Here is a 57,520-nt window from a genome sequence, read left to right on the forward strand (position 1 = left end):
ACGGCGACTGCTCCTTCACTGTGCCCAACACCCAGATGAACGCTGCCGGTACCGCTTGCGCCGCTGCGGCTGTCAACTGCGACCGGCGGTTCTACATCAAGCAGATCAGCGTGCCCGACGGGTGGTACTCCAACCCGAGCCTGCGCACCGGCGACACCCAGGGCAGCACTGGGTCCTCGGAGTCGACGGCGTACCAGTTCCGGACCGGCACCCAGCTGCGGGCAGGCACGACCTACCGCTCGACGGTCGACTTCATGATCGGCTCAGGCAACACGACTCGCAACGCCTCCGGCGGGGTGTGGCAGCAGAGCCGCGTCAACCCCGAGCTCCCAGACAAGTGCGGTCTCAATGTCGCAGTGATCATGGACTTCTCGCTCTCGGTGCAGCAGTCCGGCGACGTACAGAACCTCAAGAACGCCGCCAACTCGGTCGCCGATGCTCTGACCGGCACACCGTCGCGGATGGCGCTCTTCTCTTTCGGCTACGTCTCGCCCTCGTCCTACAATCAGCCGAACAACCCGGACCTGATCCCGGTGTCGACCCAGGCCGGCGCCGACGCGTTCAAGGCCCAGTACGCCGGCTGGGGGGCGACCGGGGCGACCAACTGGGACAACGCCCTCTACACCGCCTCGCTCTCCGCGGGCGTTGCCGGCACGACCAACCACTACGACCTGGCGATCGTGATCACGGACGGCAACCCGACCGTCTACGGCAACCGCGGCACCCAGGGCCCTAACAACGTCAACGGCAATAACCCGGTGGCCGCCGAGGGCCCGACCAACTTCGACCGGCTCCGCGAGGACGAGAACGCGATCTTCTCGGCCAACGCGCTCAAGGCGCAGGGCACCCGGGTGATCGCGGTCGGCGTGGGTAACGGCATCACCCAGACGGCCGCCCAGACCGCGCTCAACCTGCGCGCGATCAGCGGCCAGGATGCGTACGACCCGTCCAACCCGAATCCCGACGCCGCCGACTACTTCATGCTCTCCGACTACACCGTGGCCGCCCGCGTGCTGCGAAATCTGGTCTACACCAAGTGCAGCCCGTCGGTGACGGTGGTCAAGGCGATCGTGCCCTACGACGCCGCGGACGGGGACTACTCCGATGCTTATCCAGCGGGGGAGGGATGGCAGTTCACCGCGTCGGCGAGCGGGGATGCGTCCGTCGTGGGAGACACCACGAAGACCACTGGTGACGATGGCACCGGCGCGGTCAACTTCCCGATGAGCTTCGATCCGGTCGACGGCTCCGGGAACATCTCGATCCAGGAGAATCAGCAGGGCGGCTATACCCGGGTCGGGCAGTCGTGCACGGAGCTGACCGCGACGAACACCTCCGGCACGACCGTGCCGGTGACCCCCAGTGGCGACGATTCGGGGGCCGGGGCGACCCCGGGGTTCAGTTTCGACATGGACGGTGCGACCCAGGTCAACTGCATCATCTACAACAAGCCCGCCACCCGGCAGGCCGACCTGACCGTGACCAAGTCCTGGACGATCAACGGGGTCAACTATCCGCAGGGCACCCAGCCCAGCGAGATCGGCGCTGGGCTCGTCATGAATGGTCCGCAGACTGACTCCACCCCCAGCCAGGGCTGGGGTGTTCCCCGGTACGGCTACGACTATGGCTCGACCACGCAGATCGCCGAGGGGATGTTCTTCGGCTCCCTGCCCAACTGCACTCTGACCTCGGCGAACGTCACCTCGATCACCCGCCAGGACAACGGTGGGACCGCGGTCACGACGCCGTCGACCGACACTTTTCCCGCGGTGACCGGTCGGCTGCCGGAAGGTGATGAGATCTCCTACGACGTGCCGCTGACCGCCGACCACACCACCGTCGCGGTGCACAACACCGTGACCTGCACCAGCACGCTGACCCTGCGCAAGCAAGTCGAGGGCGGCTCGGCGGACAACTCTTCCTGGACGCTGTCGGCGATCGGCGCGACGGACTCCCTGCCAGGACCGACCGGCGTCGACGGATCGTCGACCGCGACGGACGTCCAGGTGACCCCTGGTGCGAACTACCAACTCCGCGAGGACACCGCGCCGGGTGTGGACCCGTCGGTGACCGCGCCGTACATCCAGAAGGACGAGCGCACCAACCTGCAGTCGAACCCGCAGTCGACCGGGTCGATGTACTGCCACACCCTCGACGCTGACGGCAACGTCACCTCCTCGACCGTCGACGGACTCAACGGCGGTGTCGCCGTGCTCGTGGGCGAGCGGATGGAGTGCGTTGCGATCAATCAGTCGGCGACGCTGGAACTGCGCAAGGTGGTCCAGGGTGGCAGCGCGGACCCGTCCGACTTCACCCTCACAGCGACCCCCCAGGGCAGCGACCTGCCGGCCGGCCTCGGCCCGGTCTCGGTGGAGGGTAACGACGCGGCCAATGGCACAGCGGTCGACATCCGGCCCGGCGTCGAGTACACCATCAGCGAGTCAGGACCGTCCGGATACGAGCACAGCGCCCCCGTCTGCGAGTCGGTGACCAGACAGCGGACGTCGACCGTCGGTCCACTGGACCCGCTCGACACCGAGCTGTGCACGTTCACCAACATCCTCAATCCCGGACACCTGACCCTCGTCAAGCAGGTCACCAACGACAACGGCGGCACAGCGGTCGCGACCGACTGGACGCTCAACGCCGACGGCCCGACACCGGTCAGCGGGCCGAGCGGCGACCCGCTCGTGACCAACGTCGACGTGGAGGCCGGTGACTACGACCTCTCCGAAACCGACGGTCCGGGGGGCTACGCCGCGGGCGACTGGGACTGCGGTGACGCGGAGCAGACCGGCTCCACGGTCACCGTCGAAGCGGGCGAGGACGTCACCTGCACGATCGTCAACGACGATCAGCCGGGCTCGGTCTCCTGGCGGAAGACGTCGGCTGCGACCGGCGTGCTGCTCCCCGGCTCGGAGTGGACGATCACCGGGCCCGGCGAGGCCGAGATCACCGTGGCCGACTGTGAGGCCGATCCGTGCACGGGGCCGGACACCGACCCGGTGCCCGGACAGTTCCTCGTCACCGACCTCGACTGGGGCAGCTACACGCTGACCGAGACCACCGCGCCCGACGGCTACGAGATCTCCGCAGATCCCGTCCAGTTCGCGATCGACGGCGGCTCCGATCCACTCGACCTCGGTGCGATCGACAACGACGAGCAGCCGGCCTGGACCCTGACCAAGAGCAGCGACCCGGCCTCGGGATCGACGGTCGACGCGGGCAGCGACATCACCTACACGCTCACGGTCACCGATACCGGCACCGTCCCGCTGACGGATGCGATCGTGCAGGACGATCTCACCGACGTACTCCCGTATGCAGACCTCCACACCCCCCTGGCCAGCGGTCTGTCCAGGGACCGGGACAATCCGAACCTGCTGATCTGGACCGTCCCGGAGGTCCCGGCTGGAGAATCGGTCTCGGTCTCGTACACGGTCGGACTCCATGACGACGCCTGGGGGATCACTGTCGACAACGCCGCGACGCCGCAGTCGCCGGGCGGCGTGTGCGTCGCCGAGAACGACTGCGTCACCACCCACCACACCCCCGCGAAGGTCACCGTCGCGAAGTCCGATGCGAGCGTGACCCAGTTGGCGGACTTCACCTGGCAGGTCGACTACAGGGTGACGGTGCGCAACGCGAGCGCGGTCGCGTCGACGACGTACACCCTCACCGATCATCCGAGCTTCGACTCCAGCTTCAGCATCGTGTCCGAGGGGTGGCTCACCGAGCCGGGCACCGACGTCGACATCGCCCCGAACGGCGAGGACATCTACACCTACCGGGTCATCGCCCGAGCGAACGCGAACGTGAGCGAGTCGGCCTTCCGGTGTGATCCCGCCCCCGACGGTGGCGGCGGCTTCTTCAACCAGGCCGACGTCGCGTTCCCGGGCGGCACTGACAGCGACACCGGGTGCGGCGTGCCCGCGACCCCGGAGGTCGACAAGACTGCGGCCGCCCCGGTCGAGCGCGCCGACGGCACGTGGATGGTGAGCTATCAGGTCACCGTCAGCAACCCCAGCAAGCTCCAGCTCGCCTACCGACTGCACGACACCCCCGGCGACCTTCCCGCCGGCGTCAGGCTGACCTCCGGCTGGAGCGTGAGCGGCCCGACCAAGAGCCCGGCGCGGGCCGGCGACGCGACCCTGAACGACGGGTGGAACGGAGGGAGCGAGACCGAGGTGGCGACCGGTACGCTGCCTGCCGGCGCTTCGCACACCTACACAGTCACCGCCGCCGTGCGGATCGCCCACGGCACGCGTACCGCGGCTCTGACCTGCTCCGACGGCTCATCGAGCAGCGGTGGGATCCCCAACAGCGCCACCGTCGGCAATGGCGTCGGTCAGGACACGGATAGCGCCTGCGCCTCGCTCACGGGCGCGACGTGGACCGTGGTGAAGTCCAGCAACCCGGCGTCCGGGTCTTCGGTCCAGCCGGGGACGGTCATCACCTACACGGTCACCGCCAGCCTGCTCTCCGGCACGACTGCCAGCGGCCTGACGATCGTCGACGACCTCTCCGACGTACTCGATGACGCATCGCTGGTCGCCGGATCCGTGACGGCGAGCACCGGCGAGCACACCGTATCCGGCACACGGCTGACGTGGCGGATCGCGGCGCTGACGGGCAAGGAGACCCTGACCTACCAGGTGCGGGTGGACGCCGACGCGTCCGGTGTCAGGCTGGACAACGTCGTGACCGCCGACGGGGCGGAGCCGTGTGGCGTCACCCGGTCCGCGGTCTCGCGCAGCGCCGCGAGGCAGGCCCTCGCTCCGTCGCTGTCGGTGCGCCCTGTCGCCGCGCGGGACCTGTCCTGCCGCGAGACGCAGCACACCGTGCCCACAGCGTCGTCCACGCCCATCGGCCCGACTTCGAACACCGGCGGCCCGACACTTCCAGACACCGGCGGCCCGTCGCTGTGGTGGGCCGTGGGTGGGATGGCGAGCCTCCTCGCAGGTCTCGGACTCGTACTGACGGGCCGGCGGCGCAGGTACCGGTGACCGAGCCGCGAAGCGAGCCAGAGCCGGAGCAGCCCGTCTCCAGGTGGCGTCGCTGGGTGGTGATTGCCGGCGTCGTGCTGATCGCCGCCGGACTCGGCCTGCTCGGCTATGTCGGCTGGGAGTACGGGGGCAGCAACCTGATCTCGCGACACCGCCAGCACGAGGGCGTCCAGGCGCTCCAGCGGGCCTGGTCCGGCGGCCGCAGCGAGGCCACCACCGACTGGGGCACGGCGAACGCGCTGATCCGGATCCCGCGCTTCGGGTCGTCGTACGAGGTGCCGGTCTACGAAGGCGTCGGGGACTCGGTGCTCGCGGCCGGGTTCGGCCATTTCCCCGGCACCGCGGGGCCGGGGAAGGTCGGCAACTACGCGCTGGCGGGGCACCGGGTCACCCACGGCGAGCCACTGCGTGGCATGCCCGACCTGCGTGTCGGCGACGAGGTCGACGTGGTGACCCGGAAGCGGACCTACGTCTACCGGTTGGTCACGGCCGGTCCGGATCTCGTCGTGCCCTTCACCGCCGGCTGGGTGGTCGACCCGCTTCCGGACAATCCGGAGACTGGCGGCGTGGAGCCGCCGCAGAAGAAGGGCCAACGCCTGATCACGCTCACCACCTGCTCGGAGCTGTTCCACACCGACAACCGGATGGTGGCCTTCGGCGTGCTCGAGGCGACACGGGCCAGCCGGACCAGCTAGCTGCGCGCAGGGGTCAGCAGCTCGATCCGCGGCGTACGCCCCGGCTCCGGCTTGGGGTCGTAGTCCGGCGTCGCGGCGTACGGCCTCCAGGCGAGCAGCTCCTCGAGGTGAGCGCGGAGGTACGGCGTGACCTCGGCGACGGTGACGTCGCGGCCGGTCTCGAGGCTGAGGCTCGTGACGCCCGCGTCGGAGATCCCGCAGGGGACGAACCGGTCGTACCAGTCCATCGACACGTCGCAGTTGAACGCCAGGCCGTGCATCGTCACGCCCTTGCTGACCCGAAGGCCGATCGCGCCGATCTTGCGCTCGGGGCCGCGGTCGTCCTGTCCGAGCCAGGTGCCGCTGCGGCCAGGGACACGCGCCGAGGCGACGCCGAAGTCGGAGCAGACGCCGATCATCGCCTCCTCGAGGCGGCGTACGAAGTCGACGACCTTGACGTGCTCGGGGAGCCGGACGATCGGGTAGGCGACCAGCTGACCAGGGCCGTGGAAGGTGATCTTGCCGCCACGGTCGACGTCGATGACGGGAGCCCCGCCGGGGTCGGCCGGACGCTCGTGCGGATCGGTGCGCTTGCCCGCCGTATAGGTCGGCGGGTGCTCGAGCAGGAGCACGGTGTCGGGCTGCTCGCCGTCGACCACCCGCTGGTGGACCTGCCTCTGGAGCTCCCACGCCTCCTGGTAGTCGATCGTGCCGATCTCCTCGAACCGCAGCTTCGTCACGCGTCGAGACTACGCCCGGGGCGTACGCCGTCCTCGGGCGGCCTGTGGACAACCGACGGCCGCGCGGCGCGGATGGGTAGGAGCAGTCGCATGACCCGACGCCTGCCCCTCACCGCCCTGCTCGCGATCGTGCTCGCGGTGCTGCCCCTGCCGCTGCTCTCGTGCGCACCGGCGGACGGGCCGGCACCGCCGCGCGCCGGGGCGACGGCTGCCGGGATCCTGGGGGATTGGGACCGGCGCCGGGCGGCTGCCTGGTCGCACGGGTCCGTGGCGGAGCTGCGGGCGCTCTACGTGCCCGGGTCGCGTACGGCGGCGGCTGACTGCCGCATGCTCCGGCGTTGGCAGGCCCGCGGGCTGGTGGTCGAGGGACTGACCACGCAGCTGCTGGCGGTGGAGGTGCTGGGCTCGTCGCCGGGCCGGCTGCGGCTCCGGGTGACCGACCGGGTGGCCCGCGTCGAGGCCGCGGCCCCGGGGACGCGGCTCGCGCTGCCGCAGGACGGCCCGTCGTCGTACGTCGTTGTGATGGAGAGGTACGCCGGCGAGTGGCTCGTCAGGGAGACGACCGCCGCCTGAGACGCCGAGTCGGCGCCTGCGCACACGCTGGGGCGTGCAGAGGCGCCGACTCGGCGGTGAGACGTCAGACTCGCGGTCAGACCTCGAACTGGCCGGACTCGAGGCGCTTCTTGACGTCCTGCAGGAAGCGACCGGCGTCGGCGCCGTCGACCAGGCGGTGGTCGTAGGTGAGCGCGAGGTAGACCATGTAGCGCACCGCGATCGTCTCGCCGAGCTGCGGGTCGTCGATGACGACCGGCCGCTTGACGACCGCGCCGGGGCCGAGGATCGCGACCTGGGGCTGGTTGATGATCGGCGTGTCGAACAGCGCGCCGAAGCTGCCCAGGTTGGTGATCGTGAACGTGCCGCCGGAGAGCTCGTCCGGGGTGATCTTGTTGGTCCGGGTGCGCTCGGCGACGTCCGCGATCTTCTTGGCCAGGCCGGAGATCGACAGGTCGCCGGCGTCCTTGACGACAGGCGTGATGAGGCCCTTCTCGGTGTCGACGGCGAAGGCGATGTTCTCCCGGTCGTAGTAGGTGACCGTGCCGGCCTCGACGTCGATGCCCGCGTTGAGCTTCGGGTGGGCCTTGAGGGTGTCGATCGCGGCCTTGGCGAAGAACGGCAGGTAGGTCAGCTTCACGCCCTCCCGCGCCTGGAACTCGGCCTTCTTGGCCTCGCGCAGGCGGGCGATCCGGGTGACGTCGACCTCCATGACCTGGGTCAGCTGGGCCGAGGTGTGGAGCGACTCGGTCATCCGGTCGGCGATCACCTTGCGGAGGCGGGAGATCTTCTCCGTGGTGCCGCGCAGCGGCGAGGGGGCGGACGACGGGACGGGCGCGGCGGCGGCCGGAGCGGCCGGAGCCTCAGCCGGGGCGGCGGGCGCCGCCGGGGCGTTGGCAGCCGCGGCCGCGGCGAGCACGTCCTCCTTGCGGATGCGGCCGCCGACGCCGGAGCCCTCGAGGGTCGAGAGGTCGACGCCGTGCTGGGACGCGAGCTTGCGCACCAGCGGGGTCACGTAGCCGCCCGGCTGGATCGCCGGCGACTCCGCCGGGGCCGCGGGCGCCGCGGCGGCCGGAGCAGCCGGAGCAGGCGTCGGCTCGGGGGCCGGCGGGGGAGTCGGCGCGGCGGCCGGAGCGGGCGTGGGCTCGGGAGCGGGAGTCGGCTCCGGAGTCGGCTCGGGCTCCGCGGCAGGCGCGGGGGCAGGCTCAGGGGTCGCCTCGGGAGCCGCCGGGGCGGGCTCGGCCGGAGCGGCAGCGGCGCCCGGCTCGCCGACGAGCGCGAGCTCGGCGCCGACCTCGACGGTCTCGTCCTCGGCGACCTTGATCTCGAGCAGGGTGCCGGCGACCGGCGAGGGGATCTCGGTGTCGACCTTGTCGGTCGAGACCTCGAGCAGGGCCTCGTCGACGGCGACGGTGTCGCCGACCTGCTTCAGCCAGCGGGTGACGGTGCCCTCGGTGACGGACTCGCCGAGCGCGGGGAGTACGACGGGGGTCGCGTTGCCGCCGGCTGCCGGAGCGGCGGGCGCCTCCGCAGCGGGCGCTTCAGCGGCAGGAGCCTCAGCGGGAGCGGCCGGAGCGGGCTCGGCGGCCGCGGCGGGCTGCTCCTGGGTCTCGGCCTGCGGCGGGCTGTCGGAGGCGGCGGACTCCGGGGCGGCCGACTGCGCGTCCTCGGCGGCCGGGGCCGGGGCCTCCTCGGCGGGAGCAGAGCCGCCGCCCTCGCCCTCGGCGCCGACGACGGCGAGGACGCCGCCGACCTCGACGGTGTCGTCCTCGTTCGCCTTGATCTCCAGCAGGACGCCCGCGACGGGCGAAGGGATCTCGGTGTCCACCTTGTCGGTGGAGACCTCCAGCAGCGGCTCGTCGACGGCGATGGCGTCACCGACGTTCTTCAGCCAACGGGTGACGGTGCCTTCGGTGACGGACTCGCCGAGTGCCGGGAGAGTTACTTCGGTGGCCATGGAGTTCCTTCGCTCGCGTCTTCTTGTGCAACTAGTTCTATCGGAGGGTCAGTCGTGGGCGTGCAGGGGCTTGCCCGCGAGGGCGAGGAAGGCCTCGCCGATCGCTTCGGTCTGGGTCGGGTGGGCGTGGACCAGGGGAGCGACGTCGTCGGGGGTCGCCTCCCATCCGTAGATGAGCTGCGCCTCGCCCACCAGCTCGCCGACCCGGTCGCCGACGAGGTGGAGGCCGACGACGGGTCCTCCGGCCCGGCGTACGACCTTGACGAAGCCCTGGGTCTGCAGGATCTGGCTCTTGCCGTTGCCGCCGAGGTCGTACGTCGTGGCCTCGACCTCGCCGTACGCCGCCCGGGCGGCCTCCTCGGTCAGCCCGACGGAGGCGATCTCTGGGTGGGAGTAGGTGACCCGCGGGATCGCGGCCTCGTCGACCGGCCGCGGGGAGAGCCCCGCGATCTCCTCGGCGACGAAGATCCCCTGCGCGAAGCCGCGGTGGGCCAGCTGGAGGCCCGAGACGACGTCGCCGACGGCGTACACCCCCTCGACGGAGGTGCGGAGCCGCTCGTCGACGGTGACGAAGCCGCGCTCGAGCGCGACCCCCTGCTCCTCGAGGCCGATCCGGTCGGTCGCCGGGCCACGGCCGACGGCGACGAGCAGCAGCTCCGCCTCGATCGACTCGCCGGGCTCGGTGAAGACCGCGACTCCGGTGTCGGTGTGCTTGACGGCCTGGAAGGGGGTCGAGGTCAGGAAGCGGATCCCGCGCTTGCGGAACGCCCGCTCGAGCGCCTTGGACGACGCCGCGTCCTCCGCAGCCAGCAGCCGGGGGAGCGCCTCGACGATGGTCACGTCGGCACCGAAGCTGCGCCACACGCTCGCGAACTCGCAGCCGATGACCCCGCCGCCGAGGACGACCACGGACGAGGGCACGCGGTCGAGCGCGAGGGCGTGCTCGGAGGTGATGACCCGCTCGCCGTCGACGTCGAGGCCGGGCAGCGACCGGGAGTACGACCCGGTGGCGAGCACGAGGCTCCGGCCCTCGTACGTCGTCCCCTCGACCTCCACCGAGCGCGGCCCGACAAGCTGGCCGGCCCCCTCGATGACGGTGATGCCGCGGGAGGCGATCAGGCCGGTGAGTCCCTTGTGGAGCCGCGCGACGACGCCGTCCTTGTAGGCGTTGACGCCGGCCATGTCGATGCCGTCGTACGTCGCGCGTACGCCGAACCGGGCCGCGTCGCGCGCGGTGTCGGCGACCTCGCCCGCGTGCAGCAGGGCCTTGGTGGGGATGCAGCCGACGTGGAGGCAGGTGCCGCCGATCTTGCCCTTCTCGACCAGCCCGACGGAGAGGCCGAGCTGGGCGGCTCGCAGGGCACAGGCATAACCACCCGAGCCGGCTCCGAGCACGAGCACGTCGAAGGCGTCGGTCACGCGGCCCATCTTGTCACCATCCCCGAGCGGCCCCGCCACCCGGACCTGCTACCGACGAGTAGTGCGAACCCGGCCACATCGTGTGGTCCATGGGTGCACACTGTGCGGCATGTCGTGGTGGGACCGCCTGCGCAGGGGCACCCGGGTGCGGATGAGCCGCCCCGCGCGCAACGCGGCGCGCACGGGGTCGACCCGGGTGCGCGCGGCGGACGCCGACGACATCGAGCATCTCGAGGGGTTCATCCTGAGTCGGCGCGGCGTCGAGGGGTTCGTCGAGCCGCGTACGGCGGTCAGCGACATCACCCTGCTGCTCGTCGCATACGACGGCGAGTGGACCCGGCGCCGGGTGCCGTCCGCGCAGTGGGCCCACACGTTCTGCAACGACCGCCGGGTGCCGTCGTACGACGCCGCCGTGGTCGGCATCCCGCGGCGGATGCGGGACTACAACCGGCGCCAGCGCGAGCTGCGCAGGCAGCAGGGCCGCTGACCCGGGCTGACCCGGGCTCAGCCGAGCGCGCGGGCGTAGTCGACGAGCGTGGCGACCCCGACCCCGGTGCCGCCCGGTGTGACGTGGCCGTAGGCGGAGCCGTTGTTGAACGAGGGGCCGGCGATGTCGAGGTGGGCCCAGGGCAGGCCCGCGGTGAACTCACGGAGGAAGGCGGCGGCGTAGAGCCCGCCGCCCCAGCGGACCCAGTCGACCTGCATGAGGTCGGCGACCTTGCTGGACCTGACCCGCTCCTCCATGATCTCGGGGATCGGCATGTGCCAGGCCTGCTCACCGGCGGTCCCCGCCGCGGCGAGGACGCCTCCGACGACGTCGTCGCTCCCCATGACGCCGGTGATCCGGTCGCCGAGCGCCACCACCATCGCGCCGGTGAGGGTGGCGACGTCGATGATCGCGTCCGGCTCCGCCTCGGTCGCGCGGACGAGCGCGTCGGCGAGGATGAGCCGGCCCTCGGCGTCCATGTTCTGCGCCTCGGTGGTCTTGCCGCCGTAGTGGACGACGACGTCGCCCGGCTTCAGCGCGGTGCCGGAAACCATGTTCTCCGCCATCGGCACGAAGGTGCTGACCTTGACCGGCAGCCCGAGCGTCGCGATCGCCAGCGTCGCCTGGACGACGGTCGCGGCACCGTGCATGTCGGACTTCATCCACGCCATCGAGTTCCCGGGCTTGAGCGTGAGGCCGCCGGAGTCGAAGGTGATGCCCTTGCCGACCAGGGCAAGGTGGGCGACCGGCTCCTTCGGCTCGTAGACCAGCTCGACGAGGCGCGGCGGCGCGGCCGAGCCCTTGCCGACGGCGATGATGCCGCCGCAGCCCAGCTCGGCGAGCTGCTCCTCGTCGTACACCGTCGTCGTGAGCGGCGCGCCCTTCGCCACCTCCTTGGCGGCCGCCGCGACGGCGTCGGCGAAGAGCGGCGGGGTCAGGTCGCCCGGCGCGGTGTTGACCCAGTTGCGGACGGTGGCGACGGCGCCGGCCACGACCTGGGCCTCCTCGAAGGCAGCGACGACCTCCTTGCGGCGCGCCGCGGGGGTGAGGACGACGACCTCGGAGGGCGCCTTCTCCTTGGTGTCGTCGCCCTTCTTGTACGTCGTGAACGTGTAGGAGCCGAGCAGGTGACCCTCGGTCACTGCCCGGACGAGCTCGGCGGTCGCGGCCGGTAGCGCGAGTGCGACGGAGGTGGCGTTGGGCACCGCCCTGGCGGCCGCCCCTGCGGCCCGGCGTACGCCGGCTGCGTCGGCCTCCTTCCCGAGTCCGACGAGCACGAGCAGCGGCGTGGAGAGCGTGCCACCGGTCGGGACCCGGGTGACCTCGCCCGGCTTGCCGGTGACGCCGAGCGAGGCGAGCAGCCCGCGCAGCTTCCGTCCGAACGCCTTCCCGACCTCGTCGGCGGAGGCCAGCTCGGGTCCCTTGTCGCCCTGGAGCACGCCGACGACGACCGCCTCGGCCCGGGTCTTGGCGGGGTTGGCGGTGCGCAGCGAGTAGTGCGGGGTCCTCGGTGTCGACGTCACTCGCGGGAGTGTAACTACGGTAGTTTCACGCTCATGGCCGAGGAGACCCCCGCAGGCACCGACCTGCTCCAGTCGCCGCTGCACGACCGGCACGTCGCACTCGGGGCGAAGTTCGGGGAGTTCGGCGGCTGGTCCATGCCGCTCGAGTACGCCGCCGGCGTACTCAAGGAGCACACCGCCGTCCGCGAGGCGGTCGGCATCTTCGACGTGAGCCACCTCGGGAAGGTCCGTGTCGCGGGCCCGGGCTCGGCCGACTTCATCAACGCGTCGCTGACCAACGACCTGCACCGGATCGGGCCGGGCAAGGCGCAGTACACCCTGTGCTGCGACGAGCAGACCGGTGGCATCGTCGACGACCTGATCGTCTACTACCGCGACGACGAGCACGTCCTGCTGGTGCCCAACGCGGCCAACACCGCCGAGGTCGTACGCCGGCTCGAGGCGAAGCTGCCCGAGGGCGTCAAGATGACCGACCACCACCGCGACTACGCCGTCATCGCGGTCCAGGGCCCGCAGTCCGACGAGCTCCTCGGCGCGGTCGGGATGCCGGCCGGCCACGACTACATGAGCTTCGTCGAGGCGGACTTCGAGATCCCCACCGGCGAGGGGGCGGGCGTCGTCGTCTGCCGCACCGGCTACACCGGCGAGCGGGGCTACGAGCTGATCCTCGCCAACGAGGCGGCCGGGCCGCTGTGGGACGCGCTGCTCGAGAAGGGCCAGGACCTCGGCGTTCTCCCGTGCGGTCTCGGCGCCCGCGACACGCTCCGCACCGAGATGGGCTACCCGCTGCACGGCCAGGACATCTCGCTCGACGTCACCCCGAACGAGGCCGGCCTCGGCTGGGCGGTCGGGTGGAAGAAGGACGCGTTCTGGGGCAAGGAGCCGCTGGCCGCGGAGAAGGAGGCCGGCCCGAAACGGGCCCTGCGCGGCATCGTCTCCACCGGCCGCGCCATCCCGCGGCCCCACATGACCGCCAGCCTCACCCACGACGTGCTCGTCGGCGAGGTCACCTCCGGCACGTTCAGCCCGACGCTCAAGAAGGGCATCGGGCTCGCCCTCATCCAGTCGATGGTCAACCCGGAGGCCGAGATCGGCATCGACGTCCGTGGCCGCCGGGAGATCTTCCAGCTCGCCAAGCCGCCGTTCGTCCCCTCACACGTCCGGGAGGACTGAGTGAACCTGCCCGATCCGCCGCCCACCTTCAAGCAGCCGCCGGCCGCCGACCGTCCTTGGTGGTGGCAGCTCGTCGATGCTGCCGGCGAGGAGGTCGAGGTCTCCGAGGAGTACGCCGGCCAGCGGTTCTCCAACCAGGGCGACGCCGAGTCCTGGGTCGGCGAGATCTGGCAGGAGCTCGCCGGCGAGGGTGTCGCCGCCGTGGTGCTGTTCGAGCACGACCGGCGGGTCTACGGCCCGATGTCGCTGAGCGCCTGACCTCCCGCGGACCTGCCGCCGACGTGCAGCCGACCTGCAGAGCCGCGCCGCCGGCCGAGCCGATAGCGTCAGGCGGCGGGCTGGCACTTGCCGGGGACAACGGCGTCTCGAGGAGTCTCATGGACCGCTTCTTCCACATCCGCGAGCGCGGCAGCACGGTGCGCACCGAGGTGCTCGCCGGGGTCGTGACCTTCGCGACGATGGCCTACATCCTGGTCGTCAACCCGTCGATCCTGGGCAGCGTCCCGGACTCCGCGGGACTGACGCTGCCGCACGACCAGCTGGTGACCGTCACCGCCCTGGTGGCCGGTGTCATGACGATCGTGATGGGCCTGTTCGCCGACGTACCGATGGCCCTCGCGGCGGGGCTCGGCGTCAACGCCTTCGTCGCGTACACCCTCGTCGCCGGCCGCGGCCTCACCTGGCCGGACGCGATGGGCGTCGTGGTCATCGAGGGTCTCGTGATGCTCCTGCTGGTCGTCGCCGGCCTGCGCGAGGCGGTCATGCACGCGATCCCGGACGCGCTCAAGCGCGCCATCAGCGCGGGGATCGGGCTGTTCATCGCGCTCATCGGCCTCGTCGACGGCGCCATCGTGGAGCACCCGGACGGCGGCACGATCGTCGCCATCAGCAGCAGCTTCACGAGCTGGAACACCCTGGTCTTCGTCGTCGGCCTCGTGGCGATCGGCATCCTGCTCGTACGCCGGGTCCCCGGAGCCCTGCTCATCGGCATCGTGCTCGCCACCGTGGTGGGCGTCGTCGTGAACGCCGTCGCCGACGGCAGCCCGGTGGCGGGCGCGACCGTGCCGCACTCGGTGGTCGCGAGCCCGGACTTCGGGCTCGTGGGCGACATCGGCTTCCACGTCTTCGACGTGCTCGGGGCGGGCGCGGCGCTCGGCCTGATCATCACCGTCCTGATGGCGAACTTCTTCGACGCGATGGGCACCGCCCTCGCGATCGGCCGGCGCGCCGAGCTGACCGACGAGCACGGCGAGCTGCCGCAGATGCGGCGCGTGCTGCTCGTCGAGTCGGTCGGCGCTGTCGCGGGTGGCGCCGCCTCGGCGTCGTCCAACACGATCTACGTCGAGAGCACGGCCGGCGCCGCCCAGGGCGGTCGGACCGGCCTCGCCAACGTCACCACCGGCGTGCTCTTCCTACTCGCGATGTTCTTCGCACCGATCGCCGGGATCATCCCGTCGGCCGCGACCGGTCCGGCGCTGGTCGTCGTCGGCGCCATGATGATCGGCCAGGTGGCCGACATCGACTGGTCCGACATCGGCGTGGCGATCCCGGCCTTCGCGACGGTGGCGCTGATGCCGTTCACGTACTCCATCGCGAACGGGGTCGGCGCGGGGATGATCCTCTACGTCCTGATCGCGCTCGGCCGCGGGCGGTGGCGCGACCTGCACCCGCTCCTCGTGCTCGTGGCCGCGGTCTTCGTCTGGTACTTCGTCCGCGGCCCGATCTGATCGGCCCCGGCGGAGGCTAGGGTCGGCGACGTGAGCGCACGCGAGTTCCGCCAGGTCGACGTCTTCAGCGCGGAGCCCCTGATGGGCAACCCGGTCGCGGTGGTCCACGAGGCCGAGGGACTCACCGACGAGCAGATGGCGGCCTTCGCGCGGTGGACCAACCTCTCCGAGACGACCTTCCTCCTGCCGCCCACCGATCCGGGGGCCGACTACCGGCTCCGGATCTTCACCCCGAGCGCCGAGCTGCCGTTCGCCGGGCATCCCACGCTCGGCAGCGCCCACGCCTGGCTGGAGGCCGGGGGAGAGCCGCGCACCGAGGGGGAGGTCGTCCAGGAGTGTCGCGTCGGCCTGGTCCGGCTGCGCCGCGGCGAGCGGCTGGCCTTCGCGGCTCCACCACTGCTCCGGTCCGGGGCGGTCGACGAGGAGACTGTCGTCCGGGTGGCTGCCGGGTTGCGGGTCCCGCGCGATGAGATCCTCGACGCGCAGTGGTGCGACAACGGCCCCGGCTGGGTCGCGGTCATGCTGCCCGACGCGGCCGCCGTCCTGGAGCTGGTCCCCGATCCGGGGGCGCTGGGGGGTCTCGCGGTCGGCGTGGTCGGCATCTACCCCGAGGGCGACTGCGCGATCGAGGTGCGAGCCTTCGTCGGCGGGCTCGGCGTCGATGAGGACCCGGTCACCGGCTCGCTCAACGCCGCGCTGGCGCAGTGGCTCGCCGGCACGACGCTGCCCTCGTCGTACGTCGCCTCCCAGGGGGCGGCGCTACAGCGCCGCGGCCGGGTGTACGTCGAGACCGCCGAGGACGGCACCATCTGGGTCGGCGGCGACACCCTCACGACCATCACCGGCACTGTCGTGATCGGCGGCTAGAGTCGAGCCGTGCGCCAGTACCTCGACCTGCTCTCGCGCATCCTTGACGAGGGCGTGGAGAAGTCCGACCGGACCGGCACCGGGACGCTCTCGGTCTTCGGCCACCAGATGCGCTTCGACCTGTCCGCCGGCTTCCCGCTGGTCACGACGAAGAGGATCCACACCCGGTCGGTCTTCGGCGAGCTGCTGTGGTTCCTGCGCGGCGACACCAACGTCAAGTGGCTGCACGACCGCGGCATCACGATCTGGGACGAGTGGGCCGACGACAACGGCGACCTCGGCCCGGTCTACGGCGCGCAGTGGCGCTCCTGGCCGGCGCCCGACGGCCGCCACATCGACCAGATCAGGCTGGTCATCGACGAGATCAGGGCCGACCCCGACAGCCGCCGCCACATCGTCTCGGCGTGGAACCCCGTCGACATCCCCGAGATGGCGCTGGCGCCGTGCCACAGCCTGTTCCAGTTCTACGTCGCCCACGGCAGGCTCTCGTGCCAGCTCTACCAGCGGTCCGGTGACGTCTTCCTCGGCGTACCGTTCAACATCGCGTCCTACGCCCTGTTGACCCACATGGTCGCCCAGGTCTGCGGGCTGCAGCCCGGCGACTTCGTCCACACGCTCGGCGACGCCCACCTCTACCTCAACCACCTCGAGCAGGCCCGGCTCCAGCTCACCCGCGAGCCGCGCCCGCTGCCGACGCTCCGGCTCAACCCCGCAGTGACCGAGATCGACGCGTTCGACCTCGACGACATCGCCGTCGAGGGCTACGCCCCGTACCCCGCCATCAAGGCGCCCATTGCTGTCTGAGGCGCCGGGCGAGCAGCTCGCCTCGCTCGGCAAGCGGATCATCCTCGTCGCCGCGGTCGCCGACAACGGCGTGATCGGCGACGGTCACCGCATTCCCTGGCGGATCCCGGGGGAGCAGGCGGAGTTCAAGGCGCTCACCCTCGGCCACACCCTGCTGATGGGGCGTACGACGTTCGAGTCGATCGGTCGCCCGCTCCCGGGCCGCACGACCATCGTGCTCACGCACCGTGCCGACTGGTCCCACGACGGGGTCCTGGTCGCGCACGATCTCCACGAGGCGCTCGGCCTCGCCGCCGGGACGCCCGGCGACCTCATGGTCGCCGGCGGCGCGCACGTCTACGCCGAGGCACTGCCGTACGCCGACGAGCAGGTCCTCACCCGCGTGCATCTGGCGCCGGCGGGCGATGTGCGCTATCCAGCCTTCGACCCCGCCGACTGGGAGGAGACCGCCCGGGAGGAGCGCGAGCTCTACGACCGGGTCTTCCTCCGCAGAAAGGATCCCCGATGACCGAAGCGCCCGGCGACGCCGATCCCCTCGACCGCACCGTCCAGGTGCCCGTGCCCGGCGGCGAGCTGACCGTCGGCGTACGCGACGGGGCCGACCCCGAGGCCCCCGCCGTCCTGCTGGTCCACGGCATCACCGCCTCGCGCCACGCCTGGGACCTCGTGGCCGAGCGGCTCCCCGGCGTACGCCTCGTCGTGCCGGACCTCCGCGGCCGCGGCCGCAGCAACGGCGTGACCGGAGAGACCGGGATGGCCCGGCACGCCGACGACATGGCGGCGGTCCTGGACGCCCTCGACATCCCGCAGGCGAGCGTGGTGGGCCACTCGATGGGCGGCTTCGTCGCCACCGTCCTCGCCCACCGCCACCCGGAGCAGGTGTCCCGGCTCGTCCTCGTGGACGGCGGCCTGCCGTTCGAGCTGCCGCCGGGCGTCCCGGTGGAGGAGGTCATCAAGGTCGTCCTCGGGCCGACCGCGGCCCGGCTGTCGATGCGGTTCGCCTCCGTCGAGGACTACTTCGACTTCTGGCGCAAGCATCCTGCCTTCGTCGACGTGCCGTGGTCGGACTACCTCGCGACGTACTTCGCCTACGACCTCGTCGGCGAGGAGCCCGAGCTCCGCCCCGCAGCGTCGTACGACGTCGCCGCCGGCGACAACGCCGACATCCTCGCCGGCGAGGCGGTGCAGGCGGCGGTGGCCGGGCTCGCACATCCCACCTACCTCATCACCGTGCCGCTCGGCCTCCAGGCCGAGCCGCCCGGGCTCTACCGCGCCGAGCGGATCCCCGGACTGCTCGCCGGGCTGCCGGTGCAGGTCGGCCACAGCCGGCTGGAGGAGTTCAACCACTACACGGTGATCATGACGCCCGCGGGCGCCGACGCCGTCGCCGGGATCGTCACCGCGCAGCTGGAGTCGTGACCGCCCGCAACCCGGCTGTCACCGGACGCCGCTAGTCTCGCGGGCATGGAGCTGCGCATCTTCACCGAGCCCCAGCAGGGGGCCTCCTACGACGACCTTCTGGCGGTGGCGACGACGGCCGAGGAGCTCGGCTTCGGGGCGTTCTTCCGCTCCGACCACTACCTCAAGATGGGCGACGTCAGCGGGCTGCCCGGCCCCACCGACGCCTGGACCACCTTGGCCGGCCTCGCCCGCGACACCAGCACCATCAGGCTCGGGACGCTGGTGACCAGCGCGACGTTCCGCTATCCCGGCCCGCTCGCGATCCAGGTCGCCGGCGTCGACCAGATGTCGGGCGGCCGCGTCGAGCTCGGCCTCGGCGCCGGATGGTTCGCCGCCGAGCACGAGGCCTACGGCATCCCGTTCCCCGACCTCGGCGAGCGGTTCGACCGGCTCGAGGAGCAGCTCGCGATCATCACCGGGCTCTGGGCGACGAAGCCGGGGGAGACCTTCGACTTCGACGGCACCCACTACCCGGTGAAGGGCAGCCCCGGCCTGCCCAAGCCGGTCCAGTCCCAGGGCCACGCCGGCGGTCCGCCGGTCATCGTGGGCGGCGGCGGCAAGCGTCGTACGCCCACCCTGGCCGCGACCTACGCCGACGAATACAACACGGCCTTCGTCTCCGTCGAGGACACCAAGCGGAACTTCGACAACGTCGCCACCTTCGTGGAGGCCGCCGGCCGGCCGGCCGACTCGATCGTCTACTCCGCCGCGCAGGTGCTCTGCGTCGGCTCCGACGAGGCCGAGATCGACCGGCGGGCTGCGGCGATCGGGCGGGAGAAGGCCGAGTTGCGGGAGAACGGCCTCGCCGGCACCCCGGATGAGGTGATCGCCAAGATCAAGCGGTTCGAGGAGGCCGGCGCCTCACGTCTCTACCTCCAGGTCCTCGACCTCGCCGACCTCGATCACCTGCGGCTCGTCGCCGACGCGGTGATGCCGGTCGTCTGACCGCTCGCGATACCCTGAGGACATGACGCTCGCGACCCCGTTCGGCACCGTCCTGACCGCAATGGTCACCCCGTTCACCGAGGACGGGGCGGTCGACCTCGACGGCGTGCAGAAGGTCGCGAAGCACCTCGTCGACCACGGCCACGACGGCCTGGTCGTCTCCGGCACCACCGGCGAGTCGGCGACCACGACGGTCGGCGAGGACGCCGAGACGCTCGCCGCGGTCAAGGACGCGGTCGGTGAGCGGGCCAAGATCGTGGCCGGGGTCGGCACCAACGACACCCGCACCTCCATCGAGCTCGCCCAGCAGGCGGAGAAGGTCGGGGCCGACGGGCTGCTGCTCGTGACGCCGTACTACAACAAGCCCGGCCAGCGCGGCATCCTCGAGCACTTCCGGCAGGTCGTGGGCGCGACCGGCGTTCCCGTCATCCTGTACGACGTGCCGGGTCGCACCGGCTCCGCCATCGGCCTCGAGGTCTACCGCGAGGCGGCGACCTGGGACACCGTGGTCGCGGTCAAGGAGGCCGCCGGCAACCTGCCGCGCGGCAGCGTCCTGCTCGACCTCGGCTACGCCCTCTACTCGGGCGACGACGCCCTCAACCTCGCCTGGCTCGCGCACGGCGCCAGCGGCTTCATCTCGGTCGCGGGTCACGTCACCGGCGACCTGCTGCGCGCGATGCACACCCAGTTCACCAGCGGCGACGTGGTCGCCGCCCGTCAGACGTATGCGCGGATGCTCCCCGCGATCGACGCCATCATGGGCGTCCCGAACTACGGAGCCACCACCGCCAAGGCCGCCCTCGAGCTGACCGGCGTCCTCGACAACCGCGTCGTCCGCAGCCCCCTCGTGGCGCTCGACGACGTGGAGCTCGAGGCGCTGCGCGCCGGGCTGCAGGCCTCCGGCCTCCTCTAGAACAGGAACTGCATGTCCCATCCACACCCCGAGCTCTCCGCTCCGGGCGAGCTCCCCGAGGGCGGTCTGCGGGTGATCCCGCTCGGCGGCCTCGGCGAGGTCGGCCGCAACATGACCGTCTTCGAGTACGCCGGCAGGCTCCTCGTCGTCGACTGCGGCGTCCTCTTCCCCGAGGACCAGCAGCCGGGCGTCGACCTGATCCTGCCCGACTACTCACCGATCCGGGACCGCCTCGACGCGATCGACGCGCTCGTGCTCACCCACGGCCACGAGGACCACATCGGCGCGACGCCGTACCTCCTCCGCGAGCGCGGCGACATCCCGATCGTCGGCTCCCGGCTGACCCTGGGCCTGGTCGCGTCCAAGCTCCGCGAGCACCGGCTGCGGGAGACCGTCCAGCACGTCGTCAAGGAGGGCGACCGGATCTCCTTCGGCCCCTTCGACCTCGAGTTCGTCGCGGTCAACCACTCCATCCCGGACGCGCTCGCCGTCGCCATCCGCACCGGCGCGGGGCTCGTGCTCCACACCGGCGACTTCAAGATGGACCAGCTGCCGCTCGATGGCCGCATCACCGACCTGCGCGCCTTCGCCCGGCTCGGCGAGGAGGGGGTCGACCTCTTCCTCACCGACTCCACCAACGCCGAGGTCCCCGGCTTCACCACCGCCGAGAAGAAGATCCAGCCCGCCATCGAGGAGGTCTTCCGGGAGTCCTCGCAGCGGATCATCGTCGCGTGCTTCGCCTCGCACGTGCACCGCGTCCAGCAGATCCTCAACTCTGCGGTGAAGTACGGCCGCAAGGTCGGCTACGTCGGCCGCTCGATGGTCCGCAACATGCAGATCGCCTCCGAGCTCGGCTACCTCCACGTGCCGGAGGGCGTGATCGTGGACGCCAAGGAGCTCGCCGACCTGCCGCCCGACAAGCAGGTGTTGGTCTCCACAGGGTCGCAGGGCGAGCCGATGTCGGCGCTTTCGCGGATCTCCAACGGCACCCACAACTTCGTGTCGATCGAGCCCGGCGACACCGTCCTGCTCGCCTCGTCGCTCATCCCCGGCAACGAGAACGCCGTCTACCGCGTGATCAACGGCCTCGCCCGGCTCGGCGCCCGCGTCGTGCACAAGGGCAACGCGCTGGTCCACGTCTCCGGGCACGCATCGGCCGGCGAGCTGCTGTACTGCTACAACATCGTCCGGCCGCGCAACGTCATGCCCGTCCACGGGGAGGTCCGCCACCTGCTCGCCAACGGCGAGCTCGCCAAGGCCGTCGGCATCGACAGCGTCGTCTTCGCCGAGGACGGCGTCGTCGTCGACCTCGTCGGGGGGAGGGCGAAGGTCACCGGCAAGGTCGACTGCGGCTACGTCTTCGTCGACGGCACCTCGGTCGGCGACATCACCGAGAGCGAGCTCAAGGACCGCCGGATCCTCGGCGAGGAGGGCTTCGTCTCCATCATCGTCGTCGTCGACTCCGTCTCCGGGAAGGTCTCCGCCGGCCCCGAGATCCACGCCCGCGGCCACGCCTGGGAGTCGGGCGACTTCGACGAGATCAAGCAGCCGATCGTCGACGCGGTCAACCGCGCGGTCTCCGAGGGTGCCACCGACACCTACCAGCTGCAGCAGGCCGTACGCCGTACCTTCGGCCGCTGGGTCTCCGACACCCACCGCCGCCGCCCGATGATCATCCCGGTGGTCATCGAGGCCTGACCGGCAGGACCCGGCGGGGTCTCACCTCACGACGCGGACCGCGAACCCCTTCGACCCCGCCGCGACGGTCGCCGACCCGGCGTACTTCGCCGTCAGCGCCTTGCGGCCGACCATCCCGAACTTCAGCCGGATCGTGGCCTTGCCGGCGCGCAGGGTGCCGGACCCGATCCGCTGCTTGCCCTTGAGGATCGTGACCCTGCCGGTCGGTGTGGTGCCGGCCGCGGCGACCTTCACCGTCGCCGAGAACGCGCGGCCCTTCCTCACCTTCGCGGGCGCCTTGACCGTCACCGAGCCGGCCGCCTTGACGACGGTCACGGCGACGGTCCTCGTCGCCGAGTGGTTGGCGCCGTCGCCGGTGTACGCCACAGCGATCGTGTGGCGCCCGACGGACAGGGTCTTCGGGAGTGCGAGCGTCGCGACCTCGCCGGAGTTGAGCGTCCCGGAGGCGAGGGTCCTGCTGCCCTCCTTGGCACTCACCTTGCCCGTCGCGCGGGTCGCGCCGTCGACCTTGACCCTGAGCTTCGTCGAGGTGCCGTACACGGACCTGGCCGGCTTGGTGATGGTGACGTCCGGCGTCGGCAGGATCTTGCAGACGGTGAGCTGGACGTTGTCGAGGTACCAGCCGTCCACGCCGCCACAGCCGTCGCGCCCCATGTCGAATCGGAACGCGACGGTGTCACCCGCCTCGGCGATCGACGAGAGGTCGATGATCGAGGTGCCCCACGAGCCGGTGGGCTTGCCGCCGTCGGTGCCGGTGAACGCGACCTGGCCGGCCATCGGGTCGGTGCTGCCCTGGGCGAGCGTGGCGAGCTGGGCGCCAGGCGCGTTGTAGACGTAGGCGTCGTACGGGATCTCCTCGAAGTCGCCCCCGTTGACCGAGACCTTCACGTTGCCGCCGTCGTAGCCGAGCTCGGTGGCGACGTAGTGCTCGAAGGAGAGCTTCGGCGCGGTGCCGGCAGGGACGGTGAGGTCCGGGCTGATCAGCCCGTCACGCGACGACTCGTCCTGCGCATCGCCGGCGCAGCTCCCGGCGTCGGGGTCGGTGCTCACGGCGACGGCCGACTGCGGGTGGGTGCCACCGCCGCCAGGCAGCTGGGACACCTCGGGGAGGTTGGTGGTCGTCGTCCACGGGTGTGACACCTGCCCGGAGCCGTAGTCGGGGTCGGAGAAGAACTCGACGTCGCGGCTCCAGTCGGACGAGATGCCGCCCTCGAAGTCCTCCTTCCACACCGTCTTGCTGCGGAAGTCCTTCCCGCACAGCGACGGGGTGTCCTTGGCGAGCAGCGGCTGGAAGTCGCACTGCGCCGGCTCCTTCGTGAGCTCGGTCGCCCAAGTCGCCGACGAGACCGCCTGGCAGTCGGTGGCGGTGATGGGCGTCATCGCGCCACCATCCTCCTCGCTCCCGCCGGTGGCGCTGTTACCGACGGCGACGTTCTTGAGCGTGTCGACGCCGACCAGATCCGTGCACGACTGGGTCAGCGCCGAGGCGAGCTCCGGGAAGCCCGAGGTCGGGGTCAGGTAGTTGGTCTGGGCCTGCCAGAAGATGTTGGCGGCCTTGTCCAGCCCGATCTTCGGCACCGTGACGCCGTTGTAGGTGCCGCCGTCGACGAGCAGGGCATAGGTGTGGTTGACGACTCCGGAGTTGGTGTGGACGCCGCCGTTGTCGTCGGTGTCGCAGTAGTACTCCTCGTCGGAGACCTTGCCCGGGTTGCCGTAGCACGTCGGCATCCACATGTCGCGGATCGCACCGCCGAACGCCGTGGTGTCCTCGCCGATCAGCCAGCGCTTGCTGTCGTCCTTGGTCGCGGTGTCACTGTCCTTGACGGTCATGGTCACGCCGCCGGCGCTCTTGATCCGGGTGCCGTCGGCCTGCGTGACCATCAGCCCGTAGAGGTCGTCGGGCCCGCCCGCTACCGAGATCGGTGTGCCTGCCACGTTGTTGCCGAACACGATGCCGGTGGCGCCGGCATCCTGCGCGTTGGCGATCTTGGTCGCGAACGTGCACGTCCCGCGGTCGACGTACACCCAACTGCCGGAGACGGCAGAGGCGTTGGTGAGGGACGAGCAGCCGTCGGTGGTCGATGGTCCGGCGTCGTCGGCCGCGTCGGTGCCGACGACGACCTCGGCGGTGGTGCCGGTCTTGTCGAAGACCGGACCGAACGACGCCGCAACCGCCTGCTGGCACGGGCCGGCCGCGCTGCTGGGGGAGTCGATCGTCGCGGCGATGGAGCCACGGGTGTACATCGAGCAGTGGTTGTCCGTGCGCGCGGCGGCATCACCGTCGTTCTCGCGCGCGTTGGCGAGGTCGACGGTCTCACCCCAGATGTCGGAGTAGGCCTCGTTCATCGCCCCCGGCTGCCACTGGTAGAGCAGGCCGTCGGTGTACTCGGTGTAGGCGTGGCCCCACTCGTGGGCGACGACGTCGTCGGCGGCCAGCCCACTGCAGTAGTTCGTGGTGGTGCCGTTCCAGTTGGCGTTGGGGCAGGCGATGCTCGGGTCGTTGTTGACGGTCGTCATCGAGTGGCCCTTGCCGTCGTAGGAATCCCGGCCGAAGGTGTTGCGGAAGAACCAGTACGCCTCGCCGGTGCCCTGCACCTCGTCCTGCTGGTCCTGGTCGAGGTCACCGGGAAAGGTGTCCCCCTCGGTCCAGACGGTCTCGTCGTCGGCGGTGCTGGTCGTGTTGTGCTTCTCGATGAGCGTCCGATCCAGCGCGTGGTCGAGCATGGAGTAGCGGTTGACAGGCTTGCCGGTGAGCGCGTCGAGCACGACCGTCTCGCGGATCGTCCTCGCGTTGGTGACCTCGACGACCCAGGCGAGCAGGGTGCGCCCGCTGACGCCCTGGATGGCACCCATCCGGTAGACCATCAGCTGCGTGCTGGCGGCCTCGAGACCGTCGGTGTACGACGCCGGGACCTTGCCGCTCACGCCGGCGGGCTGCGCCTTGACCATCCGCAGCGCGCGATCCCGCGCGTCGGTCTTGGTGATCCGCGGGGTGGTGCCGAGGTCGAGGTCGGGGGCGAGGTAGCCGTTGACCGAGGTCAGGTCGCCGGAGTCGTCGACATGGGCGCGCAGCCGGCTGCCGAAGACGGGCAGCCCCTGGTAGGTCTGGGCGTAGTCGACCGTCCATCCGGCAGGCGACTTCGTGACCGCCTGCTGGCTCAGCTGCGCGGCCTTCGCGCCGAAGGCGCCGGCGTACTTGTCGAGGTAGGCCGTGGCCTTCTTGGCTGCGTCCGCCCGGTCGGTGGCGGTGAGGTCGGGGTAGAGGTCGCCCTTGGTGCTGGCGAACCCGAGCATGCCGGTCGCACCCTCGGTCTTGAGGGTGGTGGCCGAGTCGGCCTCGGCCTTGAGCCGCTCGACGAGGGAGGGCTTGGGCTTGGCGGCGTACGCCGGCTGGGCGGCCATCGGGGAGACGGCGAGGCCGGCGGCCACGAGGGTGAGGCAGATGCCTCGGGTTCCGAGCATCACAGGATCCTCCAGTGGGGAAGCTGCCGCGAGATCACCGCGACGCTAGGACCTTAGAGAATCCTGAGTGTGACGTGGTGCACACCACGCCGAGGATCGGCAGGTCGGCGGATCAGAGCGCGTGCAGCACGCCGGCGGCGACGAGCGCCTGGCCGACGTGGTAGGTGACCATGATCGCCAGCTGTACGGCGCCATGCGGTCGGCCGAACTCGGTCTCGGCGAGGGTGAGCGCGATCATCGCGTCGCTGACCACGAAGATCGTCGCTCCGGCGGCGACGAGCGGGAGGCCGGTCAGCCAGGCCAGGACGAGCATGATGCCGATGACCAGCGAGTAGAGGGCGATCGGGACGGCGATCCGTGCGCCAGCAAGGCGGTACGCCGTCGGGACGACCCTCCTGGTGACGACGAGCATCGCGACCAGGACCACGATCACGACCCACGCCCAGGCGGGGGAGGGGAGCCCCAGCAGCGCGAAGCAGACGACGTACCCGACGTGGCCGACCAGGAAGGCCGCGACGCCGGAGAGGAAGCGCGGCTCGCTGTCGCCGAGCAGCGCGATGTCGCCGAGCATCCCGAAGAAGAGCGCCGCGAGGAGCCACCAGCCGGCGGCGCTGCCGGTGCCGCCGGCCGCGACGGTGATCGCCATCAGGCCGACCATCACGAGCGGCTTGGTGACGTGCTCGGCCCGACGCCGGTCGTGGACCACGGCGGCCCAGTCGGTCAGGGCGTCGAGCGCGGTCAGGACCCCGAGAAGGACGACAGGCATGGGCGGCAGCATGTCGGCGCCCGTCAGACCTGTCGACACGACACGCACCACTGTGGTCCCTGTGACAGGAGTGACGATCAAATAGGGTTGGTGGCATGGCGACCCGTACGTCTTCCCCGCCGGGGTCGCGGAGCACGAGCACGTCCTCAGGATCCTCGAGCACCCGCACCCGGAGTACGCCCACGAAGCCCACGAAGCGAGCGGCGGCGACCACCCGCGCCCGCGCCAAGGCCGCGCCCTCGCGCGGCCGCGGCAAGGGGAAGGGGAAGGGCACGGCGCGTCGGCAGCCGCCCCGCGCCGTACGCAGCGGCCGGGGACCGGTCGCGCAGCTCTTCGACGCGATCTTCAAGGCGGTCGCGACGATCTGGATGGGGGTCGCCCACGGGATCGGCGCCGTCGCCCGCGCCATCGGGCACGGCGCCCGCGATCTCGACCCCGAGCACCGCCGCGACGGGCTCGGGCTGTTCGTGGTCGCCCTGTCGGTCGTCGCCGCCGCCGGGGTGTGGTTCCAGCTCGGCGGGCAGTTCTTCGACGTCGTACGCACCATCGTGAGCGGCGTCGTCGGCAAGGTCGGCTGGCTCGTGCCGCTCGCCCTCGTCTTCACCGGCGCGCGGATCATGCGCGACCCGGTCCGCAACGGCCCGGTCGGCCGGCAGGTCATCGGCTGGAGCGCGCTCGCGATGGGCGTGCTCGGCATCGTCCAGATCGCCAACGGCAACCCGCAGCCGGTCGACGGGGACTCCGCGCCGCTGCAGAGCGCCGGCGGTGCGGTGGGGTACGTCGTCGCCAGCCTGCTCCTCGACCTGCTGCGCAGCTCGGCGGTCGTGGTCTCGCTGCTGGTGCTCCTCTCCCTCTTCGGCGTGCTCGTGGTCACCGGCACGCCGCTCTACCAGGTCCCGACCAGGCTCGCCGAGCTCCGCGACCGGGCGCTCGGCCGCGAGCGCCCCCACGACGCCGAGGACGCCGAGGACACCGCGCCCATCCGGCGCCGCCGCAGCGGCGGCCGGCTGTTCGCCGACGACACGATCGGCAGCGACGCCGGCCTGCCGGCGTACGACTCCCCGGTGCTGGAGGAGCGCGAGGTCAGGAAGCGCAAGAAGAAGGACGCCCTCGACGTCGCCCTCGACATGACGGGCGAGCAGACCGGCCTGATGGACGCGGCCGAGGACACCGTCCCGCGGATGGACCGCGGCGCGCCCCCGGGTGCTCGGGTGCCCGAGAAGGCCGAGAAGGCCGGGAAGGGCCAGCTCGAGCCGCCCCCGCACGCCGAGCTGCCGCAGCGGGTGGAGCAGCTCATGCTCGCCGGCGACATCACCTACACGCTGCCCTCGAGCGACCTGCTCAAGGCGGGCTCGCCCCACAAGGCCCGCTCGAAGGCCAGCGACGATGTGGTCAACCGGCTCCAGGGGGTGCTCGACGAGTTCGGCATCGACGCCCAGGTCACCGGCTACACCCGCGGCCCGACGGTCACGCGCTACGAGGTCGAGCTCGGCCCCGGCGTGAAGGTCGAGAAGATCACCAACATCCAGAAGAACATCGCGTACGCCGTCGCCTCGGCGGACGTCCGCATCCTCTCGCCGATCCCTGGCAAGTCGGCCGTCGGCGTGGAGATCCCGAACAGCGACAAGGAGATCGTCTCCCTCGGCGACGTCCTGCGCTCCACCACCGCCCGCAGCGACCACCACCCGATGGTGGCCGGCCTCGGGAAGGACGTGGAGGGCGGCTTCGTCGTGGCCAACATGGCCAAGATGCCGCACCTGCTCGTCGCCGGCGCGACCGGCTCCGGAAAGTCCAGCTTCATCAACTCGCTGATCACCTCCGTCCTCATGCGGGCCACCCCCGACGAGGTGCGGATGATCATGGTCGACCCGAAGCGGGTGGAGCTGAACGCCTATGAGGGCGTCCCGCATCTGATCACGCCGATCATCACCAACCCCAAGAAGGCCGCCGAGGCCCTCGCCTGGGTCGTCCGCGAGATGGACATGCGCTACGACGACCTCGCGAACTTCGGCTTCCGCCACATCGACGACTTCAACAAGGCCGTCCGTGCCGGGAAGGTCGAGCTTCCGCCGGACAGCGAGCGCGAGCTGACGCCGTACCCGTACCTCCTTGTCATCGTCGACGAGCTCGCCGACCTGATGATGGTCGCCCCGCGCGACGTCGAGGACTCGGTCGTCCGCATCACCCAGCTCGCCCGCGCGGCCGGCATCCACCTCGTGCTCGCGACCCAGCGCCCGTCGGTCGACGTCGTCACCGGCCTGATCAAGGCCAACGTGCCGTCGCGGCTCGCGTTCGCGACGTCGTCGCTCGGGGACTCGCGCGTCATCCTCGACCAGCCGGGCGCGGAGAAGCTGGTCGGCCAGGGCGACGGGCTGTTCCTGCCGATGGGGTCATCCAAGCCGATCCGCGTGCAGGGCTCGTGGGTGTCGGAGGCGGAGATCCACCAGGTGGTGAAGGCCTGCAAGACCCAGCTCGAGCCGACCTACCGCGAGGACGTCACCGCTCCCGCCGAGAGCAAGCGGGTCCTCGACGACGACATCGGCGACGACATGGACCTCGTCGTCCAGGCGATCGAGCTCGTCGTCTCGACCCAGTTCGGCTCCACCTCGATGCTGCAGCGCAAGCTGCGGGTCGGGTTCGCCAAGGCCGGGCGCCTCATGGACATCCTCGAGAGCCGTGGCGTCGTCGGTCCCTCGGAGGGCTCCAAGGCCCGCGACGTGCTCGTCAAGCCCGACGAGCTCGACAGCGTCATCGCAACACTTCAGGGGGAGATGTGACCACGATGACCACCCGGCCGGAGGCCGGGAACGAGACCGAGGTCGACCTCGTCGAGGTCCGCCGCAACACCCGGCTCTCCGCCGCGGTCGCGCTCGCCGCACTGCTCACCGCCGCCGCCTTCTGCTGGCGCGGCGGCGTCGTCGGCTATACCGTCGGCGCACTCATGCTCCTCGTCGCCGTCGTCCAGGCGTGGACGGCGTACGACGGACGTACGCCGCTCATGCTCGTCGACGAGCAGGGCGTCCGGCTCCGCTTCGGCCGGGCCTGGCGCGGCATCCCGTGGTCGGGCGTCGATGAGGTCGAGCACCTGCCGCGGCGGCGCACCGTCGCCGGCTGGTGGCGCGACGGCCGCCTCGCCGTACTCCTCGCCGACGAGGACGAGGCCGTCGCCGAGCTGCCCGCCGGCGCCCGCCGCCACGCCCGGCTGACCCAGCGGCTCTACGGCGTGCCGTTCGCCGTCCCCCTCGGGCTCGGCACCCGGGTTGTCGGCGACCACGGCGACCTCACCGCCGCCATCGCCGCTCTGGCCGGCGAGTCGGTCGGGGTCGTCGAGATCGACCCCAGCATCGTCGAGCAGGTGCCGGCCGACGCGGAGCCGGAGCCGGTGGACGCGGAGCCCGAGCCGACCGATGCGCAGCCTGAGCCGGTAGAGGCGGAGCCCGAGCCGACCCGTCCGGTGGCAGCGCGCGAGGACACTAACCCCCGCATCAACCGTCCGGTGACCAACCCGCCTCCGCTGGTCGCGAGCCCGACGCCCAGCCCGCTGCGCGAGCCGACGGTGGCGATCCGCACCGAGCTGCGCTGGCAGCCGCGCGAGGACGACCGTGACGACGACGAGACGGTCGTCCACGGAGCCAATGCGCTCCGGCTGCAGCCTGCCGAGGACGCGTCGGCGACGCAGGAGACCGAGCTGGTCGCCGTACTCCCCGAGGGCGTCTCCGCCATCGCCACCCCCGGCGAGCCCGTCGAGCCGCTCGAGCTCGAGGACTTCGAGGCGGAGCCGGCCGACGACCCGGTGATCGGCCCCGAGCTGGCTGCCGCGCGCACCCGCCTCGGTCTGACGGTCGACACGCTCGCGGAGCGGACCCGGATCCGGCCGCACGTGATCGAGTCGATCGAGGTCGACGACTTCGCGCCCTGCGGCGGCGACTTCTACGCCCGGGGCCACCTGCGCACGCTCGCCCGGGTCCTCGGGGTCGACGCGGCGCCGCTGCTGAAGGAGTACGACGAGCGCTACGCCGCGGGCCCGGTCGACCCGCGCACGGTCTTCGAGGCCGAGCTCGCGACCGGCCCGACCAGCACCCTGCGACGGATGCGCGGCGGCCCGAACTGGTCGGTCCTCGTGGCGGCGGTGATGGCCGTCGTGCTGATCTGGTCGGTGGCCAGGCTGGTGATGGACGGCACCGGACACCCGGCCAGCACCGCGATGAGCCTCGACAGCGGCTCCGCCGGCACCACGAACCCGTACGGCAAGGCGGCCGACCCGGTGCCGGTCACCGTCACCGCCGCCGGCGGCGGTGCGCACGTCGTGATCCGTGACAGCCGCGGCCGGGTGGTCTTCACCGGCGACCTCGCGTTCGGGGAGTCACGCAGCTTCAAGGTCTCCCCGCCGCTGCGCATCCAGACCTCCGACGGCTCCCTGAGCGTCTCCGTCGACGGCGGCCCGGCCGCCGCGCTCGGCAAGACCGGCGAGGCGGCGCAGAAGACCTACACCGCTCGCTGACCCGGCCGAGCCGGCGTTTCGGTGTCGGAGCGGTGGCCCCGGCATACTCGACCCGATGACCGAGACACGAGAAGGTTCCGCGCCGGCACCCCTGTCGGTCGCCATGGTGACCCTCGGGTGCGCGCGCAATGAGGTCGACTCCGAGGAGCTGGCCGGCCGCCTCGGCGCAGGAGGGTTCCGGCTGGTGTCGGACCCTGCCGACGCGGACACCGTGGTCGTGAACACGTGCGGCTTCGTCGAGCAGGCGAAGAAGGACTCGGTCGACACCCTCCTCGAGGCCGCCGACCTCAAGGCGGGCGGGCGCACGCAGGCGGTCGTGGCGGTCGGCTGCATGGCGGAGAGGTACGGCAAGGAGCTCGCCGACTCGCTCCCCGAGGCCGACGCGGTCCTCGGCTTCGACGACTACCCCGACATCGCGGCCAAGCTGCGCGCCATCGTCGCGGGCGAGGCCCATCATCCGCACACCCCGCACGACCGTCGGCTCCTGCTGCCGATCAGCCCGGTCGACCGGGACGCGTCGGCCGTGTCGGTGCCGGGGGTCTCGACCGGCCCGACCGCCGGCGGTGTGGACCCGGTGCCGGGCTTCGTCGGTCGCACCCGTCTCGACGACGCCCCGTGGGCGCCACTGAAGCTCGCCAGCGGCTGCGACCGGCGCTGCACCTTCTGCGCCATCCCGAGCTTCCGCGGCTCGTTCGTCTCGCGGCGGCCCTCCGACGTGCTCCACGAGGCGCAGTGGCTGGCCGCGCAGGGCGTCAAGGAGCTCTTCCTGGTCAGCGAGAACTCCACGTCGTACGGCAAGGACCTCGGTGACCTGCGGCTGCTCGAGACGCTGCTGCCCGAGCTCGCCGCCGTCGACGGCATCGAGCGGGTCCGGGTCTCCTACCTCCAGCCCGCCGAGACCCGGCCCGGCCTGGTCGCGGCGATCGCGACGACGCCCGGCGTGGCGCCGTACTTCGACCTCTCCTTCCAGCACGCCTCGCACGGGGTCCTGCGGAGGATGAGGCGGTTCGGCGACCCCGAGAGCTTCCTGGGCCTGCTGGAGCAGGTCCGCCGGCATGCCCCGGCCGCCGGCGTGCGCTCCAACGTGATCGTCGGCTTCCCCGGCGAGACCGACGACGACCTGCAGACGCTTTGCGACTTCCTGGTCGCCGCCCGGCTCGACGTGACCGGCGTCTTCGGGTACTCCGACGAGGACGGCACCGAGGCCGCCGGCTTCCCCGAGGAGACGAAGCTCGACGAGGACGAGATCCGCGCCCGCGTGGAGCACGTCTCCGAGCTGGTCGAGGAGCTCACCGCGCAGCGCGCGGAGGAGCGGATCGGCGAGACCGTCGAGGTGCTGGTCGAGGAGACCGAGGACGGCGCGTACGTCGGCCGCGCGGCCCACCAGGGCCCGGAGGTCGACGGCACGACGACCCTGGAACAGCCGCCGGCCGGCGTACGCCGCGGAGACCTGGTGCGCGCGACGGTGGTGGCCGCCGACGGTACGGACCTGGTCGCTAGGGTCGACACGTGAGCCAGCCGACGCCCGCCGCCGAGGCCCGCAAGGTCAGCAACTGGAACGTCCCGAACGTCCTGACCAGCCTGCGGATCCTGCTGGTGCCGTTCTTCGGCTGGACGCTGCTCATCGACGACGGCCAGCAGGCCCACTGGCGGCTGGTCGCCTGGGCGATCTTCTTCGTCGCGATGGTGACCGACAAGATCGACGGTGACCTCGCCCGCAAGCACAACCTGGTCACCGACTTCGGAAAGATCGCCGACCCGATCGCCGACAAGGCGATCACCGGGATGGCGTTCATCGGTCTCGCGATCGTCCACGACACCTGGTGGTGGTGGACGATCACGATCCTCGTGCTGGCGCGCGAGTGGAGCGTCACCTTCGTCCGTCTCGCCGTCGCGTCGAAGGTCGTGATCGCGGCCGACACGCTCGGCAAGTGGAAGACCTTCATCCAGGGCATCGCGCTCGGCGGCCTGGTGCTGCCGCTGACAGACCCGGACGCGGCCGACTGGTGGCACACGCCCGGTGACGTCCTCTACTGGGCCTTCGTGGCCTGCCTCGTCGTCGCCGTCGTCCTGACCTTCTGGTCCGGCGTGCAGTTCTACTGGGGCGTCTGGACGCAGCGTGCCCGCTTGCGTGGCTGACCGCCGACCCGCCCGCCGGTGGTCCGGACGGGACTTAACGCAGCGTTCACGCGCGCCTCGTTTCGCGTCCGGAGGCGCGGGGATAGTTTCGCTCGGTCAGCCACCGATCAGGAAGTCGTGAACGCATGTCCTCTGCACGTCGCAGAATCGCCGTCTCCGCCGCGCTCGCCCTCACCGTCGCGGGACTGACCGGCTACCTCGCGCCGGCACACGCGAATCCGGATGGCACCGGGCTCGTCATCAGCGAGGTGTACGGCGCCGGCGGTAACTCGGGAGCGGTGTACGACGCCGACTTCGTCGAGCTCTACAACCCGACCGACGCCGCGATCTCGCTGAACGGCCTGGCGATCCACTACCGGTCCGCCGGCGGGGGCTCCGGGGGTACGCCGTACGCTCTGGCCGGCACGGTCCCCGCCCACGGCCACTGGCTCGTCCAGATGAGCAAGTCCGGCACCAACGGCACCGCCCTCCCGACGCCCGACCAGACCGCCTCCCCCGCGTTCAGCATGGCGGCGGCCGGCGGGCAGGTCGCCCTCCAGGAGGGCACCAGCATCATCGCCACGTCGGGCGACGTGACCGGCACCGACGGACTGGTCGACTTCTTCGGCGGCAGCGGTGCCGCGAGCTACGAGGGTGCGGCGGCGACCAAGGCGGCCACCGCCACCCAGTCCCTCAACCGCACCGCCGACGGCGCCGACACCGACGACAACGCGGCCGACTTCACTCTGGCCGCCCCCTCGCCGACGGACTCGGGGAGCGGCGGTGGCGGCGAGCCGCCGACGCCGGAGAACGAGCCGATCGCCGACATCCAGGGCTCCGGCGACACCTCGCCGATGGTCGGCGACACGGTCACCACCGAGGGCGTCGTGACGGCGTACTACGGCACCGGCGGCTTCAACGGCCTCTACATCGAGGATCCGTCCGGCAGCCCGACCGACGGCCGCTCGGACGCGATCTTCGTCTATGGCTCGGCCGCGACCTCGGCCGGTGTGAAGGTCGGCGACAGCGTCTCGGTGACGGGCAAGGTCAGCGAGTACCAGGGCACCACCGAGCTCACCCCGTCCTCCGGCGGCGTGACCGAGCTCGACAGCCCGCTCGGCGACGTCGCGCCGCTGCAGGTCCCGTGGAGCGACCTGGACACCGACGCGGAGAAGCAGGCCCACGAGGGCGAGGTCGTGGTCCCGAGCGGTGACTTCACCGTCAGCGACAACTACGACGCCAACTACTACGGGTCGTTCGTCCTCGCCCACGGGGACCACCCGCTGGTCACCCCGACCGAGGTCGCCGACGCCCAGGACAGCGACGCGATCGCCGCGGTCGAGGCCGACAACGCCGCCCGCGAGATCACCCTCGACGACGGCCGCAGCACCAACTTCAACAGCAGCAAGGGCACGCCGTTCACCTGGCTCACGTCGGACAACCCGGTCCGGATCGGCTCGGCGGTGAGCTTCCACGAGCCGGTGGTCCTGGAGTACCGCTACGACGCCTGGAACTTCCAGCCCACCACGCCGCTCGCGGACGGCGACGACGGCCACGACGTCGCGACCTTCTCCGACACCCGCGCCGACAACGCGAAGCCGCGCGACGTCGGCGGCGACCTCCGGCTGGCGACGTTCAACGTCCTCAACTACTTCCCGACGACGGGGGAGGAGTACGTCGACAGCGGTCTCGGCACCTGCACGTACTACGACGACCGGGCGGGCAACCACATCAGCGACAACGTCTGCGAGGGCCCGAACGGCGAACCCGGGCCGCGCGGCGCCGCGACCGAGGAGAGCCTGAAGCGCCAGCAGGTGAAGATCGTGAAGGCGATCAACAGCCTCGGCGCGAGCATCGTCAGCCTCGAGGAGCTGGAGAACTCCGCCTGGTTCGGCAAGGACCGCGACTACGCCATCGGCAAGCTCGTGGCCGCGCTCAACGCCGACGCCGGCGCCGGCACCTGGGCGTACGCCCCCTCGCCCGACGCGGCCAACCTCCCGCCGCTCGAGCAGCAGGACGTGATCCGGACCGGCTTCATCTACAAGCCGGCCGACGTCACCCCGATCGGCCGCTCGTACGTCCTGACCGGACAGTCCGGCGACGGTGGCGCCTTCCAGGACGCCCGCGAGCCGCTGGCCCAGGCGTTCAAGCCGATCGGGCACCCCCGCGCCGACGCCTTCCTCGTCATCGTCAACCATTTCAAGTCGAAGGGGTCGGGGGAGGACGACGGCACCGGCCAGGGGCTTGCCAATCCCGCCCGCATCGCCCAGGCGAAGGCGCTCAAGAAGTTCGCGACGACGGTCGAGGCCAAGGACAAGACCGACCGGGTCTTCCTGACCGGTGACTTCAACGCCTACTCCGAGGAGGACCCGGTCCAGGTGCTCGAGTCGGACACGGTCGACGGCGCCGCGAGCGAGCCGTTCCACGAGCTCAACGGCGAGCTGAACGGCGGGGAGGCGACGTACTCCTTCGACGGCATGGACGGCTCCCTCGACCACGTCTTCGCCAATGCCGCCGCCAAGTCGTGGGTCACCGGCGTGGACGTGTGGCAGATCAACGCTCAGGAGCAGGTCGGCTTCGAGTACAGCCGCTACAACTACAACGCCACGATCCTCTACCAGGGCGACAACGTGTTCCGCGCGTCGGACCACAACCCGGAGATCGTCGGCATCGACCTGCCGGCGCGTGCCTCCGACTAGAACGCGTGAGTGACACCGGTGGCCGCCTGCCGCGAGGGCGGGGCGGCCACCGGCGTACGCCGGCAGGTCGTAGGGTCTGGCCATGAGCGAGCTCGCGACCCGGGTCCACCTGCTGCTGAGGGCCGGTGGCCACACCGTCGCCACCGCCGAGTCGCTGACCGGCGGGCGACTCGCCGCGTTGCTCACCGACACGCCCGGGGCGTCGGAGACCTACCTCGGCGGCGTGGTGACGTACGCCACCGAGCTGAAGCACTCGATCCTCGACGTACCCCGGGAGATCATCGACGGGGTCGGCGTCGTCTCCGCCGAGTGCGCCGAGGCGATGGCCACCGGCGTGAAGGCGATCACCGGCTCGTCGTACGCGATCGCCACCACCGGCGTCGCCGGACCGGACGCCCAGGAGGGAAAGCCGCCCGGGACGGTGTACGTCGGCCTCGCCGGTCCGGGGCTGGTCACGTCGGCGCTGCTGGAGCTGTCAGGCGGCCGGACCGACATCCAGGCGGCCACCTGTGAGCGGGCCCTCCAGGAACTGGAGGACGTGCTGAGGCGGGAAGAACCAGCCGTCGGGTAGCGTTGGGCCAGCAACGACCGCGACATCCCCGACGACCCGCCTGAGTGGAGGAGGCTGACCGCATGGTCCTGTTCCGTCGACTTCTCGGCGACGTGCTCCGCGCTCAGCGGATGGAGCGCGGGATGACCCTGCGCGAGGTCTCGGCCGAGGCCCGGGTGAGCCTGGGCTACATCTCGGAGATCGAGCGCGGCCAGAAGGAGGCCTCCTCCGAGCTCCTCGCCTCGCTGTGCACGGCACTCGACGTGAGGCTGTCGGACGTCCTGCGCGAGGTCTCGGACGCGGTCGCGACCGAGGAGGCCGCCGCCCTGCCCACGCCGATCCCGGTCCGTGCCGCGGGCGAGGTCGTCGCCTCCGCCGCCTGACCGGACGCTTCAGCGCTGGCAGTTGGCGCAGAGGTACGCCGGCCGCTCCTCACCGGCCGGTCCCACGCGCAGCACCGTCACCGTGCCGCCGCACCGTCGGCAGGCCCGACGGCCATAGACCCACATCCGACCCTTCATCGCCCACTCGGCGTCCATGAGCTCGCGCGTACGGGCCAGCATCCGGCGCAGATCCGGGACCTCGCCGACCGCCCTCATGGGGTGGACGCCGGCGAGGAACGAGGTCTCGGCGGCGTAGATCGTGCCCACGCCGGCCACCTTCCGCTGGTCGCGGATCGCCTCGAACAGCGGGACGTCGGGCTCGGCCAGGAGCCGCCGGAGCGCCTCGTCCTCGTCCCAGTCGGCCCCGAGCAGGTCGGGACCGAGATGGGCCAGCAGGTCCTGCTCCCGCTCGCGGCGGACCAGCTCGACGACGCCGAGCAGGAACCCGACGGCCTCGGTGGTGGCCGTCCGCAGCACGACCCGGGCCTGGTGACCGGGCTTGGGCCAGCGGCGGCCGGCCTCCATCACCCGCCAGCTGCCCTCCATCTTCAGGTGGGTGTGGAGGGTCCACTCCCCGGTGCGGTGGTCGATCCGGGTGAGCAGGTGCTTGCCGCGAGGGACGGTGGCGACCACGGTGCCGCCACCCAGGTCGACCGTGGCCAGCTGGGGCACCCGGAAGTCGCTGCGGACGAGGTCCTGGCCGCTGAGCCCGCGGTCGAGCAGCCGGGCCGTACGCCGGACCGCATCGCCCTCAGGCATCGCCCGACCGCAGCCTCAGCCCACGCGGTGTCGCGACGAATCCGGCGAACTGGAGCGCCTGCCGCAGCGGCGTGTCCCCGGCGCCGAGCAGGGCCGCGCCGTCGGCCCGCTCGACGGTGAGCCTGCCGAGCGCTCCGCGCCGGACCGCCGCGGCGAGCGTCTCGGCCGCGGGCTCGAGCAGGTCCGGCTCGTCGGACCAGGTCAGCAGCGTGCGTCCACCGCGCTCGACGTACATGACCAGCTCGCCGTCCACCAGCACGACGATCGCCCCGGCCTTCCGACCGGGCCGGTGGCCCGTCCCGCCGGCGCTGTCGGCGGAGTCGGCGGAGGGCCACGGCAGCGCGGCGCCGTAGGGGTTGGCGGGGTCCGTCGCGGCCAGCGCGACCGCGGAGGGCTTGGGGTCGGTCTCGTCGGGGGCGCGGGCGAAGGTGCGCAGGCGGTCGACGGCGCCCGCGGTGCCGAACTGGGCGGCGCCGAGGCCCTCCACGAAGTAGCCCCGCCGGCAGCGGCCGCTCTCCTCGAAGGCGGACAGCACCTTGTAGACCGCGGCGAAGCCGCCCGGCGTGCGCTCGCTGGTCACGGCGCCCCGGGTCACGACGCCGTGGCGCTCGAGCAGGCGCTCGGCCGCCGCGTGGGCACGTCGCGTCGGGTCCAGGTCGACCGGCGGCAGGATCGTCCAGCGCCCCGCTGTCTCGGGCGGTCCGGTGCGGGCAGGCATCCGGGCGCCGCCGGTGTAACGCGAGCCTCGCACGCGTGCCCGCGGCGGCGGCCGGCGGCTGCGGTGGCTCGGCGTGCCGGAGCGGATTAGCGCCCGCAGCGGCATCAGGGTGTCGTTGCTGATCCTGCCGGCCCAGACGAGGTCCCACAGGGTCTCGGCGAGGGCCTTGTCATCGGTGGCGTCGACGGCACCGGCGAGCTGGCGGAAGAACCATGCGCCGCCGGGCGCGAGGGCGTCGAGCACCCGCTCGGCCAGCTCGGTGCCGGGATCCGTGCCGGCAGCCGGCTCAGGCATGGTGAGGTCGGCGCTGTCGGCCAGGTGGAGCGAGACCCAGCCGTCGCTGCCGGGCAGCGCGCCGTGGCCCACCCACAGCACCTCGCCGGAGGCGGTGAGCTCGTCGAGGTAGGAAGGCTCGTAGTCGATCACCCGCGCCGGCAGGACCAGCGACTCCAGCGCGCTGGCCGGCACCGGGCAGCCCGCCAGCTGGTCGACGACGCTGAGCACGCCGTCGACGCCGCGGAGGGCGCCGCGCCGACCCGCTGCCGGGCCCGTCGGGACGACCTTCTGCCAAGCCGGCAGGAAACGGCCGAGCGCGGCGGGCTCCACCGGCTCGATCTCCTTGCGGAGCCGCGCCAGCGACCGCCGCCGGAGCGTGCGGAGCACGTCGGCGTCGCACCACTCCTGACCGGCCCCTTGCGGGCGGAACTCTCCGTCGAGGACGCGGCCGCGGGCAGAGAGGCGCTCCAGGGTATGGCGGACCACCGCGTCGCCCAGGCCCAGGCGGCGCGCGACGTCGAGCGAGGTGAATGGACCGTGGGTGCGCGCATAGCGCGACACCAGGTCGCCGACCGGGTCCTCGACCGGCTCGGTGAACGCCGACGCCACCCCCGGCGGCACCGGCACCCCGAGGCCGTCGCGCAGGCGTGCGACGTCCTCCACGACGGCCCACCGCTCCTCGCCGCCGATCCTGACCTCGACGACCCGCCGCGCCGCCGCCAGCTCTGCGAGCCAGGTCGCGACGTCGCCGGGGACGGCACGCTCGACCACCTCGTCGGTGGTGAGGGGACCGACGACGCGGAGCAGGTCCACGACGCCCTCAGCGCCGCGGGCGCGCCGGTCGGTCGCCGTGCGCTGGAGCTCGGACTCCACCTCCGCGAGCACCTCGGGGTCGAGGAGCTCGCGCAGCTCCGCACGGCCAAGCAGCTCGGCGAGCAGGCCCTGGTCGAGGGTGAGCGCGGCGGCGCGGCGCTCGGCGATGGGGGAGTCACCTTCGTACATGAACTGCGCGACGTAGCCGAACAGCAGCGTCCGGGCGTACGGCGACGGGGTCGGCGTGGCCACGTCGACTACCTGGATCTCGCGGCGCTCGACCCGCTCCAGCAGCGCCACGAGGGCGGGCAGGTCGTAGACGTCGCGCAGGCACTCGCGCACCGCCTCGAGGATGATCGGGAAGCTGGGGTACTGGGCGGCGACCTGCAGCAGCGCCGCGGAACGCTGCCGCTGCTGCCAGAGCGGGCTGCGCCGGCCCGGGTCGCGGCGCGGGAGCAGCAGGGCACGCGCCGCGCACTCGCGGAAGCGGCTCGCGAACAGTGCCGAGCCGCCGACCTCGGTCGTGACGAGGTCCTCGATCTCGTCGGGCGCGAAGACGATCACGTCGCCCCCGGGCGGCTCCGCCTCGGTGTCGGGGATGCGGACCACGATGCCGTCGTCGGACGCGACCGCCTGCCCGTCGACGCCGAACCGCTCGCGCAGCCGGGCGTTGATCGCGAGCGCCCACGGGGCGTGGACGGGGGTGCCGTAGGGGGAGTGGACGACCAGCCGCCAGTCGCCGAGCTCGTCGCGGAACCGCTCGACCACGATGCTGGTGTCGCTCGGCAGCACCCGGGTGGCCTCCACCTGCTCGTGGAGGTAACCGACGAGGTTGCCGGCGGCGTACTCGTCCAGGCCGGCCTCCCGCGCCCGTGCCTCGGCCTTCGGCTTCGGCAGCGCGGACAGCTCGCGGGCGTAGGCGCCCACCGCCTCGCCGAGCTCGGCGGGCCTCCCCAGGCTGTCGCCCTTCCAGAACGGCAGTCGCCCGGGCACGCCCGGGGCGGGGGAGACGAGCACCCGGTCGTGGGTGATGTCCTCGATCTTCCAGCTGGTCGCGCCGAGGGCGAACACATCGCCTACCCGCGACTCGTAGACCATCTCCTCGTCGAGCTCTCCGACCCGTCTGCCCGGGCCCTCCCCGCCGACGAGGTAGACCCCGAACAGTCCGCGGTCCGGGATCGTGCCTCCGCTGGTCACCGCGAGCCGCTGCGACCCGGGCCGCCCGGTGATCAGGCCGGTCACGCGGTCCCAGACGATCCGCGGCCGCAGCTCGGCGAACTCGTCGCTGGGGTAGCGCCCCGAGAGGAGGTCGAGGGTCGCGTCGAAGGCGCTCCGCGGCAGCGAGGTGTAGGAAGCCGCGCGGCGCACCAGCTCGAACAGATCGTCGACGTGCCAGCTGTCGAGTGCGGTGGCGGCGACGATCTGCTGGGCGAGGACGTCGAGGGGGTTCGCGGGGACCGAGAGCGCCTCGATCAGCCCGGCCCGCATCCGCTGCACGCTCACCGCGGTCTGCGCGAGGTCGCCCCGGTGCTTCGGGAACAGCACGCCGCGGGACACCTCGCCGACCTGGTGGCCGGCCCGGCCGACCCGCTGCAGGGCGCTCGCGACGCTCGGCGGCGACTCGATCTGGACCACGAGGTCGACGGCGCCCATGTCGATGCCGAGCTCGAGACTGCTGGTGGCGACGACCGCCGGCAGCCTGCCGCCCTTGAGGTCGTCCTCGATCAGCGCCCGCTGCTCCTTCGACACCGAGCCGTGGTGGGCCTTCGCGATCACTTCTGCCGCGCCGTAGGACTGCCCGGACTGCGCCATCACGTGGGCCGGCGGGGCGGTCGTCTCCCACACCCGGTCGGACGCGATCTCGTTGAGCCGCGCCGTCAGCCGCTCGGCGAGCCTGCGGGAGTTGGCGAAGACGATCGTCGACCGGTGCTGCCCGATGAGGTCGGCGACCCGCTCCTCCACGTGGGGCCAGAGGGAGGCGTGGCGATCGGGCTCGCCGCCGTCCTGGTCGTCGTAGGCCTCCGGCTCCGTCATGTCCTCCACCGGCACGACGACCTGCAGGTCCCACCGCTTGTCGGCCGGCGGCGCGACGATCTCGACCGGCGCGGTGCCGCCCAGGAAGCGGGCCACCTCCTCGAGCGGCCGCACGGTCGCGGAGAGCCCGATCCGCTGGGCCGGGCGGTCGAGGAGTGCGTCGAGCCGCTCGAGGGTCAGCGCGAGATGGGCCCCGCGCTTGGTGCCGGCGACGGCGTGCACCTCGTCGACGATGACCGTCTCGACGCCGCGCAGCGACTCTCGCGCCTGGCTGGTCAGCATCAGGAAGAGCGACTCGGGCGTCGTGATCAGGATGTCGGGCGGCGTCGTGGTGAGCCGCCGGCGCTCCTGGGCGGGGGTGTCGCCGGACCGCACGCCGACCCGCAGCTCCGGCACGGCGACGCCGAGCCGCTCGGCGGTCTGCCGGATGCCAGTCAGCGGCGCCCGCAGGTTGCGCTCCACGTCCACCCCGAGCGCCTTGAGCGGGCTGACGTAGAGCACCCGGCAACGCATCGCCTTCTCCGGGACGGGCTCGGTCATCAGCGAGTCGATCGACCACAGGAACGCGCTGAGCGTCTTGCCCGACCCCGTCGGCGCGACCACGAGCGCATGCCGGCTGGCCCCGATCGCCTGCCACGCGCCCGACTGCGCCGGCGTCGGCGCGGCGAAGGCAGCGGCGAACCACGAACGGGTCGGCTCGCTGAAGCGGGCGAGGGGATCGGTCACCGCTCCATCCTGACACCCGCCACCGACAGTCCTGCCCGCCACGATCCACAGACTTTGCCGTGCAGCGGTTGCCGCCGTCGTACGCCGGTGGGACGTTCGGTGCATGTCCGTGACTCACATCCCGAGGCCGCGCCGGGTGCCGCGCGGTTACGAGCGGGCGCCGGCGCGGGCGCCGAAGAGGGTCCTCGGGGGCCAGTACGTCGCCGACCTGCCCGACCAGGAGGTCGTGGTCTTCCTCGTCGGCATGCGGATCAACCGCCTCCGCCGGGTCGGCTCCTGGTGGCCGGTCTTCCGCGCCATGCGGCCGATGATCATCGAGGCGATGCGCACCAACGCGGGACTGCTCCACGCACAGCCCCTGGTCGGCGGCCGGACCATCGTCGTGGTGCAGTACTGGCGCAGCGCCGAGGAACTCGGCCGCTACGCCCGCAACTCCGGGATGCTCCACGCGCCCGCGTGGGCGGAGTTCAACCGCGCGGCCGCCGGCACCGGCGACGTCGGCATCTTCCACGAGACCTACGTCGTGCCGCGGGAGAGCATCGAGAGCGTCTACGGCAACATGCCCGCCTTCGGCCTCGCCAGGGCGCTCGGCCTGCACGAGCGCGGCGCCGGCGAGCCAGTTGTGGACGCCAACCGCCGGATGGGCACAACGACCCCGGAGTACGCCGACGCGCCCTGAGGTGATGTCAGGTCCGCACGACCGCGTCCAGCTCCACCTCGACCACCCACCGCGGGTCCACGAGACCGGCGACGATCACGAGCGTGGAGGCCGGCCGGATCTCACCGAAGATCTCGCCGTGGACGGCGCCGACCGCCTCCGCGACCGTGGTGTCCGTGACGTACTGCCGGGTCCGGATCACGTCCTCCGGCCGGCCGCCGAGCTCCGCCAGCGCGGTGAGGGTGATCTCCCAGCAGCGCCGCGCCTGGGCAGCGGGATCGGGGTCGACTGCCCCGTCGGGCCAGACCGGGCCGGTGCCGCTGACCGCGACCAGGTGGCCGTCGCGGACCGCGCGGCTGAAGCCGATCGTCGCCTCGAACGGCGACCCCGAGCGGGCGTGGAACCGGCTCACCGCCACTCCTCCGCCAGCAGCGCGTAGGACAGCCCGTCGAGCCACCCGCGAGTGCGGTGGAGCGACTCCCTGACGGTGTGCTCCTCGCGGCGCATCCCCAGCCGCTCCATCAACCGCCAGGACGGCTCGTTGTCGGCGAAGCACTGGGCGTAGACCCGGCGCAGCCCGAGCGGCCCGAACGCGAGGTCGACGAGCTCCCGCACCGCTTCGGTGGCGAGGCCCTGGCCGGCGTAGGCCGGGTCGAGGCACCAGCCCAGCTCGGCCTGGGTGTTGCGGGCCAGCTCCGCGGCCTCCCGCTGCGCCCAGGCGTCCTCGACCCGGAGCATGAGGTCCCCGATCACGCGGCCTTCGAGCTCGATCACGAGCAGCGTGGCGAGGCGCTGCGGGCGGAGGAACTCCTCGCGATAGACGTAGGGGTCCGTGGTCGCCGCCGACAGCCACTCGTGGACCTCGGGCAGGCGTCGGAAGCGCCAGGTGGCCTCGAGATCCTCGGCGGTGGCTCGCCGCAGCGACAGCCGGTCGGTACGCACCGGCCAGTGGACCGCGTCGAGCGGGTCGGGGCGCTCCTCGGTCGGGGGAACGCTCGCGGTCTGGGTCATGGGGCCATCGTCGCAGCCGGCGCCGACATCGCGCCCTCGAGCTCCGGCGGCAGGTCGTCGCGATGGCGTACGACGAGCGTGCTGACCGCCCGGGTGAGGCAGACGTAGAGCCGGCGGAGCCCGGTGTCGCGGTCCGGCTCGCCGGTGACGATCCCGGCCGGGTCGTCGAGCACGACGTGGTCGAACTCCAGGCCCTTGGCGAGCGATGCCGGCACGAGGTCGAGGTGGACGTCGAACTCGGTCGCGAGCGAGGCAGCGCTCTCGGGATCGCCTCGCCCGTCCGGGGCCTCCTCGCCGACCACCGCATAGCTGAGCCCGGCGGCCTCCAGCTCGCGCCGCGCGGTGGCGAGGCCGGCGTCGGGGACGATCAGCCCCACCGATCCGACCCGGCCGACGACGTCGGCGAGCACCGCTCCGAGCGGGTCGGTGGTGCGGGTCAGCTCGCCCCGGGCCCGGCGTACGGCCACCGGCGGCTCGAGGTCGGGAGCGATCCGTGGAAGCAGCCGGGCGGCGTACGAGATGACGTCGGCGGGCACGCGGAAGCCGCGGGTGAGCTGCTCGACGTGGCCGTCGGGCTTGCCGAGGTGGGCGAGCGCGTCGGCCCACGAGCGCGACGCCCACGGCGTGGTCGCCTGGGCGAGGTCGCCGAGCACCGTCAGCGACCCGGTCGCCGAGCGCCGCCCCAGGGCGCGCAGCATCATCGCCGAGAGGTCCTGCGCCTCGTCGGCGACGATGTGGGCGACCGACGGCGTCCGGTCGAGCAGGTCGGCGATCTCGTCCAGGAGAACGAGGTCGGCGAGCGTCCAGCGGGCGGTGCCGGCCGACCGCGGCGGCGTGGCCCAGAGCAGCAGGGACTGCTCCTCCTCGGTGAGTACGCCGGCGGCCGACTCGGCCAGGAGGGCCGGCTCCGACAGCAGCCGGAAGAGCAGCTTCGCGGGCGTGACCTCGGGCCAGAGCCGGGCGGCGTAATCCTTCACGGGCTTCGCCCTCGCCACCGCGTCGTGCACGCGGTCGTCCGGCGACTCGCCCGCGCGCTCCATCTGGACGAGCACGCGGTGAGCGAGCGCGCGCGGGAGGAGCGCCCGGCCGGCGGCGTACCGCAGGTCGTTGGCCCGCAGGCTTCCGACCACGTCGCGCGCCTCGTACGCCGAGACCCGCCACCGACGGGACCCCCGCGGCACGACCAGCGCCTCCTCGACCGAGCCGAGCTGCGACCAGACCGCCCGGCGCAGCACCTCCGCCATCCGCGCGTCGCCCTTGAGGGTCGCCACGTCGGCCGGCTCGGCCGCCCGGACCGTGCCGCGCTCGGCGACCAGCTCCTCGATGGTCGCCTGCTTCGCGTCGATCTCGCCGAGCGCGGGCAGCACGTCGCGGATGTAGCGCAGGAAGCTCGCGTTCGGCCCGACCACGAGCACCCCGCGCCGGGTGAGCTGGTCGCGGTGCGCGTAGAGGAGGTACGCCGCCCGGTGCAGCCCGACCGCCGTCTTGCCGGTCCCCGGAGCGCCCTGCACGACGATCGTGCGGGCGAGGTCGGCGCGGACGATGACGTCCTGCTCCGGCTGGATCGTGGCGACGATGTCGCGCATCGGGCCGACGCGCGGGCGCTCGATCTCCGCCTCGAGGATCGCCGAGTGCTCCGCCTCGTGCCCGCCGGCCAGGTCCTCGTCCTCGAACCCGGTCAGCGACCCGTGGGCGAAGCCGTAGCGCCGCCGTCGCGCGATCCCCATCGGCTCGGTGCGGGTGGCGCGGTAGAACGGCACGCTCACCGGCGCCCGCCAGTCGACGACCATCGGCTCGCCGTCGGGGTCGGAGACGTGCCGGCGACCGAGGTGGAACGACTCGGCGGCGGTGTCGGTCCGCCCGAAGAAGAGGGGGACGTCGGGGTCGTCGGCGAGCTGCCTCATCCGCTCCGCCAGCGTCCACTCCAGGACCTCCGCGGAGACCCAGTTGCCCGCGTGCCGGCCGTCGAGCGCGGCGACTCGGGCGCGCATGCGCGCGAGGTTGGCCCGTGAGGCCTCGAGGTAGGCCTGCTCCCGCTGGAGCTCGGTCTCTCCGCTGGTCATCGCGCGCACTCCCGGGATCGTCGTGTGGCAAACCGCAGCACCCTACGCGACCCGGGTCTCGGCGTACGAGCGGATTATGCGGGTGCGGATTGTCGGTAGGAGTCCCTAGCGTTGCGTCCGTGACCCTCGACGTGATGATCTCGGCGCACGGCCTCCGCAAGTCCTTCGGCGACTTCGAGGCGGTGCGGGGCATCGACGTGGAGGTCCGCAAGGGCGTCGCCTTCGGCTTCCTCGGGCCGAACGGCGCCGGCAAGTCCTCGACGATGCGGATGATCTGCTGCGTCTCGCCGGCGACCGGCGGAGAGCTGCGGATCCTCGGTCTCGACCCGGCGACCCAGGGTCCCGAGATCCGCGCCCGGATCGGGGTCTGCCCGCAGGAGGACACCCTCGACACCGAGCTCAACGTCAGGGAGAACCTCTACGTCTACGGGCGCTACTTCGGGCTCCCACGCAGGGTCGTCCGCGAGCGGATCGACGAGCTGCTCGACTTCGTGCAGCTCACCGAGAAGGCCGAGGCGAAGGTCGAGGACCTCTCCGGCGGCATGAAGCGGCGGCTCACCATCGCCCGCAGCCTGGTCAACCGGCCCGAGCTGCTGGTCCTCGACGAGCCGACCACCGGCCTCGACCCGCAGGCCCGCCACGTCATCTGGGACCGGCTCTTCCGGCTCAAGCAGCAGGGCGTGACGCTGCTCCTCACGACGCACTACATGGACGAGGCCGAGCAGCTGTGCGACGAGCTCGTGGTGATGGACCACGGCCTGATCGTGGCCCGCGGTGCGCCGCTCGACCTGATCACCGAGCACTCCTCCCGCGAGGTGGCCGAGCTGCGCTTCGGCGTCGGTGAGCACGACGCGCTCGCCTCGAAGGTCGAGGACCTCGCCGAGCGGGTCGAGGTGCTGCCCGACCGGCTGCTGCTCTACAGCGACGACGGCGAGGCGGTCCTCGAGGCCGTCCACAACCGGGGTCTGCGGCCGGTGGCGTCGCTCGTGCGCCGCTCGACCCTGGAGGACGTCTTCCTCCGCCTGACCGGACGGACCCTGGTGGACTGATGGCGACCGTCGACGTGCCCGACGTCAGCATGCGTACGCCGCCGGCGCCCGCCACGCCGCTGGGCGGCGCGCTGAGGCTGCTGGACTACTGGCTGATCGCCTACAAGCGCACCTGGAAGGGCAGCGTCATCACGTCCTTCGTGACGCCGTTCCTCTACATCCTCGCGATGGGCGTGCTGCTCGGCGGCTTCGTGACCAGCGACCCGTCGCGGCTCGACGGCGCGACGTCCTACCTCGCCTACGTGGCGCCCGGCATGGTCGCGACCCAGGCGATGACGACCGTCTTCGGCGAGGTCACCTACCCCGTGATGGGGATGGTGAAGTGGCAGAAGATCTACTTCTCGATGCACGCCACGCCCCTGGGGGTCAAGGACATCATCGTCGCCCACCTGGCGTTCGTGATGTTCCGCGTCCTCACCACCTGCGCGGTGTTCATCGCGATCCTGGCGCCGTTCGGGGTCTTCGAGTCGGTGTGGGGCACGCTGGTGGCGGTGCTCGTGCAGCTGCTGCTCGGGCTGGCGTTCGCCACGCCCATCTACGCCTTCGCGTGCGGGCTGGAGGACGAGTCGTCGTTCTCGCTGATCTTCCGGCTCGGGATGATCCCGCTGACCCTCTTCTCCGGCACCTTCTTCCCGATCAGCAACCTCGGGTCCGTCATGGAGGCGATCGCCAAGGTGACGCCGCTCTGGCAGGGCGTCGACCTCACCCGGATGCTGGTGCTCGGCCGGGTCGACGGCAGCTGGGCGGTTGCCCACGTCGCCTACCTCGCCGTCCTGGCGGCGCTCGGCTGGTGGTGGGCCGTGCGCCGGCTCGACCGAAGGCTGGTGCAGTGATGAGCGTCGTCACCGCCGCCGTCGGCGCTCCCGACGCAGCCCGCCGCCTCGGAGCGGGCGAGGCCACCTCGCTGCTGCTCTACCGCAACCTACTGGCCTACCGGCGCGCGTGGTACGTCTTCGTGTCCGGCTTCCTCGAGCCGGTCTTCTACCTGTTCTCGATCGGCATCGGCGTCGGCAAGCTGGTGCACGGCTTCGAGTTCAACGGCGCCGAGATCGGCTACCGCGACTTCGTGGCCCCGGGGATGGTCGCCGCGTCGGCGATGAACGGTGCGGTCATGGACGCGACGTTCAACTTCTTCTTCAAGCTCAAGTACAACAAGCTCTTCGACCAGATGCTCGCGACGCCGCTGACGACGCTCGACATCGCCCGCGGCGAGCTGGCCTGGTCGCTCTCCCGGGGTGGGATCTACTCGGCCGCGTTCGTGGTGATCATGCTCTGCATGGGGCTCGTCGGCTCCTGGTGGGCGCTGCTCGTCGTACCGGCCGCGCTGCTCATCGGGCTCGCCTTCGGCGCGATCGGGATGGCGCTGACGACCTGGATGCGGTCCTGGCAGGACTTCGAATACATCACGCTCGCGATCATGCCGATGTTCCTCTTCTCGGCGACCTTCTTCCCGATCACGGCCTTCCCCGAGTGGCTGCGCTGGATCGTCGAGTGCACGCCGCTCTACCGCGGGGTCGTGCTCTGCCGCGAGCTGACCACCGGCGCGCTCTCGTGGGGCTCGGCGGTCTCCGTCGTCTACCTCGTCGTCATGGGGCTGGTCGGCCTCGCCGTCGTACGCCGCCGGCTGGACAGGCTGCTGCTCACGTGAGCGACGACTCCTCGGAGCGGATCGAGCCGGACACCAAGGACTGGACCTGGGTGCTGGACCGACCCTGCCCGGAGTGCGGCTACGTCGCCGGCGAGGTGACGATGGACCGGCTCGCGCCGGCGATCCGCGACAACGCGACCGACTGGGAGGCGCACCTGGCTGCGCCCCACGTGCGGGACCGCCCACGGGCGGGAGTCTGGTCGACCCTCGAGTACGCCGCCCACGTCCGCGACGCCCACCGGCTCTTCGCCGAGCGGGTCCGGCTGATGCTCGCCGAGGACACTCCGACGTTCGCCAACTGGGACCAGGACGCCACGGCGGTCGCCGAGCGCTACCGCCTCCAGGATCCGGAGACCGTCGCCGCCGAGCTCCTCGACGCCGCCGACGAGGCGGCCGACGTCTACGAGTCGGTGCCGCCGGGAGCGTGGGGGCGGCGCGGGCTGCGCTCCGACGGCAGCGAGTTCACGGTGGAGAGCATCGGGCGCTACCACCTCCATGACGCCGTCCACCATCTCTGGGACGTCCGCTCGGCCGGGAGGGCCGCGACGGTGGCGGCCTACGACGGGGCAGCGGCCGACTACGCCGCCGGCACCACCGAGATCGGGGAGTCGCTCCGCTCGGTCATGGACCGCTTCCTCGCCCTGGTCGGTCCCGGCTGCCACGTCCTCGAGATCGGCAGCGGCGGCGGCCGCGACGCGCTCGCGCTCGAGGCCGGGAGAGCGCGGGTGCGGCGTACCGACATCACGCCGGCGTTCGCCGAGCTCCTCCGCGGCAGCGGCCACGAGGCTGACGTCCTCGACCCGCTCGTCGACGACCTGCGCGACCCTGCGGAGCCGGACCGGCCCTACGACGCGGTCTGGGCCAGCGCGTGCCTGCTCCACGTCGCCCGCGAGGACCTCCCGGCCGTCCTGCGCCGCCTCGCCGAGGTGACGCGTCGCGGGGGAGTGCTGCACGTCTCGCTCAAGGAGGGCGACGGCGAGGCCTGGTCCACCCATGGGCGGGTGGCGGCTCCGCGGCTGTTCGTGTACTGGCGTGAGGAGCCTCTCCGGGCCGCCCTCGGGCAGGCGGGCTGGAAGGTCGTCGAGGTGGGCCACGCCGACGGACTGCGCGGCGAGGTGTGGCTCGACGTCCTGGCCCGTCGCGCCTAGGCCAGCGGCAGCCGGCACCACGCACCGGTCATGGGCGGGCCCAGGACGCAGCCGTGGACGGAGAGCGTCTCGGCGAGGAGCCGGTCGGCGAGCGTCTCCGGGTCGAGCTGGGCGCGGGTGGCGAGGCCGAACCGCTCCATGAGCGGAAGGGCGGAGGAGTAGACGTTGGCCCACGCCCAGGCGGGTGCGCCGGGGCCGCCCTCGGCGTACTGCTCGACCACCAGGTGCGGCGCCGGGAGCCCCGCGGCACGGAACGTGGTGAAGAGGTCGGGGCCGAGCCGGGTGGCGACGCCGGCCTTCTGTAGTGCCTCGACGAACCAGTGGTGCACCTGGGTCCACAGCGGCGTGGGCGGACCGCCGGCCGGCAGGTACTCGAGGTCGCCCTCGTGGAGGCAGATCAGCCCACCCGGGCGGATCCGCCGGGCGGCACGGCGCAGCGCGTCGGCGGGGTCGGGGAGATACATCAGCACGAGCCGGCCGACCACCGCGTCGACCTCGCCGTCGAGCCCGTCGAGCGTCGAGACGTCGCCGACGCGGTACTCGACGTTGGGCTGCTCGGTAGCGGCCGTGGCGAGCTCGACCGCGGCCGGGTCGGCGTCGATTCCCATCACCCGGCCGTCTCGGCCCACCCGGTCGGCGGCGAGCCGCGTGACGTTGCCTGCGCCGCTGCCGAGGTCCAGCACCTGCATGCCCGGAGCCAGCCCGGCTTGTGCGAAGAGCCTGTCGGTGAGCGGGTCGAAGAGGCTGCCCTGCGCGATGAGACGCCGGTGCTCGTTGGACCGGTCGGCGAACGGATAGGTGGTCATGGTCGCCCTCCCCAGCGATGGCCCCGGCGACGCGGCGCCGGACGGCGTACGCCCCGGGGTAGTCGAAGGACGCTACGCCGGTTTACCTCCGGGCACCTCGCCCAGGTGGGGGCCGCGTCACGGGTCGTGTGATACCCAGGACGGGTGAGACACACCGAGTTCTGGTCGCGGATGGAGGACGCCCTGGGCGCGGGCTACTACCGCGTCTGGGCGGACCAGTTCGTCATCGCCGAGCTCGGTGGGCGTACGGCGTCGGAGGCGCTCGCGGCCGGTGTTCCTCCGAAGGAGGTCTGGGCGGCGGTCTGGCGCGTGCTCGGGCTGCCCCCGCGCGAGCGCTGACCCGTCCTATCCGCCGGGGGAACGACTCCGGCGGATCCGCGACACGCCCGCGACAATGGGGTGCATCGAACATCTGTTCGGGCTAGATTGTGTCCACAGGTGGCGCGCTGGTCGACGTGATCCACAGGCACTCGGCGAGGACTGTCGGTGGCCCCGTCTAGCGTCCAGCCTTGATGACGAGAACACGAGGACAAGCGACGCAGAAGCGGGGCAAGCAGACTCCGCAGGGAAGGAACATCATGGCTGGTGGTGACCGCGAGAAGGCGCTCGACGCCGCGCTCGCCAACATCGAGCGGCAGTTCGGCAAGGGCTCGGTCATGCGACTGGGCGACGACTCCCGCGCCCCCCTCGAGGTGATCCCCACCGGGTCGATCGCCCTCGATGTGGCGCTCGGCCTGGGCGGCCTGCCACGGGGCCGGGTCGTGGAGATCTACGGCCCCGAGTCCTCCGGTAAGACGACGGTCGCGCTGCACGCCGTGGCCAGCGCCCAGCGGGCCGGCGGGATCGTGGCCTTCATCGACGCCGAGCACGCCCTCGACCCGGACTACGCCAAGGCGCTCGGCGTCGACACCGACGCTCTCCTGGTCAGCCAGCCCGACTCGGGCGAGCAGGCGCTCGAGATCGCCGACATGCTGATCCGCTCCGGTGCCCTCGACCTCATCGTCATCGACTCCGTCGCGGCCCTCGTGCCGCGCGCCGAGATCGAGGGTGAGATGGGCGACAGCCACGTCGGCCTCCAGGCCCGGCTGATGAGCCAGGCGCTGCGGAAGATGACCGGCGCGCTCAACAGCGCCGGCACGACCGCGATCTTCATCAACCAGCTGCGCGAGAAGATCGGCGTCATGTTCGGTTCGCCGGAGACCACCACCGGTGGCCGGGCGCTGAAGTTCTACGCCTCGGTCCGCCTCGACGTGCGGCGCATCGAGACGCTCAAGGACGGCTCCGACATGGTCGGCAACCGCACCCGCGTCAAGGTCGTGAAGAACAAGGTGGCCCCACCGTTCAAGCAGGCCGAGTTCGACATCATGTACGGCCAGGGCATCAGCCGTGAGGGCGGCCTCATCGATGTCGGCGTCGAGGCGGGGCTGATCCGCAAGGCCGGTGCCTGGTTCACCTACGAGGGCGACCAGCTCGGCCAGGGCAAGGAGAACGCCCGCAACTTCCTGCGGGACAACCCCGACCTCGCCAACGAGCTGGAGAAGAAGATCCTCGAGAAGCTCGGCGTCGGTCCCACCGTCGACCAGCCGGTCGACGGCGCTCCGGCCGACCCGATCGGTGTCGATGACTTCTGATCCCCTCGACGAGCTCGGGACGGCGCTCGACAGGCCCGATCCGGCGGATCTCGTCGATCCGCCGGATCTCTCGCCACCCGACTGGCTCGGAGACGTCTCGGACGGAGTGGACGCGTGGACCCGCCGCGCGTCCACCGCGCCCGACGGGCCCGACGGGCCCGAGCGTCCCACCAGCGAGGACCCTGAGCCCGACCACGAGGCCGTCGCCCGCAAGATCCTGCTCGACCAGCTGACCGGCCAGGCCCGCAGCCGCAAGGTGCTGGCCGAGAAGCTGGCCAAGCGCAACGTCCCCGACGAGATCGCCACCCGGCTGCTCGACCGGTTCGAGGAGGTCGGACTCGTCGACGACGCCGCCTTCGCCCGCAGCTGGATCGCCAGTCGGCAGCCCGGCAAGGGCCTGGCCCGGCGCGCGTTGGCCCAGGAGCTGCGACGCAAGGGCGTCGACGACGAGATCGCCCGCGAGGCGCTCGACGAGGTCGACCCCGACGACGAGCGGGCAGCGGGGCGCTCGCTGGTCCGCAAGAAGCTGCGGTCCATGTCCCGGCTCGACGAGCAGACGAAGGTCCGTCGCCTCGTCGGGATGCTGGCTCGCAAGGGCTACGGCCCCGGCGTCGCCTTCGCGATCGTGCGTGACGAGCTCGGCGCAGACGAGCTCGGCGACGGGATGCCAGAATCTGACGCGTGACGCCTGAGCCCGACGCAGAGACGCCCGACGCCGCCACCCCTGCCCGGGAGGTGCTGACCTACGAGATGTTCGGCCTCGCCGTGCGCGAGCTCGCACAGCAGGTGGTCGACAGCGGCTACGAGCCCGACCTGGTCCTGTCCATCGCCAGGGGCGGCCTCGGGCTGGGGATGGGGCTCGGCTATGCCCTCGACGTCAAGAACCTCTCGGCCGTGAACGTCGAGTTCTACACCGGCGTCGACCAGCGGCTCGAGGTCCCCATCATGCTGCCGCCGACCCCGGCGGCCGTGGATCTCAACGGCCTCCGGGTGCTCATCGCGGACGACGTCGCCGACACCGGCAGGACGCTGGAGATCGTGCAGCAATTCTGCGAGGGCCACGTGGCCGAGGCCAGGACAGCCGTCATCTACGAGAAGCCTCGTTCCGTCATCCGGCCCGACTTCGTCTGGCGCCGCACCGAGCAGTGGATCGACTTCCCCTGGTCCGCGCAGCCACCGCTCGTCGACCGCCACGGCGGGATGGCGCACTGACCCTCGGCCACGATGCCCACGCCGATCGTCGTACGCCATGCCGACCGCCGGCTCGCCGGCATCGCCGGGCCGGGTGAGCCGTGGGCGGCCGCGGCCGAGCGGATCGGCCTGGCGGCGGCGTACGCCCTTGACCTGTCCGGCGAGGTCAAGGAGTTCAGCCGAGATCCGATGCCGCTGGTCGCGCTGCGCCCGATGGTCCGTGGCGACCTGCCGCTGGTCACGCGCTGGCGGCAGGCCGACCACGTGCGTGAGTGGTTCGATCCCGCGGAGGAGCCCACCCTCGAGTCGGTGACGGCGCGCTACGGCCCGCGGATCGACGGCGACGAGCCGACGACGATGTGGGTCGGCGAGGCCAACGGCCGGTCGGTGGGGCTGGTGCAGGACTACCGGGTGGGCGACCACGAGGGGCTCGCGCAGGTGGCGCCGGTGGATCCCGACGCCGTGGGCGTCGACTACCTGATCGGGGAGCGGGCGTGGACCGGCCGGGGGATCGCGACCCGGATGCTGTGGGTGTGGCTCGGCACGGTGGTGGCGCGCTACCCGTCCGCGCCGGTCGCGTTCGCTGCGCCGGACCATCGCAACGGTGCGTCGCTGCGCCTCCTCACGAAGCTGGGCTTCGAGGAGGGCGCCTGGTTCGACGAGCCGCAGCGCGACGGCAGCGTCGCCACCCTGGTGGCCTGCACCCTCGACCTCAACCGGGTGGTCGGGCGGGTCGTCGGCGGGTCGACGCCTCGGTAGGGTTCGCCGCATGAGCCTCCTCGACCATCTGCGGGTGCCCAAGGGGCCGGTGGACCTCTCGGCGTACGCCACCGACAGCACGCCCGGCGTCAAGGGGGACAAGGACGAGGGCGAGGAGAGGCTCGCCGACCTCGGGCCGTCGCTGCTGGAGCTGCAGACCAAGCTCTTCGCCGTCGGCAAGTCGGGTGAGCAGCGGCAGCTGCTGCTGGTGCTCCAGGGGATGGACACCTCCGGCAAGGGCGGCGTGCTCAAGCACACCGTCGGCCTCGTGGACCCCGTCGGCGTACGCATCACCTCGTTCAAGGCGCCCACCGAGGCGGAGCTCGCCCACGACTTCCTGTGGCGCATCGAGAGGGCCGTGCCGGGCGCCGGGGAGGTCGGCGTCTTCGACCGCTCGCACTACGAGGACGTCCTGATCCAGCGCGTGCGGCAGTTCGCGCCGCCGGAGGAGATCGAGCGCCGCTACGGCGCGATCAACGACTTCGAGAGGCGCCTGACGGACGAGGGCACCGTCGTGCTCAAGTGCATGCTCCACATCTCGCCCGAGGAGCAGAAGCAGCGCCTCCTGGCGCGGCTCGAGGACCCGACGAAGTACTGGAAGTACAACCCCGGCGACGTGGACGAGCGGCAGCTCTGGGCGGACTACACCACGGCGTACGAGATCGCCATCGAGCGCACCAACACCGACCACGCCCCCTGGCACATCGTGCCGAGCGACAAGAAGTGGTACCGCAACCTCGCGGTCGGGAGGCTCCTTCACGAGACGCTCGAGTCGATGGACCTCGACTGGCCGGACGCCGACTTCGACATCGCGGCGGAGAAGAAGCGGCTGGCCGAGGACACCATCAGGTGACCGCGCCACCGGCGGACCGCGGCCTGCCGCAGGTCCGGGTCACCCGCTACGTCACTCCTCTCCGCGAGGGCGGGAGCCTCCCCGGGATCGTCGAGGCGGAGGACCTCGGCACCTACGTCTGCAAGTTCCGAGGTGCCGGGCAGGGCCTGCGCGTGCTCGTCGCCGAGGTGATCGTGGCGGGCCTGTGCAGGGCGCTGGAGATCGCGACCCCCGATCAGGTCGTCCTCGACCTCGACCCGGCGATCGCGCGCTACGAGGCCGACGAGGAGGTGCAGGACCTGCTGAACGCCAGCGCCGGTCTCAACCTCGGGATCGACTTCCTCGCGGGTGCGTTCGGCTTCGACGGGGCGTACGACCCCGACCCCGACCTTGCCGGCCGGATCCTCTGGCTCGACGCCCTCATCGCCAACGTCGACCGCAGCTGGCGCAACCCCAACCTGCTGGTCTGGAACGGCGTGCTCTACGCGATCGACCACGGTGCCTCGCTCTACTTCCACCACTCCTGGCCGGGCGGTGCGGGCAGCCCGGAGCGGTTCGCGACGCAGCCCTACGACGTCTCCGAGCACGTCATGAGGGCGTACGCCGACCGCGCGCTCGCCCAGGACGAGGGACTCGGCGCGCGGCTGACCGACGACGTCCTGCGACAGGTCGTCGCTGACGTACCCGACCCGTGGCTGGAGCCCGTCCCGGGCGCGGAGGACGCGGTCGCACTGCGGCGGCGCTACGTCGAGTTCCTGCGCGCCCGCCTCGGCGGCGGCCGGGCGTGGCTGCCGTCGGCCCAGGCGGTCGGGGGCATGTGATGCACGCCTACCAGTACGTCGTCCTCCGCTGCGTGCCCCGCACCGACCGCGAGGAGTTCGTCAACGTCGGCATCGCCCTCTACTGCCCCGAGGAGGAGTTCCTCGGCGCCGCCTGGCGCCTCGACGAGGAGCGGCTCACCGCCTTCGCCCCGGACCTGGACCTCCGCGGCGTCCGATCGGCGCTCGAGGCGGTCGACCTCCTGTGTGCCGGGCAACCGCGGGACGGCGCGGGCGTCGGCGTGCGCGCCACGGCGTACGGCGTCCGGGCGCTCAGCGACGACCAGAGCTCGCGCTTCGGCCTGATCAAGGCACCCAAGAGCACCGTCCTCCAGCCCGGGCCCGTCCACGGCGGCATGACCTCCGACGCACGGCACGAGCTGGAGGCCCTCCTGGAGCGCCTCGTCCCCTGAGGCCCCGACGGTCAGACGGGGACCATCTCGACGGCGCCGACGGCGTACCTCGCGAGGATGGTGCGGGCGACCTCGGCGTGGGCGCCGAGCGGCTCGGAGACGGCGACGGCACCGGCCTCGAGCGCGAGCTCCTTGGCCCGGTCGGGCAGGAAGCCCGGGGCGAGGAACAGCGACGCGACGGCGATGTGGCGGCGCCCCTCCTGCCGGAAGGCGCGGACGGCCTCGCCGGTGGCCGGCGGCGCGGCGGAGGCGTAGGCCGCCGTGACCGGCAGCTTGTGGTGGGCGCCCCAGATCCGGGCGAGCCGGGCGACGGACTGGTTGGCCAGCGGGTCGCTCGAGCCGGCGGCCGCGAGCACGAGCGCGTCGAGCTCGCGGACGCGGTTGGCCTTGAGCGCAGCGCGGAGCCGCTCGTCGAGGACCTGCAGGAAGCGGGCCTCGAGTCCGAGGATCGAGGTGGTCTGGATCTTGAGCCCGGGGTGGCGCTCCATCGCGGCGGCGACGGCCGAGGGCACGTCGACCTTGGCGTGGTACGCGTCGGTGAGCAGGAGGGGTACGACGACGACCTCGTCGTGGCCGGCCTTCACGAGCTTGTCGATCACGGTGTCGAACGACGGCTTCGACAGCTCGAGGAAGGAGGCCTCGATGCGGAGGTCGGGACGCTGCGCGCGGACCTCGGCGACGAGGGCGTTGACGGTGGCGGCCGACCGGGGGTCACGGCTGCCGTGGGCCAGTGCGACCAGGGCAGGAGCGGCCATCAGTGGATCTTCCCTTCGGTGGTGCTGGTGGAGCAGGTGGTCTGGAGAGGCGGTGCGGTCACGCGTGGATCCCGCACTCGGTCTTGTTCGTGCCGGCCCAGCGGCCGCTGCGCGGGTCCTCGCCGGCCGCGACACGTCGGGTGCAGGGCGCGCATCCGATCGACGGATAGCCGTCGTAGACGAGCGGGTTCACGAGCACGCCGTTGTCGGCGATGTAGCGCTCGACCTGCTCGTCGGACCATCGGGCGATGGGCGAGACCTTGACCTTGCCCTTCTTGGCGTCCCAGCCGATGACCGGCGCGATGACCCGGTTGTGGGTCTCGGCGCGGCGCAGGCCGGTGGCCCAGGCGTCGTACCCCTCGAGGGCCTCGGCGAGCGGCTGGACCTTGCGGAGCTTGCAGCACAGGTCCGGGTCGGTGCGGTAGAGGTCCTTGCCGTAGGTCGCGTCCTGCTCGGCGACCGACTGCACCGGGGTGATGTTGATCAGGTTGACGTCCATCGTCGCCGCGACGGCGTCCCGGGTGCCGATGGTCTCGACGAAGTGGTAGCCGGTGTCGAGGAAGACGACGTCGATGCCCGGGACCACCTTCGAGGCGAGGTGCGCGAGCACGGCGTCCCCCATCGAGGAGGTCACGCAGAAGCGCTTGCCGAACGTCGCTGCGGCCCACTCGATGATCGTCTCGGCGGGGGCGAGCTCGAGCTCGGCACCCCAGTGGGACACCAGCTCGCGGAGCTCCTCCGGCGTACGACCCTCGGTGTGGGCGCCACGGAAGCTGCGGGCGGCCGTGGTCGCGGGTGCGGCGGTCATCGGGCGACCCCCTCTCCGGTCGGCTGGGACGGGCGGATGAGCCCGAGGGACTTCAGCGAGAAGGCCCGCAGGCAGGCCCGGCACTCCCAGGCGCCGTGGGTCTCGCCGTGCGGCCAGAGGTCCTCCTCGCCGCAGAACGGGCAGTGGAACGGCACGATCCGCTCGGACATCAGACCGCC

Annotated in this window: 50 protein-coding genes (2 of these 50 cut by a window edge); 34 read left to right on the forward strand and 16 right to left on the reverse strand. The window is 71.9% G+C overall.

Features of this window, described 5'->3' with window-relative positions; genetic code table 11:
* Both ABLE53_RS11950 and ABLE53_RS11955 read left to right on the forward strand, forming a co-directional pair.
* Positions 1-5,006, forward strand: the 3' portion of a protein-coding gene (locus ABLE53_RS11950; RefSeq protein WP_348859158.1) for a DUF7927 domain-containing protein. Its footprint begins 268 nt before the window's first position; 5,006 of the gene's 5,274 nt are visible here — the last part of the coding sequence; its start codon lies off the left edge, out of view; its stop codon occupies positions 5,004-5,006.
* Entirely contained in the window at positions 5,003-5,701 is a 699-nt protein-coding gene (locus ABLE53_RS11955; RefSeq protein WP_348859159.1) for a class E sortase, read from the forward strand. The genes ABLE53_RS11950 and ABLE53_RS11955 overlap by 4 nt, the downstream gene beginning before the upstream one ends.
* On the opposite strand, the gene lipB is transcribed toward ABLE53_RS11955, so the two are convergent.
* Entirely contained in the window at positions 5,698-6,420 is a 723-nt protein-coding gene (gene lipB / locus ABLE53_RS11960; RefSeq protein ID WP_348859160.1) for a lipoyl(octanoyl) transferase LipB, read from the reverse strand. The genes ABLE53_RS11955 and lipB overlap by 4 nt on opposite strands.
* Positions 6,421-6,510: 90 nt before the next feature.
* On the opposite strand from lipB, the gene ABLE53_RS11965 reads away from it, so the two are divergent.
* Positions 6,511-6,993: a hypothetical protein gene (locus tag ABLE53_RS11965; RefSeq protein ID WP_348859161.1), complete on the forward strand. Its 483-nt coding sequence runs from the start codon at positions 6,511-6,513 to the stop codon at positions 6,991-6,993.
* 76 nt (positions 6,994-7,069) lie between these two features.
* Here the strand turns inward: ABLE53_RS11965 and sucB are convergent, their stop codons facing one another.
* Entirely contained in the window at positions 7,070-8,929 is a 1,860-nt protein-coding gene (gene sucB, locus ABLE53_RS11970; protein WP_348859162.1) for a 2-oxoglutarate dehydrogenase, E2 component, dihydrolipoamide succinyltransferase, read from the reverse strand.
* 48 nt (positions 8,930-8,977) lie between these two features.
* Positions 8,978-10,348 carry a dihydrolipoyl dehydrogenase gene (lpdA, locus tag ABLE53_RS11975; protein WP_348859163.1) on the reverse strand — a complete coding sequence of 457 codons (1,371 nt, stop codon included), beginning with the start codon at positions 10,346-10,348 and terminating at the stop codon, positions 8,978-8,980.
* A gap of 109 nt (positions 10,349-10,457) precedes the next feature.
* Here lpdA and ABLE53_RS11980 point away from each other — a divergent pair, with 109 nt between their 5' ends.
* Positions 10,458-10,835, forward strand: coding sequence for a hypothetical protein (locus tag ABLE53_RS11980; RefSeq protein WP_348859164.1), 378 nt, complete (start codon positions 10,458-10,460; stop codon positions 10,833-10,835).
* A gap of 17 nt (positions 10,836-10,852) precedes the next feature.
* On the opposite strand, the gene ABLE53_RS11985 is transcribed toward ABLE53_RS11980, so the two are convergent.
* A complete protein-coding gene (locus ABLE53_RS11985; RefSeq protein ID WP_348859166.1) occupies positions 10,853-12,358 on the reverse strand; it encodes a leucyl aminopeptidase in 1,506 nt (501 codons plus the stop codon).
* Positions 12,359-12,391: 33 nt separating this feature from the next.
* Here ABLE53_RS11985 and gcvT point away from each other — a divergent pair, with 33 nt between their 5' ends.
* The 10 genes from gcvT to ABLE53_RS12035 all read left to right on the forward strand — a co-directional run bounded on the left by gcvT (position 12,392) and on the right by ABLE53_RS12035 (position 21,946).
* The gene (gene gcvT, locus ABLE53_RS11990) at positions 12,392-13,531 is read left to right on the forward strand and encodes a glycine cleavage system aminomethyltransferase GcvT (protein ID WP_348859168.1); all 1,140 of its coding nucleotides are present in this window, start codon (positions 12,392-12,394) and stop codon (positions 13,529-13,531) included.
* Entirely contained in the window at positions 13,532-13,789 is a 258-nt protein-coding gene (locus ABLE53_RS11995) for a hypothetical protein (RefSeq protein ID WP_348859169.1), read from the forward strand.
* A gap of 119 nt (positions 13,790-13,908) precedes the next feature.
* Positions 13,909-15,258, forward strand: a complete 1,350-nt coding sequence (locus ABLE53_RS12000; RefSeq protein ID WP_348859170.1) for an NCS2 family permease — start codon at positions 13,909-13,911, stop codon at positions 15,256-15,258.
* A gap of 30 nt (positions 15,259-15,288) precedes the next feature.
* Complete coding sequence (locus ABLE53_RS12005) at positions 15,289-16,125, forward strand: PhzF family phenazine biosynthesis protein (RefSeq protein WP_348859171.1); 837 nt, start codon at positions 15,289-15,291, stop codon at positions 16,123-16,125.
* Between the two features lie 9 nt (positions 16,126-16,134).
* A complete protein-coding gene (locus ABLE53_RS12010) occupies positions 16,135-16,929 on the forward strand; it encodes a thymidylate synthase (protein ID WP_348859172.1) in 795 nt (264 codons plus the stop codon).
* Positions 16,919-17,437, forward strand: a complete 519-nt coding sequence (locus tag ABLE53_RS12015) for a dihydrofolate reductase (RefSeq protein ID WP_348859173.1) — start codon at positions 16,919-16,921, stop codon at positions 17,435-17,437. Before ABLE53_RS12010 ends, ABLE53_RS12015 begins: the two co-directional genes overlap by 11 nt.
* The gene (locus ABLE53_RS12020) at positions 17,434-18,348 is read left to right on the forward strand and encodes an alpha/beta hydrolase (protein ID WP_348859174.1); all 915 of its coding nucleotides are present in this window, start codon (positions 17,434-17,436) and stop codon (positions 18,346-18,348) included. Before ABLE53_RS12015 ends, ABLE53_RS12020 begins: the two co-directional genes overlap by 4 nt.
* A gap of 45 nt (positions 18,349-18,393) precedes the next feature.
* Positions 18,394-19,335 (forward strand): LLM class F420-dependent oxidoreductase, encoded by a 942-nt coding sequence (locus tag ABLE53_RS12025; protein ID WP_348859175.1) that lies wholly within the window; start codon positions 18,394-18,396, stop codon positions 19,333-19,335.
* A 22-nt stretch (positions 19,336-19,357) separates the two neighbouring features.
* A complete protein-coding gene (dapA, locus tag ABLE53_RS12030; protein ID WP_348859176.1) occupies positions 19,358-20,248 on the forward strand; it encodes a 4-hydroxy-tetrahydrodipicolinate synthase in 891 nt (296 codons plus the stop codon).
* 12 nt (positions 20,249-20,260) lie between these two features.
* On the forward strand, positions 20,261-21,946 hold the full coding sequence (locus ABLE53_RS12035) for a ribonuclease J (RefSeq protein WP_348859178.1): 1,686 nt from the start codon (positions 20,261-20,263) through the stop codon (positions 21,944-21,946).
* 21 nt (positions 21,947-21,967) lie between these two features.
* Here the strand turns inward: ABLE53_RS12035 and ABLE53_RS12040 are convergent, their stop codons facing one another.
* Positions 21,968-25,408 (reverse strand): M4 family metallopeptidase, encoded by a 3,441-nt coding sequence (locus tag ABLE53_RS12040; RefSeq protein WP_348859179.1) that lies wholly within the window; start codon positions 25,406-25,408, stop codon positions 21,968-21,970.
* 112 nt (positions 25,409-25,520) lie between these two features.
* The gene (locus tag ABLE53_RS12045) at positions 25,521-26,174 is read right to left on the reverse strand and encodes a lysoplasmalogenase (RefSeq protein ID WP_348859181.1); all 654 of its coding nucleotides are present in this window, start codon (positions 26,172-26,174) and stop codon (positions 25,521-25,523) included.
* 95 nt (positions 26,175-26,269) lie between these two features.
* Here ABLE53_RS12045 and ABLE53_RS12050 point away from each other — a divergent pair, with 95 nt between their 5' ends.
* The 7 genes from ABLE53_RS12050 (at position 26,270) to ABLE53_RS12080 (ending at position 36,425) form a co-directional block, all read left to right on the forward strand.
* Entirely contained in the window at positions 26,270-28,951 is a 2,682-nt protein-coding gene (locus tag ABLE53_RS12050) for a DNA translocase FtsK (RefSeq protein ID WP_348859182.1), read from the forward strand.
* A 5-nt stretch (positions 28,952-28,956) separates the two neighbouring features.
* Complete coding sequence (locus ABLE53_RS12055; RefSeq protein ID WP_348859184.1) at positions 28,957-30,675, forward strand: helix-turn-helix domain-containing protein; 1,719 nt, start codon at positions 28,957-28,959, stop codon at positions 30,673-30,675.
* A gap of 91 nt (positions 30,676-30,766) precedes the next feature.
* Positions 30,767-32,188, forward strand: coding sequence for a 30S ribosomal protein S12 methylthiotransferase RimO (rimO, locus tag ABLE53_RS12060; protein WP_348859786.1), 1,422 nt, complete (start codon positions 30,767-30,769; stop codon positions 32,186-32,188).
* Positions 32,185-32,814, forward strand: coding sequence for a CDP-diacylglycerol--glycerol-3-phosphate 3-phosphatidyltransferase (gene pgsA / locus ABLE53_RS12065; protein ID WP_348859185.1), 630 nt, complete (start codon positions 32,185-32,187; stop codon positions 32,812-32,814). Before rimO ends, pgsA begins: the two co-directional genes overlap by 4 nt.
* 125 nt (positions 32,815-32,939) lie before the next feature.
* Positions 32,940-35,492, forward strand: a complete 2,553-nt coding sequence (locus ABLE53_RS12070; protein ID WP_348859186.1) for an ExeM/NucH family extracellular endonuclease — start codon at positions 32,940-32,942, stop codon at positions 35,490-35,492.
* Between the two features lie 82 nt (positions 35,493-35,574).
* Positions 35,575-36,063 carry a CinA family protein gene (locus ABLE53_RS12075; RefSeq protein ID WP_348859187.1) on the forward strand — a complete coding sequence of 163 codons (489 nt, stop codon included), beginning with the start codon at positions 35,575-35,577 and terminating at the stop codon, positions 36,061-36,063.
* A 62-nt stretch (positions 36,064-36,125) separates the two neighbouring features.
* On the forward strand, positions 36,126-36,425 hold the full coding sequence (locus tag ABLE53_RS12080; protein ID WP_348859188.1) for a helix-turn-helix domain-containing protein: 300 nt from the start codon (positions 36,126-36,128) through the stop codon (positions 36,423-36,425).
* A gap of 9 nt (positions 36,426-36,434) precedes the next feature.
* Here ABLE53_RS12080 and ABLE53_RS12085 read toward each other — a convergent pair whose 3' ends face one another.
* Together ABLE53_RS12085 and ABLE53_RS12090 are read right to left on the reverse strand one after the other, a co-directional pair.
* Entirely contained in the window at positions 36,435-37,184 is a 750-nt protein-coding gene (locus tag ABLE53_RS12085) for a DNA-formamidopyrimidine glycosylase family protein (protein ID WP_348859189.1), read from the reverse strand.
* Positions 37,177-41,751, reverse strand: coding sequence for an ATP-dependent helicase (locus tag ABLE53_RS12090; protein WP_348859190.1), 4,575 nt, complete (start codon positions 41,749-41,751; stop codon positions 37,177-37,179). The genes ABLE53_RS12085 and ABLE53_RS12090 overlap by 8 nt, the downstream gene beginning before the upstream one ends.
* Before the next feature lie 103 nt (positions 41,752-41,854).
* On the opposite strand from ABLE53_RS12090, the gene ABLE53_RS12095 reads away from it, so the two are divergent.
* Positions 41,855-42,430, forward strand: coding sequence for a DUF4188 domain-containing protein (locus ABLE53_RS12095; protein WP_348859191.1), 576 nt, complete (start codon positions 41,855-41,857; stop codon positions 42,428-42,430).
* Between the two features lie 7 nt (positions 42,431-42,437).
* Here the strand turns inward: ABLE53_RS12095 and ABLE53_RS12100 are convergent, their stop codons facing one another.
* Genes ABLE53_RS12100 through ABLE53_RS12110 form a run of 3 tightly spaced genes read right to left on the reverse strand, consistent with a single transcriptional unit; the run spans position 42,438 to position 45,483 of the window.
* Complete coding sequence (locus tag ABLE53_RS12100; RefSeq protein WP_348859192.1) at positions 42,438-42,821, reverse strand: RidA family protein; 384 nt, start codon at positions 42,819-42,821, stop codon at positions 42,438-42,440.
* Entirely contained in the window at positions 42,818-43,420 is a 603-nt protein-coding gene (locus ABLE53_RS12105) for a GNAT family N-acetyltransferase (RefSeq protein WP_348859194.1), read from the reverse strand. The genes ABLE53_RS12100 and ABLE53_RS12105 overlap by 4 nt, the downstream gene beginning before the upstream one ends.
* Positions 43,417-45,483, reverse strand: coding sequence for a HelD family protein (locus ABLE53_RS12110; protein ID WP_348859196.1), 2,067 nt, complete (start codon positions 45,481-45,483; stop codon positions 43,417-43,419). The genes ABLE53_RS12105 and ABLE53_RS12110 overlap by 4 nt, the downstream gene beginning before the upstream one ends.
* 119 nt (positions 45,484-45,602) lie before the next feature.
* Here ABLE53_RS12110 and ABLE53_RS12115 point away from each other — a divergent pair, with 119 nt between their 5' ends.
* From ABLE53_RS12115 to ABLE53_RS12130, 4 genes are read left to right on the forward strand one after another with little or no spacing between them, the layout of a single operon-like run.
* Positions 45,603-46,532 carry an ABC transporter ATP-binding protein gene (locus ABLE53_RS12115; RefSeq protein WP_425474868.1) on the forward strand — a complete coding sequence of 310 codons (930 nt, stop codon included), beginning with the start codon at positions 45,603-45,605 and terminating at the stop codon, positions 46,530-46,532.
* A complete protein-coding gene (locus ABLE53_RS12120; protein WP_348859198.1) occupies positions 46,532-47,365 on the forward strand; it encodes an ABC transporter permease in 834 nt (277 codons plus the stop codon). The genes ABLE53_RS12115 and ABLE53_RS12120 overlap by 1 nt, the downstream gene beginning before the upstream one ends.
* The gene (locus ABLE53_RS12125; protein WP_348859199.1) at positions 47,365-48,180 is read left to right on the forward strand and encodes an ABC transporter permease; all 816 of its coding nucleotides are present in this window, start codon (positions 47,365-47,367) and stop codon (positions 48,178-48,180) included. Before ABLE53_RS12120 ends, ABLE53_RS12125 begins: the two co-directional genes overlap by 1 nt.
* The gene (locus tag ABLE53_RS12130) at positions 48,177-49,328 is read left to right on the forward strand and encodes a methyltransferase domain-containing protein (protein WP_348859200.1); all 1,152 of its coding nucleotides are present in this window, start codon (positions 48,177-48,179) and stop codon (positions 49,326-49,328) included. Before ABLE53_RS12125 ends, ABLE53_RS12130 begins: the two co-directional genes overlap by 4 nt.
* On the opposite strand, the gene ABLE53_RS12135 is transcribed toward ABLE53_RS12130, so the two are convergent.
* Positions 49,325-50,134, reverse strand: a complete 810-nt coding sequence (locus ABLE53_RS12135) for a class I SAM-dependent methyltransferase (RefSeq protein WP_348859201.1) — start codon at positions 50,132-50,134, stop codon at positions 49,325-49,327. The two genes, ABLE53_RS12130 and ABLE53_RS12135, sit on opposite strands and share 4 nt — an antisense overlap.
* A 144-nt stretch (positions 50,135-50,278) precedes the next feature.
* Between ABLE53_RS12135 and ABLE53_RS12140 the strand changes: the two genes are divergently transcribed.
* From ABLE53_RS12140 to ABLE53_RS12175, 8 genes are all read left to right on the forward strand, one after another.
* Positions 50,279-50,473: a DUF3046 domain-containing protein gene (locus tag ABLE53_RS12140; RefSeq protein ID WP_348859202.1), complete on the forward strand. Its 195-nt coding sequence runs from the start codon at positions 50,279-50,281 to the stop codon at positions 50,471-50,473.
* Positions 50,474-50,712: 239 nt separating this feature from the next.
* Positions 50,713-51,765, forward strand: a complete 1,053-nt coding sequence (gene recA, locus ABLE53_RS12145; RefSeq protein WP_348859203.1) for a recombinase RecA — start codon at positions 50,713-50,715, stop codon at positions 51,763-51,765.
* Positions 51,755-52,450, forward strand: a complete 696-nt coding sequence (locus ABLE53_RS12150) for a regulatory protein RecX (RefSeq protein WP_348859204.1) — start codon at positions 51,755-51,757, stop codon at positions 52,448-52,450. Before recA ends, ABLE53_RS12150 begins: the two co-directional genes overlap by 11 nt.
* Complete coding sequence (locus ABLE53_RS12155) at positions 52,447-52,977, forward strand: phosphoribosyltransferase (protein ID WP_425474869.1); 531 nt, start codon at positions 52,447-52,449, stop codon at positions 52,975-52,977. The genes ABLE53_RS12150 and ABLE53_RS12155 overlap by 4 nt, the downstream gene beginning before the upstream one ends.
* 12 nt (positions 52,978-52,989) lie before the next feature.
* Positions 52,990-53,715: a GNAT family N-acetyltransferase gene (locus ABLE53_RS12160; protein WP_348859205.1), complete on the forward strand. Its 726-nt coding sequence runs from the start codon at positions 52,990-52,992 to the stop codon at positions 53,713-53,715.
* A gap of 10 nt (positions 53,716-53,725) precedes the next feature.
* Positions 53,726-54,568, forward strand: a complete 843-nt coding sequence (locus ABLE53_RS12165) for a polyphosphate kinase 2 family protein (RefSeq protein WP_348859206.1) — start codon at positions 53,726-53,728, stop codon at positions 54,566-54,568.
* The gene (locus ABLE53_RS12170) at positions 54,565-55,368 is read left to right on the forward strand and encodes a HipA family kinase (RefSeq protein ID WP_348859207.1); all 804 of its coding nucleotides are present in this window, start codon (positions 54,565-54,567) and stop codon (positions 55,366-55,368) included. The genes ABLE53_RS12165 and ABLE53_RS12170 overlap by 4 nt, the downstream gene beginning before the upstream one ends.
* Positions 55,368-55,778, forward strand: coding sequence for a DUF3037 domain-containing protein (locus ABLE53_RS12175; protein WP_348859208.1), 411 nt, complete (start codon positions 55,368-55,370; stop codon positions 55,776-55,778). Before ABLE53_RS12170 ends, ABLE53_RS12175 begins: the two co-directional genes overlap by 1 nt.
* 11 nt (positions 55,779-55,789) lie before the next feature.
* Here the strand turns inward: ABLE53_RS12175 and ABLE53_RS12180 are convergent, their stop codons facing one another.
* The 4 genes in view from ABLE53_RS12180 to ABLE53_RS12195 are tightly spaced (at most 58 nt apart) and all read right to left on the reverse strand, a layout consistent with a single transcriptional unit that may run on beyond the window.
* Positions 55,790-56,533, reverse strand: a complete 744-nt coding sequence (locus tag ABLE53_RS12180) for a sirohydrochlorin chelatase (protein WP_348859209.1) — start codon at positions 56,531-56,533, stop codon at positions 55,790-55,792.
* 58 nt (positions 56,534-56,591) lie between these two features.
* Positions 56,592-57,341, reverse strand: coding sequence for a phosphoadenylyl-sulfate reductase (locus ABLE53_RS12185; protein WP_348859210.1), 750 nt, complete (start codon positions 57,339-57,341; stop codon positions 56,592-56,594).
* Positions 57,338-57,511: a hypothetical protein gene (locus ABLE53_RS12190; RefSeq protein ID WP_348859211.1), complete on the reverse strand. Its 174-nt coding sequence runs from the start codon at positions 57,509-57,511 to the stop codon at positions 57,338-57,340. Before ABLE53_RS12190 ends, ABLE53_RS12185 begins: the two co-directional genes overlap by 4 nt.
* Positions 57,511-57,520, reverse strand: partial view of a nitrite/sulfite reductase gene (locus ABLE53_RS12195; RefSeq protein WP_348859212.1) — the final stretch only. It continues 1,712 nt past the right edge of the window; only the last 10 of its 1,722 coding nucleotides appear in the window; its start codon lies off the right edge, out of view; its stop codon occupies positions 57,511-57,513. Before ABLE53_RS12195 ends, ABLE53_RS12190 begins: the two co-directional genes overlap by 1 nt.

The sequence above is a fragment of the Nocardioides asiaticus genome, assembly GCF_040049175.1.
Lineage (GTDB): Bacteria > Actinomycetota > Actinomycetes > Propionibacteriales > Nocardioidaceae > Nocardioides > Nocardioides cheoyonin.

What these genes read in the sequence shown, in the direction of transcription:
- ABLE53_RS11965 (WP_348859161.1), top strand. Translation starts at nt 6,511, where the DNA reads ATGACCCGACGCCTGCCCCTCACCGCCCTGCTCGCGATCGTGCTCGCG.
- sucB (WP_348859162.1), bottom strand. Translation starts at nt 8,929, where the DNA reads ATGGCCACCGAAGTAACTCTCCCGGCACTCGGCGAGTCCGTCACCGAA.
- ABLE53_RS11980 (WP_348859164.1), top strand. Translation starts at nt 10,458, where the DNA reads ATGTCGTGGTGGGACCGCCTGCGCAGGGGCACCCGGGTGCGGATGAGC.
- gcvT (WP_348859168.1), top strand. Translation starts at nt 12,392, where the DNA reads ATGGCCGAGGAGACCCCCGCAGGCACCGACCTGCTCCAGTCGCCGCTG.
- ABLE53_RS12000 (WP_348859170.1), top strand. Translation starts at nt 13,909, where the DNA reads ATGGACCGCTTCTTCCACATCCGCGAGCGCGGCAGCACGGTGCGCACC.
- ABLE53_RS12020 (WP_348859174.1), top strand. Translation starts at nt 17,434, where the DNA reads ATGACCGAAGCGCCCGGCGACGCCGATCCCCTCGACCGCACCGTCCAG.
- ABLE53_RS12025 (WP_348859175.1), top strand. Translation starts at nt 18,394, where the DNA reads ATGGAGCTGCGCATCTTCACCGAGCCCCAGCAGGGGGCCTCCTACGAC.
- dapA (WP_348859176.1), top strand. Translation starts at nt 19,358, where the DNA reads ATGACGCTCGCGACCCCGTTCGGCACCGTCCTGACCGCAATGGTCACC.
- ABLE53_RS12035 (WP_348859178.1), top strand. Translation starts at nt 20,261, where the DNA reads ATGTCCCATCCACACCCCGAGCTCTCCGCTCCGGGCGAGCTCCCCGAG.
- ABLE53_RS12040 (WP_348859179.1), bottom strand. Translation starts at nt 25,408, where the DNA reads ATGCTCGGAACCCGAGGCATCTGCCTCACCCTCGTGGCCGCCGGCCTC.
- ABLE53_RS12045 (WP_348859181.1), bottom strand. Translation starts at nt 26,174, where the DNA reads ATGCCTGTCGTCCTTCTCGGGGTCCTGACCGCGCTCGACGCCCTGACC.
- ABLE53_RS12050 (WP_348859182.1), top strand. Translation starts at nt 26,270, where the DNA reads ATGGCGACCCGTACGTCTTCCCCGCCGGGGTCGCGGAGCACGAGCACG.
- ABLE53_RS12055 (WP_348859184.1), top strand. Translation starts at nt 28,957, where the DNA reads ATGACCACCCGGCCGGAGGCCGGGAACGAGACCGAGGTCGACCTCGTC.
- ABLE53_RS12070 (WP_348859186.1), top strand. Translation starts at nt 32,940, where the DNA reads ATGTCCTCTGCACGTCGCAGAATCGCCGTCTCCGCCGCGCTCGCCCTC.
- ABLE53_RS12075 (WP_348859187.1), top strand. Translation starts at nt 35,575, where the DNA reads ATGAGCGAGCTCGCGACCCGGGTCCACCTGCTGCTGAGGGCCGGTGGC.
- ABLE53_RS12080 (WP_348859188.1), top strand. Translation starts at nt 36,126, where the DNA reads ATGGTCCTGTTCCGTCGACTTCTCGGCGACGTGCTCCGCGCTCAGCGG.
- ABLE53_RS12085 (WP_348859189.1), bottom strand. Translation starts at nt 37,184, where the DNA reads ATGCCTGAGGGCGATGCGGTCCGGCGTACGGCCCGGCTGCTCGACCGC.
- ABLE53_RS12095 (WP_348859191.1), top strand. Translation starts at nt 41,855, where the DNA reads ATGTCCGTGACTCACATCCCGAGGCCGCGCCGGGTGCCGCGCGGTTAC.
- ABLE53_RS12105 (WP_348859194.1), bottom strand. Translation starts at nt 43,420, where the DNA reads ATGACCCAGACCGCGAGCGTTCCCCCGACCGAGGAGCGCCCCGACCCG.
- ABLE53_RS12110 (WP_348859196.1), bottom strand. Translation starts at nt 45,483, where the DNA reads ATGACCAGCGGAGAGACCGAGCTCCAGCGGGAGCAGGCCTACCTCGAG.
- ABLE53_RS12120 (WP_348859198.1), top strand. Translation starts at nt 46,532, where the DNA reads ATGGCGACCGTCGACGTGCCCGACGTCAGCATGCGTACGCCGCCGGCG.
- ABLE53_RS12125 (WP_348859199.1), top strand. Translation starts at nt 47,365, where the DNA reads ATGAGCGTCGTCACCGCCGCCGTCGGCGCTCCCGACGCAGCCCGCCGC.
- ABLE53_RS12135 (WP_348859201.1), bottom strand. Translation starts at nt 50,134, where the DNA reads ATGACCACCTATCCGTTCGCCGACCGGTCCAACGAGCACCGGCGTCTC.
- recA (WP_348859203.1), top strand. Translation starts at nt 50,713, where the DNA reads ATGGCTGGTGGTGACCGCGAGAAGGCGCTCGACGCCGCGCTCGCCAAC.
- ABLE53_RS12150 (WP_348859204.1), top strand. Translation starts at nt 51,755, where the DNA reads ATGACTTCTGATCCCCTCGACGAGCTCGGGACGGCGCTCGACAGGCCC.
- ABLE53_RS12160 (WP_348859205.1), top strand. Translation starts at nt 52,990, where the DNA reads ATGCCCACGCCGATCGTCGTACGCCATGCCGACCGCCGGCTCGCCGGC.
- ABLE53_RS12165 (WP_348859206.1), top strand. Translation starts at nt 53,726, where the DNA reads ATGAGCCTCCTCGACCATCTGCGGGTGCCCAAGGGGCCGGTGGACCTC.
- ABLE53_RS12175 (WP_348859208.1), top strand. Translation starts at nt 55,368, where the DNA reads ATGCACGCCTACCAGTACGTCGTCCTCCGCTGCGTGCCCCGCACCGAC.
- ABLE53_RS12180 (WP_348859209.1), bottom strand. Translation starts at nt 56,533, where the DNA reads ATGGCCGCTCCTGCCCTGGTCGCACTGGCCCACGGCAGCCGTGACCCC.
- ABLE53_RS12185 (WP_348859210.1), bottom strand. Translation starts at nt 57,341, where the DNA reads ATGACCGCCGCACCCGCGACCACGGCCGCCCGCAGCTTCCGTGGCGCC.
- ABLE53_RS12190 (WP_348859211.1), bottom strand. Translation starts at nt 57,511, where the DNA reads ATGTCCGAGCGGATCGTGCCGTTCCACTGCCCGTTCTGCGGCGAGGAG.